The organism is Notoacmeibacter marinus (assembly GCF_002238045.1).
GTDB classification, from domain to species: domain Bacteria; phylum Pseudomonadota; class Alphaproteobacteria; order Rhizobiales; family Rhizobiaceae; genus Notoacmeibacter; species Notoacmeibacter marinus.
Window position 1 is genome coordinate 509,294 of the sequence record NZ_NBYO01000003.1, and the last position, 56,354, is coordinate 565,647.

57 protein-coding genes (2 of these 57 running past the window's edge) are annotated in these 56,354 nt (G+C 62.5%); 15 read left to right on the forward strand and 42 right to left on the reverse strand.

Annotated features, from left to right (window positions below):
* A protein-coding gene (locus B7H23_RS14780) for a porin (protein ID WP_158215848.1) crosses the window boundary here: on the forward strand, positions 1-469 show its 3' end. 659 nt of this gene lie to the left of the window's left edge; the window shows 469 of its 1,128 coding nt (coding positions 660-1,128); its start codon lies beyond the left edge, outside the window; it ends in the stop codon at positions 467-469.
* A gap of 105 nt (positions 470-574) precedes the next feature.
* Entirely contained in the window at positions 575-1,105 is a 531-nt protein-coding gene (locus tag B7H23_RS14785) for an O-acetyl-ADP-ribose deacetylase (protein ID WP_206608911.1), read from the forward strand.
* A 16-nt stretch (positions 1,106-1,121) separates the two neighbouring features.
* Here B7H23_RS14785 and B7H23_RS14790 read toward each other — a convergent pair whose 3' ends face one another.
* A complete protein-coding gene (locus B7H23_RS14790; protein WP_094078196.1) occupies positions 1,122-1,376 on the reverse strand; it encodes a hypothetical protein in 255 nt (84 codons plus the stop codon).
* A gap of 289 nt (positions 1,377-1,665) precedes the next feature.
* On the opposite strand from B7H23_RS14790, the gene B7H23_RS14795 reads away from it, so the two are divergent.
* The 3 genes from B7H23_RS14795 to B7H23_RS14805 all read left to right on the forward strand — a co-directional run bounded on the left by B7H23_RS14795 (position 1,666) and on the right by B7H23_RS14805 (position 3,456).
* Positions 1,666-2,016: a DUF2147 domain-containing protein gene (locus B7H23_RS14795; protein ID WP_094078197.1), complete on the forward strand. Its 351-nt coding sequence runs from the start codon at positions 1,666-1,668 to the stop codon at positions 2,014-2,016.
* A 192-nt stretch (positions 2,017-2,208) separates the two neighbouring features.
* A complete protein-coding gene (locus tag B7H23_RS14800) occupies positions 2,209-3,048 on the forward strand; it encodes a universal stress protein (RefSeq protein ID WP_094078198.1) in 840 nt (279 codons plus the stop codon).
* 33 nt (positions 3,049-3,081) lie between these two features.
* Positions 3,082-3,456, forward strand: a complete 375-nt coding sequence (locus tag B7H23_RS14805) for a VOC family protein (RefSeq protein WP_143534785.1) — start codon at positions 3,082-3,084, stop codon at positions 3,454-3,456.
* A gap of 19 nt (positions 3,457-3,475) precedes the next feature.
* Here the strand turns inward: B7H23_RS14805 and B7H23_RS14810 are convergent, their stop codons facing one another.
* Positions 3,476-4,078 carry a DUF922 domain-containing protein gene (locus B7H23_RS14810; protein WP_094078200.1) on the reverse strand — a complete coding sequence of 201 codons (603 nt, stop codon included), beginning with the start codon at positions 4,076-4,078 and terminating at the stop codon, positions 3,476-3,478.
* Positions 4,079-4,206: 128 nt separating this feature from the next.
* Positions 4,207-5,871 (reverse strand): electron transfer flavoprotein-ubiquinone oxidoreductase, encoded by a 1,665-nt coding sequence (locus tag B7H23_RS14815; RefSeq protein ID WP_094078201.1) that lies wholly within the window; start codon positions 5,869-5,871, stop codon positions 4,207-4,209.
* 321 nt (positions 5,872-6,192) lie between these two features.
* On the opposite strand from B7H23_RS14815, the gene B7H23_RS14820 reads away from it, so the two are divergent.
* A complete protein-coding gene (locus B7H23_RS14820; RefSeq protein WP_158215849.1) occupies positions 6,193-7,026 on the forward strand; it encodes a uracil-DNA glycosylase in 834 nt (277 codons plus the stop codon).
* A 63-nt stretch (positions 7,027-7,089) separates the two neighbouring features.
* Here B7H23_RS14820 and B7H23_RS14825 read toward each other — a convergent pair whose 3' ends face one another.
* Both B7H23_RS14825 and B7H23_RS14830 read right to left on the reverse strand, forming a co-directional pair.
* On the reverse strand, positions 7,090-8,094 hold the full coding sequence (locus B7H23_RS14825) for a DMT family transporter (protein WP_240535131.1): 1,005 nt from the start codon (positions 8,092-8,094) through the stop codon (positions 7,090-7,092).
* Positions 8,091-10,382, reverse strand: coding sequence for a xanthine dehydrogenase family protein molybdopterin-binding subunit (locus B7H23_RS14830; RefSeq protein WP_094078203.1), 2,292 nt, complete (start codon positions 10,380-10,382; stop codon positions 8,091-8,093). The genes B7H23_RS14825 and B7H23_RS14830 overlap by 4 nt, the downstream gene beginning before the upstream one ends.
* A 159-nt stretch (positions 10,383-10,541) precedes the next feature.
* Between B7H23_RS14830 and pepN the strand changes: the two genes are divergently transcribed.
* Positions 10,542-13,175, forward strand: a complete 2,634-nt coding sequence (gene pepN, locus B7H23_RS14835) for an aminopeptidase N (protein ID WP_094078204.1) — start codon at positions 10,542-10,544, stop codon at positions 13,173-13,175.
* 171 nt (positions 13,176-13,346) lie between these two features.
* Positions 13,347-15,677, forward strand: a complete 2,331-nt coding sequence (locus B7H23_RS14840) for a PAS domain-containing sensor histidine kinase (RefSeq protein ID WP_240535132.1) — start codon at positions 13,347-13,349, stop codon at positions 15,675-15,677.
* Positions 15,678-15,685: 8 nt separating this feature from the next.
* Here B7H23_RS14840 and B7H23_RS14845 read toward each other — a convergent pair whose 3' ends face one another.
* A complete protein-coding gene (locus tag B7H23_RS14845; protein WP_206608912.1) occupies positions 15,686-16,756 on the reverse strand; it encodes an alpha/beta hydrolase in 1,071 nt (356 codons plus the stop codon).
* A gap of 49 nt (positions 16,757-16,805) precedes the next feature.
* On the opposite strand from B7H23_RS14845, the gene B7H23_RS14850 reads away from it, so the two are divergent.
* A complete protein-coding gene (locus B7H23_RS14850) occupies positions 16,806-17,420 on the forward strand; it encodes a GNAT family N-acetyltransferase (RefSeq protein WP_094078206.1) in 615 nt (204 codons plus the stop codon).
* 74 nt (positions 17,421-17,494) lie between these two features.
* On the opposite strand, the gene B7H23_RS14855 is transcribed toward B7H23_RS14850, so the two are convergent.
* The 32 genes from B7H23_RS14855 to B7H23_RS15005 all read right to left on the reverse strand — a co-directional run bounded on the left by B7H23_RS14855 (position 17,495) and on the right by B7H23_RS15005 (position 47,201).
* Complete coding sequence (locus B7H23_RS14855; protein WP_094078207.1) at positions 17,495-18,064, reverse strand: EF-hand domain-containing protein; 570 nt, start codon at positions 18,062-18,064, stop codon at positions 17,495-17,497.
* Positions 18,065-18,098: 34 nt separating this feature from the next.
* Entirely contained in the window at positions 18,099-21,113 is a 3,015-nt protein-coding gene (locus B7H23_RS14860) for a bifunctional [glutamine synthetase] adenylyltransferase/[glutamine synthetase]-adenylyl-L-tyrosine phosphorylase (protein WP_094078433.1), read from the reverse strand.
* Between the two features lie 66 nt (positions 21,114-21,179).
* Positions 21,180-22,649, reverse strand: a complete 1,470-nt coding sequence (locus B7H23_RS14865; RefSeq protein ID WP_094078208.1) for a sensor histidine kinase — start codon at positions 22,647-22,649, stop codon at positions 21,180-21,182.
* A gap of 9 nt (positions 22,650-22,658) precedes the next feature.
* The gene (locus B7H23_RS14870; RefSeq protein WP_094078209.1) at positions 22,659-23,330 is read right to left on the reverse strand and encodes a response regulator transcription factor; all 672 of its coding nucleotides are present in this window, start codon (positions 23,328-23,330) and stop codon (positions 22,659-22,661) included.
* A 193-nt stretch (positions 23,331-23,523) separates the two neighbouring features.
* Positions 23,524-25,098 (reverse strand): Do family serine endopeptidase, encoded by a 1,575-nt coding sequence (locus B7H23_RS14875; RefSeq protein ID WP_094078210.1) that lies wholly within the window; start codon positions 25,096-25,098, stop codon positions 23,524-23,526.
* Positions 25,099-25,235: 137 nt separating this feature from the next.
* Complete coding sequence (locus B7H23_RS14880) at positions 25,236-25,727, reverse strand: cytochrome c-type biogenesis protein (protein WP_094078211.1); 492 nt, start codon at positions 25,725-25,727, stop codon at positions 25,236-25,238.
* Positions 25,724-27,718, reverse strand: a complete 1,995-nt coding sequence (locus tag B7H23_RS14885) for a heme lyase CcmF/NrfE family subunit (protein WP_240535133.1) — start codon at positions 27,716-27,718, stop codon at positions 25,724-25,726. The genes B7H23_RS14880 and B7H23_RS14885 overlap by 4 nt, the downstream gene beginning before the upstream one ends.
* Positions 27,719-27,736: 18 nt before the next feature.
* On the reverse strand, positions 27,737-28,252 hold the full coding sequence (ccmE, locus tag B7H23_RS14890; protein WP_094078212.1) for a cytochrome c maturation protein CcmE: 516 nt from the start codon (positions 28,250-28,252) through the stop codon (positions 27,737-27,739).
* Complete coding sequence (ccmI, locus tag B7H23_RS14895; RefSeq protein ID WP_094078213.1) at positions 28,249-29,406, reverse strand: c-type cytochrome biogenesis protein CcmI; 1,158 nt, start codon at positions 29,404-29,406, stop codon at positions 28,249-28,251. Before ccmI ends, ccmE begins: the two co-directional genes overlap by 4 nt.
* Positions 29,407-29,422: 16 nt before the next feature.
* Positions 29,423-29,887, reverse strand: a complete 465-nt coding sequence (locus tag B7H23_RS14900) for an RT0821/Lpp0805 family surface protein (RefSeq protein WP_094078214.1) — start codon at positions 29,885-29,887, stop codon at positions 29,423-29,425.
* Positions 29,888-29,911: 24 nt separating this feature from the next.
* Positions 29,912-31,330 (reverse strand): ATP-binding protein, encoded by a 1,419-nt coding sequence (locus tag B7H23_RS14905; RefSeq protein ID WP_094078215.1) that lies wholly within the window; start codon positions 31,328-31,330, stop codon positions 29,912-29,914.
* 4 nt (positions 31,331-31,334) lie between these two features.
* On the reverse strand, positions 31,335-32,003 hold the full coding sequence (locus tag B7H23_RS14910) for a response regulator transcription factor (RefSeq protein ID WP_094078216.1): 669 nt from the start codon (positions 32,001-32,003) through the stop codon (positions 31,335-31,337).
* Positions 32,004-32,115: 112 nt separating this feature from the next.
* Entirely contained in the window at positions 32,116-32,397 is a 282-nt protein-coding gene (locus B7H23_RS14915; RefSeq protein ID WP_094078217.1) for a hypothetical protein, read from the reverse strand.
* Positions 32,398-32,501: 104 nt separating this feature from the next.
* The gene (locus B7H23_RS14920) at positions 32,502-32,708 is read right to left on the reverse strand and encodes a hypothetical protein (RefSeq protein WP_094078218.1); all 207 of its coding nucleotides are present in this window, start codon (positions 32,706-32,708) and stop codon (positions 32,502-32,504) included.
* Complete coding sequence (locus B7H23_RS14925; RefSeq protein ID WP_094078219.1) at positions 32,705-36,511, reverse strand: baseplate multidomain protein megatron; 3,807 nt, start codon at positions 36,509-36,511, stop codon at positions 32,705-32,707. Before B7H23_RS14925 ends, B7H23_RS14920 begins: the two co-directional genes overlap by 4 nt.
* A 15-nt stretch (positions 36,512-36,526) precedes the next feature.
* Positions 36,527-37,006: an NlpC/P60 family protein gene (locus tag B7H23_RS14930; RefSeq protein ID WP_094078435.1), complete on the reverse strand. Its 480-nt coding sequence runs from the start codon at positions 37,004-37,006 to the stop codon at positions 36,527-36,529.
* The gene (locus B7H23_RS14935) at positions 37,006-37,887 is read right to left on the reverse strand and encodes a DUF2163 domain-containing protein (RefSeq protein ID WP_094078220.1); all 882 of its coding nucleotides are present in this window, start codon (positions 37,885-37,887) and stop codon (positions 37,006-37,008) included. The genes B7H23_RS14930 and B7H23_RS14935 overlap by 1 nt, the downstream gene beginning before the upstream one ends.
* On the reverse strand, positions 37,884-38,537 hold the full coding sequence (locus B7H23_RS14940; protein ID WP_094078221.1) for a DUF2460 domain-containing protein: 654 nt from the start codon (positions 38,535-38,537) through the stop codon (positions 37,884-37,886). Before B7H23_RS14940 ends, B7H23_RS14935 begins: the two co-directional genes overlap by 4 nt.
* Complete coding sequence (locus B7H23_RS14945; RefSeq protein WP_094078222.1) at positions 38,530-39,075, reverse strand: phage tail tape measure protein; 546 nt, start codon at positions 39,073-39,075, stop codon at positions 38,530-38,532. Before B7H23_RS14945 ends, B7H23_RS14940 begins: the two co-directional genes overlap by 8 nt.
* Complete coding sequence (locus B7H23_RS14950; protein ID WP_094078223.1) at positions 39,072-39,248, reverse strand: phage tail assembly chaperone; 177 nt, start codon at positions 39,246-39,248, stop codon at positions 39,072-39,074. Before B7H23_RS14950 ends, B7H23_RS14945 begins: the two co-directional genes overlap by 4 nt.
* Before the next feature lie 38 nt (positions 39,249-39,286).
* A complete protein-coding gene (locus B7H23_RS14955; RefSeq protein WP_094078224.1) occupies positions 39,287-39,703 on the reverse strand; it encodes a gene transfer agent family protein in 417 nt (138 codons plus the stop codon).
* Positions 39,703-40,113, reverse strand: a complete 411-nt coding sequence (locus tag B7H23_RS14960) for a phage major tail protein, TP901-1 family (RefSeq protein WP_094078225.1) — start codon at positions 40,111-40,113, stop codon at positions 39,703-39,705. Before B7H23_RS14960 ends, B7H23_RS14955 begins: the two co-directional genes overlap by 1 nt.
* Before the next feature lie 93 nt (positions 40,114-40,206).
* Positions 40,207-40,623, reverse strand: coding sequence for a DUF3168 domain-containing protein (locus B7H23_RS14965; protein WP_094078226.1), 417 nt, complete (start codon positions 40,621-40,623; stop codon positions 40,207-40,209).
* Positions 40,620-40,796 (reverse strand): hypothetical protein, encoded by a 177-nt coding sequence (locus B7H23_RS16080; protein WP_158215850.1) that lies wholly within the window; start codon positions 40,794-40,796, stop codon positions 40,620-40,622. Before B7H23_RS16080 ends, B7H23_RS14965 begins: the two co-directional genes overlap by 4 nt.
* On the reverse strand, positions 40,793-41,134 hold the full coding sequence (locus tag B7H23_RS14970) for a phage head closure protein (RefSeq protein WP_158215851.1): 342 nt from the start codon (positions 41,132-41,134) through the stop codon (positions 40,793-40,795). The genes B7H23_RS16080 and B7H23_RS14970 overlap by 4 nt, the downstream gene beginning before the upstream one ends.
* A 5-nt stretch (positions 41,135-41,139) precedes the next feature.
* Positions 41,140-41,703 (reverse strand): head-tail connector protein, encoded by a 564-nt coding sequence (locus B7H23_RS14975; RefSeq protein ID WP_094078228.1) that lies wholly within the window; start codon positions 41,701-41,703, stop codon positions 41,140-41,142.
* Positions 41,704-41,816: 113 nt separating this feature from the next.
* Positions 41,817-43,064: a phage major capsid protein gene (locus tag B7H23_RS14980; protein ID WP_094078229.1), complete on the reverse strand. Its 1,248-nt coding sequence runs from the start codon at positions 43,062-43,064 to the stop codon at positions 41,817-41,819.
* 13 nt (positions 43,065-43,077) lie between these two features.
* Complete coding sequence (locus B7H23_RS14985) at positions 43,078-43,743, reverse strand: HK97 family phage prohead protease (RefSeq protein ID WP_094078230.1); 666 nt, start codon at positions 43,741-43,743, stop codon at positions 43,078-43,080.
* Positions 43,740-44,087, reverse strand: coding sequence for a DUF6107 family protein (locus B7H23_RS14990; RefSeq protein WP_094078231.1), 348 nt, complete (start codon positions 44,085-44,087; stop codon positions 43,740-43,742). Before B7H23_RS14990 ends, B7H23_RS14985 begins: the two co-directional genes overlap by 4 nt.
* Entirely contained in the window at positions 44,087-45,316 is a 1,230-nt protein-coding gene (locus B7H23_RS14995) for a phage portal protein (RefSeq protein ID WP_094078232.1), read from the reverse strand. Before B7H23_RS14995 ends, B7H23_RS14990 begins: the two co-directional genes overlap by 1 nt.
* A 164-nt stretch (positions 45,317-45,480) precedes the next feature.
* Entirely contained in the window at positions 45,481-46,722 is a 1,242-nt protein-coding gene (locus B7H23_RS15000) for a DNA-packaging protein (protein ID WP_094078436.1), read from the reverse strand.
* 80 nt (positions 46,723-46,802) lie between these two features.
* Positions 46,803-47,201, reverse strand: coding sequence for a hypothetical protein (locus B7H23_RS15005; protein WP_143534787.1), 399 nt, complete (start codon positions 47,199-47,201; stop codon positions 46,803-46,805).
* A 182-nt stretch (positions 47,202-47,383) separates the two neighbouring features.
* On the opposite strand from B7H23_RS15005, the gene B7H23_RS16270 reads away from it, so the two are divergent.
* The 5 genes from B7H23_RS16270 (at position 47,384) to B7H23_RS15025 (ending at position 52,296) form a co-directional block, all read left to right on the forward strand.
* Positions 47,384-47,512: a hypothetical protein gene (locus B7H23_RS16270; protein ID WP_276295071.1), complete on the forward strand. Its 129-nt coding sequence runs from the start codon at positions 47,384-47,386 to the stop codon at positions 47,510-47,512.
* Entirely contained in the window at positions 47,509-49,653 is a 2,145-nt protein-coding gene (locus B7H23_RS15010; RefSeq protein WP_240535134.1) for a transglycosylase domain-containing protein, read from the forward strand. The genes B7H23_RS16270 and B7H23_RS15010 overlap by 4 nt, the downstream gene beginning before the upstream one ends.
* A gap of 103 nt (positions 49,654-49,756) precedes the next feature.
* Positions 49,757-50,344 carry a DUF1214 domain-containing protein gene (locus B7H23_RS15015; protein WP_094078235.1) on the forward strand — a complete coding sequence of 196 codons (588 nt, stop codon included), beginning with the start codon at positions 49,757-49,759 and terminating at the stop codon, positions 50,342-50,344.
* Positions 50,337-50,867, forward strand: a complete 531-nt coding sequence (locus B7H23_RS15020; RefSeq protein WP_094078236.1) for a DUF1254 domain-containing protein — start codon at positions 50,337-50,339, stop codon at positions 50,865-50,867. The genes B7H23_RS15015 and B7H23_RS15020 overlap by 8 nt, the downstream gene beginning before the upstream one ends.
* A gap of 358 nt (positions 50,868-51,225) precedes the next feature.
* Positions 51,226-52,296: a hypothetical protein gene (locus B7H23_RS15025; protein WP_143534788.1), complete on the forward strand. Its 1,071-nt coding sequence runs from the start codon at positions 51,226-51,228 to the stop codon at positions 52,294-52,296.
* 15 nt (positions 52,297-52,311) lie between these two features.
* On the opposite strand, the gene B7H23_RS15030 is transcribed toward B7H23_RS15025, so the two are convergent.
* Genes B7H23_RS15030 through B7H23_RS15040 form a run of 3 tightly spaced genes read right to left on the reverse strand, consistent with a single transcriptional unit; the run spans position 52,312 to position 55,238 of the window.
* Complete coding sequence (locus B7H23_RS15030) at positions 52,312-52,680, reverse strand: DUF1491 family protein (protein ID WP_240535135.1); 369 nt, start codon at positions 52,678-52,680, stop codon at positions 52,312-52,314.
* Positions 52,681-52,705: 25 nt separating this feature from the next.
* Positions 52,706-53,440, reverse strand: coding sequence for a peptidoglycan-binding domain-containing protein (locus B7H23_RS15035; RefSeq protein ID WP_158215852.1), 735 nt, complete (start codon positions 53,438-53,440; stop codon positions 52,706-52,708).
* Positions 53,441-53,462: 22 nt separating this feature from the next.
* A complete protein-coding gene (locus B7H23_RS15040; RefSeq protein ID WP_143534790.1) occupies positions 53,463-55,238 on the reverse strand; it encodes an MFS domain-containing histidine kinase in 1,776 nt (591 codons plus the stop codon).
* A gap of 410 nt (positions 55,239-55,648) precedes the next feature.
* Here B7H23_RS15040 and B7H23_RS15045 point away from each other — a divergent pair, with 410 nt between their 5' ends.
* A complete protein-coding gene (locus B7H23_RS15045) occupies positions 55,649-56,080 on the forward strand; it encodes a SufE family protein (protein WP_420814493.1) in 432 nt (143 codons plus the stop codon).
* A 33-nt stretch (positions 56,081-56,113) separates the two neighbouring features.
* Here B7H23_RS15045 and B7H23_RS15050 read toward each other — a convergent pair whose 3' ends face one another.
* On the reverse strand, positions 56,114-56,354 hold the 3' portion of the coding sequence (locus B7H23_RS15050) for a helix-turn-helix domain-containing protein (RefSeq protein ID WP_240535136.1). The gene runs 182 nt beyond the window's last position; only the last 241 of its 423 coding nucleotides appear in the window; the start codon falls outside the window, past its right edge — the gene reads right to left on this strand; its stop codon occupies positions 56,114-56,116.

Here is a 56,354-nt window from a genome sequence, read left to right on the forward strand (position 1 = left end):
TGCTGTCGCTTATGACGAAGAAGTCACCGTTACCGATGACGACGGTTGGGCTGCCAAGATCGGCGCGACCTACGCGACCGACCGCTTCGGCTTCAAGCTGATCGGCCTCTATGCCGACAGCGGCAACGCCCATGCACCGGGCACCGGTGACGGCGAGCTCGGCGACCTCGGTGGTACGGCGTTCGGTGGCGGCGCTGAGTGGAGCGTGATCGCTTCCATGGAATACGCAGCAACCGACAACCTGACCCTGGCTCTTTCCGGTCAGTACTTCTGGGACTTCTATGAAGTTGCTGACCCCTTCGACGGCACAGGCGTCGACGGTTACCAGGTCGAAGCTGCCATGATCTGGGAGCCGGTCGAAAACTTCTCGATCCTGACCGGTGTTGCTTACCGCGATCTCGTCGACGAGCCGGATGGTGCGGACGATGGCGAACTCGAAGGCGTCATTCGCTTCACGCGTTCGTTCTAAGTTCACTTAGAACAATCGACATGGGATTGCCGGCGTCCAGATGGGCGCCGGCAATTTCTGTTTATAGCCGGTGTTCGTCTCTCCTTTACTTGTGAAAGTCATCCGATGACCGATCCAGAGATGTTGCGGCGTATCGAAATCGTCACGGACGACATTACGCGACTCGCCGTGGATGCGATCGTCAATGCCGCCAATGAAAGCCTTTTGGGCGGTGGCGGTGTGGATGGCGCCATTCACCGTGCTGCGGGCCCAAAATTGCTGGAAGAATGCAGGGCCCTTGGCGGCTGCCCGACCGGGGAAGCGCGGATCACCAACGGTTACAGGTTGCCCGCTCGCCACGTCATTCATACCGTCGGGCCTGTCTGGCGGGGTGGTACGGCGGGCGAGGAGAGGCTTCTGCGCAGCGCCTACCGACAGAGCCTGATGCTTGCGACATCCCATCGCTGCGAGACCGTCGCGTTTCCCGCGATCTCGACCGGCGTCTATGGGTATCCCAAGCCGCAGGCAGCCCAAGCGGCCGTTTCGGAAATTTTAGCCTATCTGGGTTGTGCGGAGCTGCCGCGAACCGTCCTTCTGTGCGCATTCGATGAGGCAACGACGGTGCTTTATCGCGAGACGTTGAAAAACACAGGCTGAGTGCGTCAGTGACGCGTCATTCGCGTTCGCGCGTCGCGAAGGGCCGTCGCAATTCGGTTTTCGCCAGCATTGCCGCGATTTTAACCCAATGTATCGCAGTCGGACCGAAGCCTTTCGATGCTGCGATATTGAACCATTTATGGGCCGCGACCTTGTCGATCGCTCCATTCTTGCCCGTCGCGCAAGCCAGGCCAAGTTCGAAATACCGCTCCGCCGGCCCCGCAACCGCGATGGAACCGGCGTCATGATAGGTGAGATCCAGACGCGCCATGATCCGCAGCCCTTTCGTCTTCGAGATCTAGACCGAGAGGATGCTGCCAGCATATGAACAGACAAGCTTAACAAATTTCGGTTGAATAAAAATCGTTCCAACGACGCGTCGCCGGTCGAAAGCTCCCAGTTATCCTACTCTTTTATCTACGCTTTTCCAACTTCACTCTAAGGAAAGCATATCCAAATCCGTTTTGCGGGCCATCAAACAGCCACATATTGACCTACGTTTACGTTAGCGTAAGAGTGAGGGACGCGCTTGCGCATCGCAACGCTATGGGAGGAACACTATGAAATTACACACGATCGCCCTGACAGGTCTTACACTCGGTCTTTTCAGCGTCGGGCCGGCTTTTGCGGCCGAGCCGATCGTCGGCACGTGGAAGCGGCCGAACGGTACGGTGATCGCCTATTCCGGCTCCGGCCCCTATTGCGGCACGGTGCGGACCGGCGAGTTCAAGGGCAAGTCGATCGGCTGCATGAACGGATCGGGCGGCAAATATAAAGGCAAGGTCAACAAGCTGGACGAAGGCAAGACCTATAGCGGCAAAGCCAGCGTGTCCGGCAATTCACTGAAGTTGTCCGGCTGCGTCCTGGGCGGCGTGATCTGCAAAAGCGAAACGCTTCAACGGGTGAAATAGGCTCTTCCGGTTTTCGGTAGGAAGTCTTCGCGCCGCTACGGCAAAGGCGAGTGATCGGCACGACCGGGTCAACGATGGCCCGGCCGTATGCGTCGAAAGGATGACACGAAACTTAATCATTGTTGACGCTGATCAAGGTGTTAGTGTGTTCGAACGTCCATCATATCGGACAACCGAAGGAGGACCACACTGATGACAACGATGATGCTCGATCTGACATGCCCAGAGGCTCTCGACCCTCTCATGAAAGTCGCCGCACCTCTCGCCAAACGACTGCCCGGACGCATCGTCGGCGCCCATATCTCACCTGCCTTTGAGGGCGTGGCACCGATCGAACCGTTCGCCCTCAGCGATGCCTATTATGACGAGGTTCGTTCCCGTTACGAGCGCGATATCGGCAAGCGGGCGAAAGAGGTCGACCAAGCCCTGACCAAGGCGTTGTCGGCAGAGGACCTGCAGGGCAACCTTACCCATGCGACCGCCGGCCCCAACGGGATCGGCGCGAAACTGGCGCGCCTGTCGCGCAATTACGATTTCGTCCTCGCCCTGCAGAAAGGCAAGGTGAACGTTGCCATTCCGCCGGAGGTTCTGGCGCTCGATTCCGGTCGTCCGGTTCTGGTCGTGCCGGAAGCGACATCGGCGACCGATGTCGGCTCCCACGTAATGATCGCCTGGAGCGGAACGCGTGAATCGGCACGGGCGGCCTTCGATGTTCTCCCTCTTATCAAGCCGGACGGCCGTATCACCGTGATTGCCATCGATGCCGGACAGGAAGACGCCACGCACGGTTTCGTGCCCGGTGATACGTTGGCCCGGACGCTTGCCCGCGACGGGCTCAATGTGGAGGCGATGTCGCGCAAGCTGACGTCCAAAACCATCGGCAATGAACTGCTCAATGCGGCGGCCGATATTGGCGCCGACATGATCGCCATGGGCGCTTACGGTCATACCAGATGGCGTGAAATGGTGTTCGGCGGCGCGACGCGCTCGATCATCGATCAGATCACCGTTCCGGTTCTGATGTCGCACTGACGTCGTCCAGTTATCCGCAAACTTGAAAGGGCGGTGGCTTTCGGTCACCGCCCTTTTCCATGGGCGATGGGAAGCCGCGCGGTCAGGCATATCTCCCTGCCGCGCCGGACACCTGCTTTTTGGCGTTCAGAGCTCGTCAATGATTTTGAACCTCAGGTGAACGGCGATCTCAGCGTGAGTTCAGTGGTGGCGTGGGATGATCGGGCCATGTTGAACCAGCAGCCGGTGTCCAGTTCCATGATTGTCCGACGCTTCATCGCCATCTGCCTTCTGACCGCCGGCTTCGGCCTTGGCCTTTCCATTCTGGTCGCAGAAGGCGTCCGTCCCGCATATAGCTTCGGCACTGGCGCCTATCTGCCTTGTGTGCAGGAGATCCAGCCGACCATCTGCCTTGGCCCGGAACGATAGGCTAGAGCCCAACTCAGGCTCAGCGGGTCAACGCCTTGACGAGTTTATCCACTTCGCCGCCCCGCCGGTGCTCGACCCTGTCGAAGGCGTTCTGGCGAAGATCGTATTCCTTCCAGATCGCATCCATTCGACGCGCCATTTCGCGCTTGGCCTTTCCGCAATGTCTGTCGTCGGTTCGCATGGCGAAGCGGCTCAGAAGATCGTCGATCTTGTCCGCCATTTGAATGGCCAGCGCGGCATGCTGGGCCTCGTGCTTGCGGACACCTTCGATAAAGGCTTGCCAGCGATGCTGGAGTTGTGGGGCGGCTCTGTCGCTCAGACGTGGATAGGTATATCGAATATGCAACCGAACGCCCGGGTTGCGAACCCGGCAGATCCCGTTCTCCAGAACCAGTTCGCCATCGTTTCTCGGGCTGTACCATGTCTGCGCGATGTCGCGGGCCAGAAACCCGCTGCGGGGCCCGCGCCGCGCCATCTCGCGTACGACCTCCCGACCGGTCTGACCGTTCACGATGTAATATCGCGTGCTTTCCGACAGATGCACCCCAGCCGAAGCGGGCTGTGACACCATCAAACCCATCGCAGCAAGCGCGAAAGCGGCACGTCCAATTTCAAGCGGCATGGTGGACCCCGATCCTCCAAATCACGCGGCTCATTGGATCATGGCATCGTCCGTCCGTCCACCACTAAAGGCCGGGCGCGATCATCGCGGTTACGCGATTCTTAGCCGGTGAGGCCTCGATACAGCGCCTAGGTGCTCTGATAGACCGGTCCTTCGCCGCCCTGCGGCGGCACCCAGTTGATGTTCTGATTGGGGTCCTTGATATCGCAGGTCTTGCAGTGCACGCAGTTCTGCGCGTTGATGACGTAGGTCGCGTCCTCGACCTCCAGCATCTTTTCCGCCGGTATCGCATTGCCTTCGCCGTCGACCCATTCGTAGACTCCCGCCGGGCAGTAACGCGTCGAAGGGCCGGCATATTCATGCAGTTCGCTGCGTTCCTGAAGGCTCATATCCTTCACCTGAAGATGGATCGGCTGATCCTCTTCATGGTTGGTGTTGGACAGAAACACCGATGACAGCCGGTCGAAGGTCAGCGTACCGTCCGGCTTCGGATAATCGATCGGCTTGAAATTCTTGGCCTTCTTCGTCGCGTTGGCGTCGGTCTTGCCATGGCTCATCGTGCCGAAGAGCGAAGCGCCGAAGATCTGGTTCAGCCACATGTCGAAGCCGCCGAGCGCGACACCTAGAACGGTACCGAACCGGCTCCAGAGCGGCTTGACGTTACGTACGCGCTTCAGGTCCTTGCCGATGTGGCCGTCCCGCCAGCTCTCCTCGACGATTTGCAATTCATCGTGCGTGCGGCCTTCGGCTAAAGCGTCCGCCACGGCGTTGGCCGACAGCAGGCCGGAATGCATCGCGTTGTGGATGCCCTTGATGCGCGGCACGTTGACGAAGCCGGCGGAGCAACCGATCAGCGTTCCTCCGGGGAATGTCAGTTTGGGAACCGACTGATAACCGCCCTCGGTGATCGCACGTGCACCATAGGACAGCCGTTTTGCGCCTTCGAAGACGGGGGCGATGGCCGGATGCGTTTTGAAGCGCTGAAACTCCTGAAACGGGGCGATATAGGGGTTTTCGTAGTTCAGGTGAACCACGAAGCCGACAGCCACCTTGTTGTCGTCGAAATGGTAGAGGAACGACCCGCCGCCGGTTTTCATGTCGAGCGGCCAGCCGAAAGAGTGCTGCACAAGGCCGCTTTGGAAGTTTTCCGGTTTCACCTCCCAGACCTCTTTCAGGCCGATACCGAACTTTTGCGGCTCGCGATCCCTGGACAGATCGAACTTGTCGATCAATTGCTTGGCCAGGTTGCCGCGTACGCCCTCTCCGATCAGCGTATACTTCCCGAGCAATTCCATGCCGGGCATGAAGTTGGCGCCTTCTTCGCCTTCGCGCGTCACGCCCATATCGCCGGTGACGACCCCCCTCACCTCGCCATTATCGCCATAAACGAGGTTGGCGGCGGCAAAGCCAGGATAGATCTCCACGCCGAGCGCTTCGGCCCGGGCCCCGAGCCAACGGCAGACATCACCGAGCGAGACGATGTAATTGCCGTGATTGTTCATCAGGGGCGGCATCATGAAGTTCGGCAGGCGAACCGATCCGGAATGGCCAAGGACAAGAAAATGGTCGGCCGTCACCTCCGTCTGGAGCGGGCAGTCGGGATCATCGCGCCAGTCGGGAATAAGCTCGTTCAGTCCGGATGGGTCCATGACAGCGCCCGAAAGGATATGTGCGCCGACTTCCGAGCCCTTTTCCAATACGACGACCGAAAGATCTTCGTTCCGCTGCTTCAGTCGGATGGCCGCCGCCAGCCCCGCCGGACCGGCCCCGACGATGACAACGTCGAATTCCATGCTTTCACGCTCAACTTCGCTCACCGACCTCTCCCCTTGTTGACGCGCCTGCGGCGCGGACCTCTCGCTACCTTCATAAAGGTATGACACCGGACCGGCCAATCCAGTCAACCATAGCGCCTACAATGACGCTTACGTAAAAGTAATTCTAGCGTTCCGTTTCGTTATTCACCAGACCTTCAAAGGCAGTTCCGTCCTCCATTCGTACCACTGTGGATTGCCTGGTGGCCGCCGACCAATTCCATCTTGCCGAAGAGGCTTATTGGCCGTTCCTGCCCTTCAATGGCTTGCATAGACACCGTTCGGCTTTCTAGATGGGTCATGGACGATCTCGCAGGCATTTTGGAATTTTATCGCGATGCGGGGGTCGATACACCGCTCGACGACCAGCCCGCCAATCGGCTGGCTTTGCCTGAGCCCGCCGATACGGGCCCATCGCAATCTCCACAGCGCCAGGCCGGTCCTGCCGGGCGGGAGGCAATGCCGAACGTCGTGGCAACGTCCTCCAACGATACGCCGGCCATGGGGCAGGATCTGCCGGCACGGATTGCAGAAGCCAACGAAATTGCGCGGCAGGCCGATACAATCGACGCCCTGCGAGAGGCGCTCGTCCAATGGGACGGCATCGATCTGGCGCAAACCGTGCCGACCATGGTGTTCGGCTCCGGGCCGGAGACGGCCGCCCTTCTGGTTCTGGCAGACTGCCCCGAACGTCAGGACGTTTCCGGTGAACAGCTCTGGAGCGGAGCGGGCGGGCGAATGGTCGATATGATGCTGGCGGCAATCGGTCAAAGCCGCGCCGATACGCGTTTCGCCGCCGCCTGCCCTTGGCGCGCCCCGGGTGGCATCGCCACCGACGAACAACAGGCGGTGCTTCGCCCCTTCCTGTTGCGGCATATCGCACTCAGCCAGCCGAAAATCGTCCTGACCTTTGGCCAAACTGCGTTGAAGAGCCTGACCGGACAGCAGGGCAATTTTCTCAAAGACCGGGGGCGTTGGCATGAGATCGAACTGGCCGTCACGGACGAGGCGATGGAACCCGTTGCCGTCCGCCCGACCTTCCACCCGCATTACCTGATGAAGAACCCCGCTCAGAAACGGTTGACGTGGGCCGACCTCCTTGCCGTGAAGTCACGGCTGGCGGACGGCGGCTGAGGACAGCCCGTCACGATTGTCCGCACATCGATGCAGGATATGGCGTCCGAACCTCCGTCAGACTCAGTGAGGGGCCGTCAGCTTCTTGGCGCGGCGCCGTTCCAGGCCGAGTTTATGTTCGCGCCAGATGATCAGAAGACCGGCGGCGATGACGACGGCGCTACCGACAATCGTGTAGACGGTCGGCACCTCGCCGAAGATGACGAAACCGACACCGATGGCCAGCAACATCGACGTGTATTCGAACGGCGCGATGGTGGCGAGGCTAGCATAGCGGTAGCTCTGGGTCAGCAGAATCTGGCCGAGACCGCCCAGCGCGCCGCTGGCCAGAAGAAGCGTCCATTCCTGCGGCGTCGGCATCCGCCAGCCGAAAGGCAAAGTGGCGAGCGCGGCAAAGCTTGCAACCATGCTGAACCACAGAACGATCGTGGCGGAGCCTTCCGTCTTCACCAATTGGCGGACCGTCACCATGGCGAGAGCGGCGAAGAAAGCGCCCAGCAGCATGAAAATGACGCCATCTCTCTGCTCGCTGCCAAGCCCTTCGCCCAAAGTCATCTGCGGCCAGGAAATGATGACGACCCCGATCAGCCCGACGATCACTGCTCCCCAGCGGAACAGTCGGACGACCTCGCCCAGAAAGAGCGCCGATATGATCGTGACGAAAAGCGGATTGGCGTAAAACAACGCGGTTGCGTCCGGCAGAGGCAGGAGCGTCAGCGCGTAGAAATTGCAGCCCATCGCCACCACGCCGAACAGGCCACGGATCAAATGGGTGAATGGCCGATCCGTTTTCCATGCGCCGCGCAGATGACCGCGCATGACGAGCCAGCCAAGTATGAAAGGCACGGCGAAGAAGGAGCGGAAAAAGACGAGCTGGCCCGGCGGCAGGTCGCCGGCCGCCTTGATGCAACTCACCATGGCCAGAAGCGTGCTGACCGACAGCAGCTTCAGACCGATCCCCTTCAGCGGTTGCGGCTGGGGAAAGGGCGGGGCGAGCCGCTCTGCCCGGTTCGCTCGCCGACTATCGTTCCCCTCCTCTTCCTCTGCGGTCTGGTCGGCCTGGTTCAATTCCCGCTTGCCTTGATCGTTTCCCAGACCCGCAGCGGCGTTGTCGGCATTTCGATATGGGTAATGCCGTAGGCGCGGTGGAGCGCATCGACAACCGCGTTCAGAACCGCCGGCGTCGCACCGATCGAGCCGGCTTCGCCCGCACCCTTGATGCCGAGCGCGTTGGTTGTGGACGGCACATTGCGCATGGAGAAGTCGATGCCGGGAATATTGTCGGCGCGCGGCATGGCATAGTCCATGAAACTTGCCGAGATAAGCTGGCCGTCCGGCGAATAGACCGCGGCTTCCAGAAGGGCCTGACCGATACCCTGCGCGATGCCACCCATGACCTGGCCCTCAAGCAGAAGCGGGTTCACGGCGACGCCGAAATCGTCGGTTACGACATAGTTCATGATGACCGTCATGCCGGTTTCGGGGTCGATCTCGACCTCGCAGATATGCGTGCCGTTCGGATAGGTCGCTTCGTCCTGTTTGACTTCCTCGACCACCGCAAGCTTCGACTTGTCGCTGGCCTTTGAGGCCAGGTCGGCGAGGCTGAGCGACCGGTCGGTGCCGGCGACACGAATGCCGTCTTCGAAGAATTCCAGATCGGCGGCAGCGGCTTCCAGTTCGTCCGAAGCGATCTGCCGCAGATTCTTTTCCAGCACTTCGCCGGCGCGGCGGACCGAGACGCCGCCGATGGGGATCGAGCGTGAGCCGCCCGTGCCGCCGCCCGATGGCAGGGCATCGCTGTCGCCCTGTTCCACATCGATGGCATCGACCGGCACGCCGAAAAGGTCGGCGATGAACTGCGCATAGGCCGTCTTGTGGCCCTGGCCGTTGCTCTGGGTGCCGATCTTCAGCAGGAGGCGGCCGTCGTCTTTCAGGCGCAGATCGGCCGGTTCCGAGCCGGCAAAAGCGCAGGCCTCGATATAGGTAGCCATGCCGATACCGCGCAGGCGGCTGGCGCGTCTGCTCTCCTCCAAGCGAGCTTCGAATCCTGCCCAGTCGGCTCTTTTCATGGCCGCATCCATATGGGCTTCCGGTTCGCCGACGTCGTAATTGCGACCGGTCAGCGTCTTGTACGGAAATGCCGAGATGAAGTTGCGGCGACGGATTTCGTCCTGAGACAGGCCTATTTCACGCGCGCAGACATCGACCAGCTTTTCGATGAGAAACGCCGCTTCCGGACGCCCCGCCCCGCGATAGGCGTCGACCGGCGCAGTGTTCGTGTAAACGCCGGTGATAGCCATATGGAGCGCACCGATATCGTAGAGACCGGTCGCCATCGACGCGCCGAGATAGGGGATTAGCATCCCGTTGCGCGAGGTATAGGCGCCCATATTGGCGATCAGATCGATCTTCAAAGCAAGGAACCGGCCTTCATCGTTCATCGCCATTGACGCAGTGACAAGATTGTCGCGGCCCTGCGCATCGGTCAGGAAATGATCGGTGCGATCGGCGCTCCATTTGACGGGTGCGTCGAGACGCTTTGCCGCTTCGCAAACCAGAACATCCTCGCGATAAGCCCAGCCTTTCGGGCCGAACCCGCCACCGACATCGTAGGTGAGGACCTGGATCTCGCTGCTGTCGATACCCAGGCTGGCGGCAACCTGGGAGCGGGTATTGTGCACGCCCTGCGTTCCGGCGGTCAGAATATAGCGGCCGTCGCGATATTCGCCGAGCGCACTGCGCACCTCCATATAATTGGGGACCAGACGATTGTTCCAGAAATTCACCGTGGTGACATGCTGGGCGATGTTAAAGGCCTTTTCGGTGTTCTCCTCGTCTCCGATTTCCTGACGGTAGGCAACGTTGCTGGAGAGGTCGGAACCGGCCAACGGACTGGCTTTCTCTGCCGCTGCCTCGATGTCCAGTACCGTCTCACCGCCTTCGAAGCTGAGCGGAATCATCTCCAGCGCATCGGCGGCCTGATCGCGCGTTTCGGCGACGATAAAGGCAAGCGCGTCACCCATGTAACCGATCTCGTCCCTGGCAAGAATCGGAATGGCGCGGCCATCCGGTTTGCTGCCGTCGGGCTGCCGGGGTCGAAACCCGGTCTCCAGCGGTTTCAAATGGTCGATATCGTCGGCCGTCAGGATGAGCTTTACGCCGGGCGCGGCGCGGGCATCGGTCAGATCACCCAGAGAAAAGGATCCTGACGCCACAGGCGCGCGCAACATGACAGCATGAAGGAGACCGGGTCGCTTCTCATCGTCGGTATAGCGGCCATGGCCCGTCAGCAGTAGATTATCCTCGACGCGTCTCACCGACTGACCGAGACCGAATTTCGGAGGCGCTACACTCATCTGACACCCTTTTGACTTGCCTATGCCGCCGGCGGCCGAACATAGCCGTTTGGACCGGTCGGCCTATTGCGCTAGACGATGCGGTCGGCAATCTGCAACACATCCCACGCATTATCGATAGACGAAAACCGCCACCGGCATGACAGATAGGGGACGAAAATGAGAAGCGAAGTCGGCACAACGATCAACCTATCGGACTATGCGCCGCCATCCTATCTTGTCCCCAGTGTTGCACTGACATTCCGGCTTCACCCCAACCGTACGATCGTGAAGGCGGTTCTGGACGTCCGCCGCCATCCCGATACTGCACCTGGCGACGAACTCGTCTTCGATGGCGATGGAATCGAACTCGTCTCGTTGAGGCTCAACGGCGCGCCGGTGGATGATGTCGAAATCACGCCGGATCAGTTGCGGATTGCCGGTGTCCCGCATGAACCGTTCACGCTCGAGATCGAAACCGCCATCGATCCGGAGGCCAATCTGGCGCTGTCCGGCCTCTACCGATCCAATGGCGTATACTGCACCCAATGCGAGGCCGAAGGTTTTCGCCGGATCACGTACTTCCCCGACCGGCCCGATGTGCTGAGCGTCTATACCGTGCGGATCGAAGCGCCGAAGGCCGACGCGCCCGTGCTGCTGTCGAACGGCAATCCCGGCGCTGCGGGCGACCTTCCCGATGGCTGGCACTTCGCCGAGTGGCACGATCCCTGGCCGAAGCCGTCCTATCTGTTCGCACTGGTCGGCGGCGATATTGTCGGCGCATTCGACCGCTTCACCACCATGGGCGGCCGGGACGTCAAACTCGGTGTCTATGTCGAGCGCGGAAAGGAGAGCCGAACCGGTTGGGCCATCGACAGTCTCAAACGTTCGATGAAGTGGGACGAAGACGTATTCGGACGGGAATATGATCTCGACGTCTTCAACATCGTCGCCGTGTCCGATTTCAATATGGGCGCGATGGAGAACAAGGGCCTCAACGTCTTCAACGACAAGTACGTCCTGGCCGATCCGACAACCGCGACCGACACGGATTACGCCAATATCGAGACGATCATCGCCCATGAATATTTCCACAACTGGACCGGCAACAGGATCACCTGCCGCGACTGGTTTCAGCTTTGTCTGAAGGAAGGGCTGACGGTTTATCGCGACCACGAATTTTCCGCCGATATGCGCAGCCGGCCCGTCCGCCGGATCGCTGAAGTCCGCCTGCTGAAATCCGCCCAGTTTCCGGAGGATGGCGGACCGCTGGCCCATCCGGTCCGCCCGACGGCCTACCGCGAGATCAACAATTTCTACACGGCGACGGTTTACGAAAAAGGCTCCGAGGTGGTCCGCATGTTGCGGATCGTAGTCGGCGACGATGCGTTTCGTGCCGGCATGGACCTCTATTTCGACCGGCACGATGGCGATGCTGCGACCATCGAGGATTTTCTCGCCTGCTTCGAAGAGGCATCGAACCGCCCACTCACGCAGTTTGCGCTCTGGTATCATCAGGCCGGCACGCCCCAAGTCACCGTCGAGACGGATTACGACACGGCGAAAGGCCGGCTTACCCTGACGATGCACCAGTCCGTGCCGGCCACGCCCGACCAGACCGACAAAGAGCCGATGCATATTCCGATCGCGTTCGCACTGTTTCGGCCGGACGGATCGCATTTTCCCATCGCCGATCAATCCGACCTTGTGAAGAACGGTGTCATTCACCTGACAAAACGGCGCGATACGATCATTTTCGATGGCATTGAAGAACAGCCGGTCGTCTCGCTACTGCGCGGCTTCTCCGCGCCTGTGACCCTCGATATCGACCAACCGGAAACCGATCGCATTTTTCTGGCGCGCCATGAGGATGACCTCTACACACGCTGGCAAGCGCTGGACCGGCTGGCGACCGACACCATTCTGGCCTCCTACCGCCAGTCGAACGGCGAAACGCTTCCGGCCTCCGCCACCTCCCTAATTGGCCTCTACGGTGAAATCGCAGGCGATGAGACGCTTGATGCGGCATGGCGCGCGCTGGCCTTGACCTTGCCCGGCGAAACGACGCTCGGTCGAGAGGCGGGTCTGAACGTCGACCCCGACGCCATTCATGTCGCACGCGAAACGTTCCTGGCGGCCATTGCCGAGCGCCATGCGACGGCATTCGCCGATCTCTACGATTCGCTCCTGTCCGACGAGTCGTATCGTCCCGACGCCCCATCGGCGGGCCGGCGCGCTCTCGAACTGGTTCTGCTGGACTATCTGACCGTCTCCGAAGCGGATGGCGGGCGCGCCCGAGCGCTCTTCGACCGGGCCGATAATATGACCGAAGAGGCCGGCGCGCTCGAAGTGCTCATGCTGCGTCAGCCGGAGAGCGGCGAGACCGCCACGGCGCGGGCTGCATTCGAAAACCGGCATGGCGACAACCCGCTTGTCATGGACAAGTTACTTGGCATGATCGCTCGCATTCCCGGCCCGGATGCACCTGGCCGGGTGCTTCAGGCGATGACACATCCGAACTATATCGAAACGAACCCCAACCGTGTTCGCGCGCTGGTCGCCAGCTTTGCCGGCGCCAATCCGTCCGGTTTTCATCGGCCCGACGGTTCGGGCTATCGGCTCCTCGCAGATGTCATCGGCCGAGTTGCATCGCAAAACCCGCAACTGGGCGCTCGCCTGGCCACGCATTTTCGTTCATGGAAAGGTTTGGACGCTGCACGACGTGATGCAGCGCACAAAACTCTTTCGGACTTACGCAATATGCGCGATCTTCCTCTTGACGTTCGAGACATTATTGATCGAACACTTTCCTGAAGTCTGCATTCATCTCTCACACTCCTTGCCAGACGTTGCGAGAACATCAACAGAACAAGCGAATCCGAAATTTTACACTGGACAGACCGAGTCTCCAATGATTCTAATGGGGTGATTCGGCACTGGGGCAGAGCCGGGTCGACGAGGGACTGAACGGCAAGGCGGAGCCGTATGATGGCGATGGCGGACGCGCTGCGCGCGACTGGCTTGTGGGGACTCGCGCCCCGAAGCACCAGGAAGACGAATGAACCGCGGAGCGCGAGCGATACGCGGCTCTTCGCAACCCCACCCGATTACGATCGGCTGCTGAGGCTGGAAACATTTTTCCGCCGCGTCATTCCGATCCTATGCATAGTCTTTCTGGGCATCGTTGCCAGCATTCGCGGCTACAATCTCTACGATCAATACCAGAATCTGGAGGATAGCGCCGGCACCACGTTACGGCTCTCGGCCGACCTCACGGCACTGGATCTGCGCCGCGATCCAAAGCCGGCCGATTCAGGTCTCAGGCGCGACGCCGACGCGGTCTCCGCTATTGACAGCATCCTATCGACCCGTGGCGGTCGTCTCATTCATCTCGATGGCGACGCAAGGATCATTGCCGGTCAGCCCGCCGTGGCGGCATCGTTCCATGGCCGTCCGCTCGAGGATCTGGTCAGGGGCGCTCAGCCGCTTCGCCTGTTCGGCCAGAGCGCCGGGGTCCAGCCAGTGGTCTATCGTGGCAAGGAGGCGCTTGCCGCCCTCAGCTTCATTAGCGACACGGCATCTGACGGCTCGGTTCTGGCGCTTATCGAGCGCGACGTTCTTATGGCCAATTTCAAGAGGACGGTGTCGACGAATGCGACATTGTTCGTCTGCACCGCCGGGCTTCTGCTGTTCATTCTCTATGCCTATTTCGGCCAGGCGACTCGCGCCAAAGAGGCCGATCGCCTCTATGTCGAAACGCACCAGCGCGTCGATCTGGCCCTGAAACGTGGGCGTTGCGGCCTTTGGGACTGGGACGTGGCGCGCGGCCTGATGTACTGGTCACGCTCCATGTTCGAACTGCTCGGCTATGAAAGCGCCGACCGGATGCTCTCCTTCGGAGACGTGCAGTCGATCATTCATCCGGCCGATATCGACCTGTTTGCCCTCGCCCAGCGCATTGTCTCCGGCGAAACCCGCCAGATCGATGAAATCTTCCGCATGCGTCATGCCAAGGGCTACTGGATCCGCATGCGTGCCCGCGCCCAGGCGCTGCCAGGCTGCGATGATGGGGGCGTCCATCTGATCGGCATTGCCGTCGATAGCACCGAGCAGCACGAGCTGGAGGAGTTACACGCGGAAACCGACCGTTACCTGCGTACCGCCATCGAAACCATCACCGAGAGCTTCGTGCTCTGGGACGGCTCCGACCGTCTGGTCCTGAACAATACCCGCTATCGCGACCATACCGGCCTGCCGTCGGACCTTCTGAAAGAAGGCACGCCACGCGCGGAGATCGAAGCCGCCATGACGTCGGTCACCTCGCAGACCCGGAAGGCCGGCACCGGCGGCGCCATCAATTATGAGCGGGAACTTGCCGATGGGCGCTGGGTGCAGGTCAACGAAATGCGCACCGCCGACGGCGGAACGGTCTCGGTCGGCACGGACATCACCCAGCTCAAGACGCAGCAGGAGCGGCTAGTGCGGTCCGAGCACCGGCTGATGGCGACGATTGCCGAACTGTCGCAGGCGCGCCGGGCCGAAGAAGAACGCTCTCGCGAACTGACGGAACTGAACAAGCGGTATGGCGCGGAAAAGGAGCGCGCCGAACAGGCCAACCAGGCGAAAAGCGAATTTCTTGCCAATATGAGCCACGAACTGCGAACGCCCCTCAATGCCATTATCGGTTTCTCGGAAATCATGACAACGCGCATGTTCGGCCCGCTCGGTTCCGACCGCTATGTCGAATATGCGGACGATATTCACCGCTCCGGTACGCATCTGCTCAACGTGATCAACGACATTCTGGATATGAGCAAGATCGAGGCCGGCCGCTTCGAACTGGAGAAGGAGTGCGTCGATCTTAGCCCCGTGATCGACGAGACGTTCCAGATGATCGCCGTCCAGGCGGAAGGCAAGTCCATCAATATCGACCTGCGCATCACCGAGGGCATCACGGTCGAAGTCGACCGCCGGGCGGTCAAGCAGATCGTTCTCAACCTGCTCAGCAATGCCGTCAAATTCACCGATGAAGGCGGACGCATCGTTCTGAACGCCAGGCAGGTCGGCGACGAGGTGCTGCTGACGATCATCGACAATGGCTGCGGGATCGAGCGCGAGGCAATGCGCCGGCTGGGCCGGCCCTTCGAGCAGGTGCAGAACCAGTTCAGCAAGAGCCATATCGGCTCCGGCCTCGGCCTGGCCATTTCACGCTCGCTTGCCGAGATGCATGGCGGTTCGCTGCGGATGCTGTCGCGTCCCGGCGTTGGCACCGCCGTCAGCGTGCGGCTGCCGGGACAGGCGAAAACGGTTCACTAGGCGCTTTGTTATTCGGCCTCGATGGAACGGCCCGGCAAGGCCGAATCGTTCGGTGAAACAGGTTCGTCCGACCCCTGTTTCAATATCCACTCGCCGATCCGGTCGAGCGCACCGGATGCGAAGGCATATCGTCCTTCCACGAGAAACCGTAGCTTTGCATGCCATGGCCACTGTTCGACCAATTGCCAGTTGTAAGGCTCCGCCTTCAACAAACCGTGCGTGGCGTTTGCAACAAGAACAATCCGGGTTCCCGGAGGTCCGCTTCCAACAACTTCCCGGTAGATAGCGGCGTCACCGCTTGCATCGACATTCAAATCTTCCGCACCCCAGATTGCCAGCAACGGCATGTCCAGACGACCGAGATCCTCGCGAGCATCCTGGTCGCGGTTGCGGCGGATAAAGGACCATCGGTCCTCTCCAAGACCTGTGACGTCCTTGTTCGGTTCGAACCGAGACTTCGAACCGAAAAACCGTTCATTCGCGATAGCCTCTCGCGCAAGCGCCTGCTCGATCTCCGCATTGTCGGCCCCCTGCCGTAACAGCCGCATGCGGTTATAATAGCGGCCCTGCATCCGCCACGAAACGGCAGGGCCGACCAGAACGAGAAAATCCACATCGCTGCGGTTCAGCTTCGGCAGAACCCACCCAGCCTGCGAGAAGCCCAGCGCCCCGATGGAAATACCGTCGAGCTTTCGATCGAGCAAAGCGAGCGCCGCACGAGCCTCTGCGGCGCGATCAGCCATGGACTGATCCAGCCAATGCCCGGTCGATCCGCCGATGCCCGGCTTGTCCCAGGAGGCCACTGCGATACCCGCATCGAGAAGGTTGTTGACCAGCGGCGCGTACCCGCCCGCCGAACTTCGGTCCTGAGGGCCATCTCCATGAACCAGTACAACTCCGGCCTGCACCGTACCGTCGGGCAACCATAGCGTTCCGGTCAGTTCCACGCGCCCGACGCTGAAGCCGAACGGCTCGCTCGCCCTTCGATCCAGATCATGGTCCAGCACCCGCCAGAAGGCGAGCGAAGCAACGGCGACGAGGCAGATACCGACCAACACCGCCCATCTCGTCCGGCTCAATTGCTTCTCCTCATACGAGCGCCTATCTCCGGAACATAGGAGACAGCCTGTGCAGGTTTCAAAGGCTTCGCAGCCGGATTTTCATATCGAAGACGGGATCCGTCCCGAACATCTGGAACTAGCCGTCGAAGGGTACTGGCAAGCGTTCTCATCGAAGCTTCGGTTCCCGCTCGGTCCCGAGCGAAGAGCGCTGGCCTTCCTTCGCGAAGTTGTGGACCCGAACCATGCCATATGCGCCGTTTCATCCCATGGTCGATTTCTCGGCGTCGCCGGTTATAAGACACAAGATGGCGCCTTCATCGGCGGCACGTTTAGCGATATGGCGGCCATATACGGTATCGTCGGCGCCACCTTCCGCGGATTGCTGATCGGTGCGCTGGAACGCCCAATTGAGGATGGAACCCTTCTCATGGACGGCATATTCGTATCGCACGAAGCACGCGGGCTCGGTGTCGGGTCCGCCTTGCTTGACGCCGTCGAACGCAAGGCCGTCTCTTGTGGCCTGACGCAGGTTCGCCTTGACGTGATCGACACGAACCTGCGGGCTCAGCACCTGTACCAGCGGCGCGGTTTTCAGGAGATATCGGTGCAATCGACAGGCATGCTGCGGCATCTGTTCGGCTTTCGCAGCGCCACCACAATGATCAAGGCCGTGGGCGACTGATCCGCCATTGGAAAGAAGGCCCGCGCTCATGCGCAGGCCCCTTGCGGTTATTGCAGATCGAGGCGATCCCGATTTCACTCGGCAGAATCGTTCGATGGGCCGTTATCGTCCATCATCGGCATCCGCTTCATGTGCTCGCCGCCGCGCTTGCCGTGCTCGCCGCGCGGTTCGCTGCGCTCATGACCCCGTCGCGGCATCTCCTTCATTTCGAGCCTGCCGTCATTGTCGCGGTCGAGACGGGCAAAGAGCCGCTCGCGGCTGGCTTCCCACTCCTCAACGGTCAGCTTGCCATCATTATCGGTGTCGAAACGGTTGATGATGCGCTCGGCGCGACGCGTCATCCGCTCTTCCTGCCGCTGCTGGATCGCAGCGACCGCTTCTTCGACAGTGATCGTGCCATTCCCATCGCCATCTGCATTGGCAAGCGGGCCTTCCATGGCCGCGGAAAATTCCGCGAACGTCACGCCGCCGTCATCATCGGTGTCCGCGGCCTTGAACCGCTCCTCGACCTTGGCGCGGGGACCGCCCTCGCCCATGCCGTGGCGTTTTCCCTGATAGCCGGATTCGGCCAGAGCGGGGGTCAGAGTGGATGCAATCGTTGCGAGGCCGATAAAACCGGCGGCAAGTTTCAGTTTCTTGGACATATCGTTTCTCCAGTCATTTCGTCCCCTTTTCTCGTTACGGGGGCGATGCGGAGCTTTCCGTTTCGTCCTCGCGGTGAATGCCAGTCAGGCGATCGAAAATCGTTCGCACCGCCGTCCGGGCGTCCTGCAATTGCGAACCGAGGACCCCAAGGTCCGGAGCATTCGTCCGCTTGCAGAGCAGTTCGACGAAGCCCTGCGGCGCCGTCTGCGGATCGAAGTCCCGATCGAGACAAATCCGTAGGATCTGAAGGAGCATTGTCATCAGATCATAGGCACCTAGAAGCGCTTCGCGTTCTGCATGGGACACATAAGCAGAGGAAAGGGAGGTAAGAATAGGGCGCGTGCCCACTATGGAGAAACTATAAGAATCCAACGATTTAGTAAGTTTGGCAATCTGCGCGATAAACTCCAGATCGATCAGGCCGCCGGACGCCAGCTTCACATCGAACGACCCTTCGGGCGGTTTGGCGTCAGCGATGCGAAGGCGCATCTTTCCAGCCTCATCGCGGACGCTTGACGGTTCGCCGACCTTGTCGAGGCTGCTTTCGATGATCGCCTCGATTTCCTCGGCGATCCCCTCATCGCCGCAGACGACACGACCGCGCGACAGGGCCATCTTCTCCCAGATCGCAGCGCCATTCTGCTGATAGGACTGGAACGCCCTCAGCGATGTCGCCAGCGGTCCCTGATTGCCCGAGGGTCGCAAACGCAGATCCATCTCATAGAGCACACCTTCCGCCGTCGGTGCGGAGACCGCCGCGACCAGACGCTGCGATAGCCGCGTAAACCACGTCGGTGCATCGAGAGGCCGCGGACCGTCGGACTGCGAAGCGCCTTCGGCATGGTCGTAGAGAAAGATGATGTCGAGATCGGAGCCGGCGGTCATCTCGCGGCTGCCGAGCCGGCCCATGCCGAGAATCGCCACACGCCCGCCAGGCACCTCGCCATGCTTCTCGGCAAAGAGCGCCCGAACAGGTTCGAGGGTGCGAATAAGAAGCAGGTCGGCAAGGGTGGTGAAGCACTCGCCCGCTTCAGCCGCGTCGATCGCTCCGGTCAGAAGGCGCGCGGACACCATGAAACGCTGCTCGACGGCGAAGATCCGAAGCCGGTCGAGGCGGTCTTCATGATCGCGCGACTGTGCCAGGAACGGATCGAGGCGAGCCGCCAGGCTTTCGCGGTCCGGCACCAGCGACAGGCGGTCGCGGTCGACGAGTGCATCGAAGACATGAGGCCGTTTCGAAATCGTCATCGCCATGCGCGGTGCGGTGGCCAGAATAGTCGTCAGCAGCGACAGGATCTGCGGATTGCCCGACAAAACGGAGAAGAGCGGCAAGCCTGCCGGCAAACCCGCCAGCATCTCGTCAAGATACATCAGGGTCTCATCAGGACGCCCGGTCGCCGCAAGCGCCCGGAACAGGTTTGGCTGCATCGTCGTCAGCATCTGGCGGGCGGACGTCGCTCTGAGAGCCCGGTAGCGGCCGGTGTGCCAGGCACGGACGATGCGTGAAATATCGGTCGGTCGGGTAAAGCCAAGCTGCATCAGGCGGTCCAGCGTATCGGGGTCGTCCTGATCGCCGGTGAAGACCAGATGGTCGGCCAGATCGCCCTGGCCATCGTCATCCTCGGCAAAGAGCGCGGCAAAATGCGTGTCGACGCGCTCCAGGGTTCTCAGAAATCGCTCCGAGAAATCTTCCAGCGTCCGGAAGCCCATAAGGTGAAGAACGCGCGCCAGGCCTTCCTCCTCGCGCGGCAGGCTATGGGTCTGCTCGTCCGCGACCATCTGGATGGCGTGTTCGACGTCGCGCAGGAACCAGTAGTCGGCGATCAGCTCATCGCGGGTCTGCTCGGCGATCCACTGGTGGCCGGCAAGTTCGGCCAGCATCCTGGTCGTGGAACGGCCGCGCAGATCGTCCACCCGCCCCCCGGCGATCAGTTGCTGGGTCTGGACGAAGAACTCGATCTCGCGAATGCCGCCGCGCCCGAGCTTTACATTATGGCCGGCGACGACGATCGCCGTGCCGCCCTTGTGCGAAGCGATCTGCCGCTTGATGGCCCGAATGTCGGCAATGGCCGCGAAATCCAGATAGCGCCGCCAGACGAAGGGGCGCAGTTCGGCGAGGAAGGCCTCTCCCGCCTCGATATCGCCGGCCACGGCCCGCGCCTTGATCATGGCGGCGCGCTCCCAGTTCTGGCCGCGCGATTCGTAATATTGCAGCCCCGCCCCCACAGCGATTGCCAGCGGCGTGGCGCCCGGATCGGGCCGCAGCCGCAAATCGGTACGAAAGACGTAACCCTCGGCCGTCCGGTCGGAAAGAAGGCGCACCAGGCGCCGAACCTGCTTGACCACTGCTTCGGCGAGGCCCTCGCGGCGCGCCACGCCTGCCGCATCCGGATCGTAGAAGACGATCAGATCGATGTCGGACGAGAAGTTCAGCTCCCGCCCGCCGAGCTTGCCCATGCCAAGAATGATGAGCCCGCTATCGGCTTCCGGCCTCTCAGCGTCGCCCGGAGCCAGAAAGCCCTGCCGGTGCAGATCGCGGCAGAGGTAGCGCGCCGTCGTCTGCAACACGCTCTCGGCAAGGCGTGTCAGATGTTCGACCGAGACCGCAGCTGCGCCACCGGCGGCTATATCGGCGATCGCAATCGCGACATGGGCGTTCAGCTTGTGGCGGCGAAGCGCGGCGCCCAAATCTTTTTCGGACAGATCGTCGCTGCCACCGAGCGCTTCGATCGCCGCGATTTCCTTGTCGACCAGTGCGTCCAGACCGTCGTCGAAAAGGCGCGCCGCGATGTTCGGTCGACGCAAAAGGGCAGAGCGCAGGAACGGCGACAGATCCAGTACCCCGCCGATGAACGCGCGAGCCATATCGTCTTCGTCCAGCCGGGTGAAAAGGGCTTGGGTGTCTTCCCCATTGGCGGCCTTCGACAAATCCTTCAGCCATTCCGCCGCGCGCATATCGTCGAGCGCTGGCGGAATGGAGGAAACCGGCAGCGATCCTATCGCTCGGGCGGCTGTTCCCTCCGGCCGATCCTTGCTCCCGTCGATCATGCTGTCCTCCCGCGAATGGCGTATCATTCGGCGATAGAGACCTTCAGCGGTTCGGTCCAGAGCGCTCTAGGCGGATTTGCCGGCCGACTTCTTTCCCTCCGGCTGGAGCGGCAGACAAAGGCGAGCGGCAAGGCCCGGCGCGTTGTCGTCCAGAACCAGTCGTCCCTGGTGAAACTGTGCAACGGCTTTAACCAGCGACAGACCCAGTCCCGAACCCGGGCGGCTGCGGCTTTCTTCCAGCCGCACGAAGCGTTCGGTGACACGGCCTCGCTCGGCGGGAGGAATACCGGGACCGTTGTCGGCGACGGTCAGAACGGCCTGGCCATCGTTCTTGCGCAGGGTGATCCCTATGGCAATCGGCTCTCTTTCCGGCGTACCATGGCGCAGGGCATTTTCTACCAGATTGGCGAGGGCCTGACCGACCAGTTCGCGATTGGCGCACACCATGACCGGCTCGGCCCCGACCTCGCAGGTGAGCGTTCCGCCGGCTTCTTCCGCCGCTGGCTCGTAAAGTTCGCATACATCGGCCGCGATCTCCGTCAGATTGACGGTGGTACGATCATCGATCGCATTGCCCGCCTCCAAGCGGCTGATCCGCAGGATGGCCGCAAAGGTCCGGATCAGTTGGTCCGACTCCGCGATGGTCTGCTCCAATGCGATGCGCGTCGCCTCCGGGTCGTCATGGTTGGCGAGCGCCGCTTCGGCGCGGTTGCGAATGCGGGTCAGCGGCGTCTTCAGATCGTGCGCGATATTGTCGGCAACGTTCTTCAAACCCTCGTTCAGCTCGCCGATCCTGCCCAGCATGATATTGATGCCGTTGGAAAGCTGATCGAATTCGTCACCGGCGGAGGTTACCGGCAGGCGCTGGGACAAATCGCCCGCCATGATCCTGTCGGTCGCCACGGAGACCTTTTCGACGCGCATGAGGCCCCGACGACCAACCAGATACCAGATCAGCAAGGAACCCAGGCCCATAATGCCGAGCGCCATGACGATCGCCTGGCGGGTGATATCGCGCAGCCGCTCAGGTTCGCCGAGATCGCGGCCGACCAGCATGGCCATGCCGTTCGGCAGCATAAAGACCTGTGCCATTGCGTGGTGGGCATCGTCGCCTTCCAGAAGCGCGCGAAGATTGAGTTCGCCCGAACGGATGGCCTGGCTATCACCGTGGCGCAGATAGGCGAATGGCTTTTCCGTCCAGCCCTCCCGGTCCAGAAGGTCGGGATCGAGCGCTTCCACATTGCCGGTCAGGATGCGGCCATCCCGGGCCGCCACGAGATAGAGATATGCGCCCGGCTGACGCGAGCGGCGATCGAGCGTTCGAATGAGCCGGGGCAGACCGCCGTGCCGATAGACCGCGGCCAGTTCGGCCACCTCCTCATCGATAGTCGCGCGGGTCTGGCTGGCCATCATCCGTGCCGACAACGCCGTCATGTAGAACACGAGCACCAGGGCGCAGGCCATGAAAAGCAGGACGAACAGGGCCGAAAGCCGGGTTGCCGTCGATCGCATCATGGCCGGTAGCTGGACCGCCATAACTGGTTCCTAGCCTTTCAGCATGTAGCCAACGCCCCGCACGGTATGCAGGATGGGTGTGTCGAAATCGCGCTCGATCTTGCTGCGCAGGCGGGAGATATGCACATCGATCACATTGGTCTGGGGATCGAAATGATACTCCCAGACATTTTCCAGCAGCATGGTTCGTGTGACCACCTGGCCCGCATGGCGGACGAGATAATCCAGCAACTTGTACTCGCGTGGCTGCAACAGAATGGTCTGGCCAGCGCGTTTGACCGTGTGTGACAGCCGGTCCAGCTCCAGATCGCCGACGCGCAGCATGGTCTCGACCTCCGGACCGCCCTTGCGGCGCGAGAGGACCTCGACGCGGGCAAGGAGTTCCGAGAACGCGTAGGGCTTGGTGAGATAATCGTCACCGCCGGCGCGCAGGCCCGTTACCCGGTCATCGACCTCGCCCAGCGCCGAGAGGATCAGAACCGGCGTGTGTATTCCCTTGGCCCGCAAGCCGGATACCACCGACAACCCATCGCGGCGCGGCAACATCCGGTCAACGACCAACACGTCGTAATCGCCGGTCTCGGCCAGGGCGAATCCGCTCTCGCCGTCGCGGGCGACATGAGCGGTGTGGCCGGCCTCGGAGAACGCCTTTTCCAGATAGTCGGCCGATTCGCGATCGTCTTCAATGATCAGCAGCTTCATTCGCTTCACCCATCGATTCGCAGGTCTGAAGATAGGACAGATGACGCAACGGCGGCAGGTCTTTCAACCCACCGCCGCCGGAAGTGCGCTCTTCCGCAAGAGGAAAACTGGAAAGCGCCTTCGGCCCTTTCGCACGCCCGATCCCGCTCAGGGGACTGGAAACGGTTTGGACGGCGATCGGGAGAGGTCTGAGTCAGCCTTGCGACACCGGCAGCGCGACGAAGCGTTGGGCGTCATTCGTTCTGACCTGCATCAGCACAGCCTTACGGCCATCCTTGGTGGCCTTGTCGGTCGCCGCGACCACATCCTTCGCGGTGCTGACAGTCTGGCCATTGACCTTCAGAATGATGTCGCCAGCCGACAAGCCCTTTTCCTCAGCATCCGATCCCGGTTCGACATCGGTAATCACGACGCCCTTACCGTCCTCGACCGGCGTGACGGTCAGCCCGAGGTCATCGAGAAAGGACGATTCCAGCACAGGCTCGTCGCCGCCATCGCGGTCATCTCCGAGCCCCATGGCCATGCGATCGGGCTTTGGCATGAGGCCGAGCTTGACCTTCACATCCTTGGTGTCGCCATTGCGGAAGACCGACACGTTGATTTCGCTGTCCGGATCGAATCCGGCGATAGTGCGCGACAATTCGCGTGGGCCTTCGACCTTCTCACCATTGATCGCGACGATAATGTCGCCCGCTTCAATGCCGGCCTTCGCCCCGGGACTGTCATCCGTCGGCTGCTGCACGAGCGCGCCTTCGGCAACATCGAGACCGACCGCCTCGGCAATGTCATCGGAGACCGGAGCGATCTGCACTCCCAGCCAACCGCGTTCGATGGAACCGTCATCGATCAGATCGCTGATGATCCGCTCGGCAGCCGTGGCAGGAATCGCGAAGGCGATGCCGACATTGCCGCCGGACGGCGAGAAGATGGCGGTGTTGATGCCAATCACCTGACCGGCCGTATTGAAGGCCGGACCGCCTGAATTGCCCCGATTGACCGGCGCATCGATCTGGATGAAATCGTCATAGGGTCCAGCGCCGATGTCGCGCCCGCGCGCCGAAACGATACCGGCCGTGACCGAACCGCCGAGACCGAAGGGGTTGCCGATCGCCAGCACCCAGTCGCCGACACGCACCGCCGAATCGTCGGCGAAGGTCGCGTAGGCCACTTTCCGGCCCTCGGTATCGACCTTCAGAACCGCCAGGTCGGTGCGTGGGTCCGTGCCAACCAGCGTGCCGTCCATTTCGGTGCCGTCATTCAGCACCACCGTATAGGACGAGCCGTTTTCGACGACGTGGTTGTTCGTCACAACATAGCCGTCCTCGGAGATGAAGAAGCCCGATCCCTGACCGCTCGGCCGTTCGCGGCGCGGCCGGTCACGCTCAGCGCGACGGTTGCGGTTCGGACGTGCATCATCGCCCTCGCCTCCGAACTCGCGGAAGAAACGGCGGAAGGGGTGATCTTCGGGCAATTGCTCGAAACCGGGCATGCCGCGGAACTGGAAGTTGAAGCCGTTGCGGCTGTCGGAGGTCAACTGGCGGTTGGATTTCACCCGCACGGAGACAACGGCGGGCGATACACGCTCGACCACATCGGCGAACCCGTTGATCGCCGTGGACTGCTCCGTTCTTGGAACGGTGACCTGTTCGGCGAGGGCAGGCGCGGTTTGGTAGGCTGACAGGCCGGCGGCGCCGCCGCCGAGAATAGCGACCGCACCGGCGGCAGCCAGAAGCCGGCGGCGGATGGAATTGGAAGGCTGATGCGCCATGAATCGTTTCCTCTTCACTGTAGCGAGGGAGCTCGCCTCTTTGATAGGAAACGATCTAGAGCGCTTCGCCTTACAAGGCACTTTCCGGCAGGTGAAAACTTGGTAAGGCGAAGTCGGCCGGACAGGACAGACGCCTGCTATTTGTCGGAAGGGTCGTTTGCCAGGGCCTTGCGCAGACGGGCCTCTTCCTCAGCCGTCAGCGAAGCCGCACCGTCCGTTTCCACTGCCGAATTACCATGCGCCTGCCGGCGGGAGAAGAGATAGAGGCCGCCGCCCAACAACACCAGAAGCGGCGTCGACCAAAGCAGGATCGTGGTGGGCGAAAAGACCGGCTTCAGCAGAACGAACTGCCCGTAGCGGGAAACGATGTAGTCGACGACCTCCTCATCGGTCTCACCCGATTCGATCCGCTCGCGGACGAGAATGCGCAGATCGCGGGCAATGGACGCATCGGAATCGTCGATCGATTGGTTCTGGCAGACCAGACAGCGCAGACCCGCCGAAATATCCCGTGCGCGTTCTTCCAACACCGGATCGTCGAGCACTTCGTCCGGCTGCACTGCAAAGGCCGATGGCGGGCCAAAAAACAGCCCGCCGATCAGAACGAAAAGAGCGAATGGGCGTCTCAACCGGTCGCCTCCGCCTGGGGCTGGCGAAGCCGTGATTTCGGTGCGCGTGGAGCGCCGACCCGCAAACGGCGGTCCGATAGAGAAACGAACCCGCCAATCATCATCAGCACCGTGCCGAGCCATATGAGTGTGATCAGCGGTTTGTGCCAGATACGCACGACGGCACCGCCGCCCTCCGACAGATCGCCCAGCGATACGTAAAGCTGCGAAAACGCGAAGGTACGAATGCCCGCCTCGGTGGTCGGCATCTGGCGCGCTGTATATATCCGCTTGGACGAAGAGACGGTACCGAGCGCCCTGCCTTCAGCGGTAGCGATCAGGAACTGAGCGCGGTCGGCGACGAAATTCGGCCCGCGTACGGGAACAATGGCGTCGAAAGTGATGCTGTAGCCGGCGATATCGACGCTGTCGCCCGGCTTCATCGCCACGATCCGTTCCTGCTCGAATGCGCTGACGGCTACAATTCCAAGCACCGTCAGACCGAGGCCGGCATGGCCGAGCGCGGTGCCGAACATGCTGCGCGGTAGCCCGACGAAGCGGCGCATCGCGACCGGCAGGGGCGTACGACCGACACCCGCCTTTACGGCCAAGTCTGTCACGGCACCCCCAAAGAGCCACACGGCCAGCCCGATACCGAGCGCGGCGAATACGGCGGTCGGATCGACGAAGAGGAGGCTGACCGCGACAGCGAGCAGCGAAAAGCCGAACGCCCAGACGAGTCGCATTGCCACGGCAGGCAGATCACCCCGCTTCCAGGACAGGAGCGGCCCGAACGGCACGGCGACCAGAAGCGGCACCATGAGCGGCCCGAACGTCAGGTTGAAGAAGGGTTCGCCTACCGAAATCTTCTCGCCGCTGAAAGCTTCGACCATGAGCGGATAGAGGGTGCCGACCAGAACCGTTGCCGTGGCGGATGCCAAAAAAAGATTATTGAGCACGAGCGCGCCCTCGCGGCTGATCGGCGCAAACAGACCGCCGGTCTTCAGGCTGGATGCGCGCAACGCGAACAGCAGCAGCGCCCCGCCGATGAAGAAGACCAGAATGGCCAGGATAACGAGACCGCGCGTCGGGTCCGATGCAAAGGAATGCACCGACGTCAGAATGCCAGAGCGTACGAGGAACGTGCCGAGGAGAGACAGCGAGAAGGTGATGATCGCCAGCAGCAGCGTCCAGATTTTAAGGGCGTCGCGCTTTTCCATGACGATGGCCGAATGCAGCAGCGCCGTTCCCGACAGCCAGGGCATGAAGGATGCGTTCTCGACCGGGTCCCAGAACCACCAGCCACCCCAGCCGAGTTCGTAATAAGCCCAATAAGAGCCCATCGCGATACCGGCCGTCAGAAACGTCCAGGCCAGCAATGTCCAAGGCCGCACCCAGCGCGCCCACGCCGCTTCCATGCGCCCGTCGATGAGTGCGGCGATGGCAAATGAGAAGGCAACCGAGAAGCCCACATAGCCGAGATAGAGAAGCGGCGGATGGATAGCGAGGCCGACATCCTGCAGGATCGGGTTGAGATCGCGGCCTTCCATGGGCGCGGGCGACAGTCGCGCGAACGGGTTCGAGGTCAGCAGAATGAACAGCAGAAACGCGCTGCCGACCCAGCCCTGAACAGCCAGGACCAGCGTTTTCAGGCGCAGCGGCAGGCTCCGCCCGAATGCCGCGACGAGGGCTGTGAAAAGCGCCAGGATGAAGACCCACAGCAACATGGAGCCCTCATGATTGCCCCAGGTTCCAGTGATGCGATAGAGCGCGGGCTGCTGCGAATGGGAGTTCTCGAACACGTTCACGACCGAAAAGTCGGACCGGTAATACGCCGCCAAAAGGACGCCGAAGGACAGGGTTATCAGAGCGAAAACCGAAAGCGCCGTCGGAGCTGCGGTCGCCATGACGCGCTCATCGTTGCGAAGGGCACCGGCAAGCGGGACCATCGCCTGGAACAACGACAGCGCCAATGCGAGAACAAGAGCAAAATGGCCGGTCTCGATCAGCATGTCATGCGGCTCCTGGACCTATTGGGTGAGTGGAATGGATGCGGTGGGCTCTGCCGAAACGGTATCCCCGGCGGGTTTGCCATAAGAGCCGCCGCCCTCGCCGCCCTCCTTCCACATGCCCTTTTCCTTCAGGCTGTCGGCGACCTCTCGCGGCATATATTGTTCGTCATGCTTTGCCAGAACCGTACTGGCGACGAAAACGCCGTCCAGCGTCATTTCACCCTCGGCAACGACGCCCTGCCCTTCCCGGAAAAGGTCGGGCAGAATGCCCTGATAGCGGACGGGAACGGATGCCGCGCCATCGGTAACGGCGAAGCGGACTGTTTCGCTCTGTCCCCGTTCGACCGAACCATCGACAACGAGGCCACCGAGGCGGACCTTTTCGCCCGGCTTCAGCGGCCCGGCGGCGATGGCGGATGGGTCGACGAAAAAGACGATCTGCTGATTGAGCGCGGTGAGGACAAGGGCCAGCGCGAGGCCCAGAAAGGCCGCTGCTCCGCCGATCAGTCCCAGACGCTTCTGTTTACGAGTCACGAGCGAGTCTCCGAATTGACTTCGGGGCTGGGAGCATTGCCGGATCGCGACAATGCGTCCGCCGCCGAACGGATTCTGGTTTGCGCGGGTTCGTCCTCCGGAAACGCTTCAAGAGCACGACGCACCGCATCCTGACCCTTATCCATATCGCCCAGAACACGGTACGCATTGATCAAGCGCAACCATTCGTCGATCGAACCGCCATTATCTTCAAGTCGCTTGTCGAGCCCGGCGACCATCTGTCCGATCATCGCCTGCCTGTCGTCTGCCGACATATCGGCGGCGGCGGCTACGGCTTCGCGGTCCGGGCCACGCGGCGCATCCCCGGCGGGCTCGGCGGCAGCAAGCTGCGCCGCCTGGCGCGCGGCTTCAAACCAGGGCGAGCCTGCATCCTGGCTTTCGGCCAGTTCGTTCCATAGCTGAACGGCGCCGGCATTGTCGCCCTCCTGACGTTTCGCCAGAGCAAGGAAATAGCGCGCCCGGGGTTCGGAGGGCTCAAGCTCCACGGCCCGCTCGAGCCGCTGCTTCACATCGGCGGTGACAATGCCGCCGCCGGCGGCGATCTCCGCTTCGCCAAGAGCAGCCAGCAAGGACCCGCTCTCGCCGTTCAACCGAACCAGCGCGCGGAAAGCACTCGCGGCATCATCGTAACGGCCGACGCGCATATAGATGGGCGCCAGAGCAGACCAGCCACGCGCATCCGACGGATCGGCCGCAAGCGCCCGTTCCGCGCGAGCAATCAGATTGCCAATGCTATCGTTTCGTGGATCGGCCTGAAGCCGCGCCTGCAGCGGTTGCGCCGGCATGTCGGGTTCGCCCAGAAAGCCGTAGAGCCCCCATGCGACGAGAGGCACTGCCAGAACCGAAACGATCAGGAAAGCGCTGGGCAGGCGTCCGCGATCGTCCCCCTTCTGCCGGTCGCGCGCATGCAGCAGCCGACGGCCGATTTCAGCGCGCGCCTCCGAAGCGGTCGGCGCATCCAACGATCCGCGCTCGATCTCGCGTTCAAGCGATGTCAGCTGATCGCGATAGACCGCTTCATCCGCCGCGTGCTCGGCGACTGCGTCAGCAGTTTCGGCCTTCGGCAAAAACAAAACGATAGCGCCGATGGACGCAAGGGTCAGAACAGCCGCGATAATCCAGAACAGCGTCATGATCGGCACCTGTGGTTCAAATCACCGTCCAACTTCCATCCTTGGTACGGCAAGCAGCCCCCTTCAGCGCTCGGACACTGCCTTCGACGGTCAGGGTGTGGGTGAACTGGCGACAATCCTGTCGGCCGACACGATAGGGCTGGTAAGCGACGACCCGCCCGCTCTCGCCGCTGTCGGACTGCCAGGTGACGGTCTCGCCCTTCCCTTTGTATTCCAGCGCGCGATACTCAGCAGCCAGGGCCAGCGCTTTCGACGCGCCATCCGCCAGACCGGCATCCGGTGCTGCCGCCAATCCCTTGACCATTCCGACAGTGTTTCCCGATGCGGCCGAAGGCGCGAACGCCGATGAGGGCGTACCGCCCGTCAACGTCGTGCAACCCGCCAGTGCGGTGGCCGCAAGCAAAAGGACCACGCCCTTCGCGGCATGAAAGCGACGGCACGTCAGTAACGATTGAAGTGGCAGCGATTGGGTCAACGCCATGGTCCCTTGTTCAAAGCCTTCCTATCACTTTTGCTGCGGCGCGGAAAAGGGTGCCGCCGGCAAAATCAACCGAGCCCTCAACCCTCCCATATCGGCGCGCTCCAACTGCAACTGCCCGCCATATTCGGCAGCCGTATCGGACACGATGGAAAGACCCAGCCCGGTTCCGGGCACGGTTTCGTCGAGCCGCTGCCCGCGCTTCATCGCCCGTTCGGCCTGGTCCTGAGGAATCCCCGGACCGTCATCATCCACCGTCAATATGACCACAGCACGGCCATTGCGCTCGGCCATCTGACCGGAAAGGCTGAATTTCGAGCGCGACCATTTTGCCGCGTTTTCCAAGAGATTGCCGAGCATCTCTTCCACATCGTGCTTGTCGCCGGCGAAAACCAGATCTTCATCGACATCGGACCGGACGATTTTGTCGGGTGCGATCTTGCGCATCACCCGAACGAGACGGTCGGTCACGGGCTTCAATTCGGTGCGCTGGCCGAGTGCCGCGCGCTGCGCGGCGATCCGCGCACGCTGAAGGTAATGGTCGATCTGAAGACGCATCGCGGCAGCCTGTTCGGCGACCAGCCGGCCATGCGGCTCGTCGATCGCATCGGCTTCATTGGTGAGCACCGACAGCGGCGTCTTGAGCGAATGCGCCAGATTGCCGACCTGGGTGCGCGCACGCTCCACAATGTCGTGATTGGCGTCGATCAACGCGTTCACCTCGGTTGTCAGAGGGCCGATCTCGGGCGGAAAATCGCCGACAAGACGGCGTGTCTGCCCGGACCGGACCGATTGAAGAGCCAGCCGCACCCGGTTGAGGGGACGCAAACCGAAGCGGATGGCGGCAGCGTTGATCGTCACGAGCACGATGCCCAGAAGGGCAAGCCAGCCGAAGAGCTGGCGGCGAAAGCTGGCGACGCCGGCCCGGAAAGCCGTTTCATTGCCCATGATCCGAAACCGATAGGGCGTTCCCTGTTCGCCGAGTTGCAGTTCCGCTTCGGCGATACGAACCAGCCGACCGTCCGGACCGGCTCCGGTATAGATGCGTTCGAAGAAATCATTGAACGGCGCCGATTGCGCGCTCGGAACGGGCACATCCGCGTCCAGCTGCACCGACCGAAGTTGCGCGTCGTCCGACGAGGGTGCGGTGTCGACCGGGCTGACCTCCCAGTACCAGCCAGAACCGGTGTCCTCGTAACGCAAATCGCCAAATTGCGGCTCGCCGGTCAGCGATCCGTCCGGGTCCAGACCGACGGCAGCTATGAGGTTGTAGCGATGGGCGACGAGAAGCCGGTCGAAGCTGGCACGCGATTCGCCCTGATAGATCGTCGTCACCAACGAGCCGATGGCCAGAAGGGCCAGAACGGCCAGAAGAGAGGAAAGGATCACCACCCGCGCCGCCATGGACCGCGGCAACAGACGGCGATCTGCCTTCGACTCGGTCATCGCCTTAGGTTTCGCGCGGCGCGCGAATGCGGTAGCCCATGCCACGGACCGTCTCGATCAGATCGGCCGAAATCTTCTTGCGCAGACGCCCGACGAACACTTCGATCGTATTGGAATCGCGGTCGAAATCCTGATCGTAGAGATGCTCGACGAGTTCGGTTCGCGACACGACCTCATCCTGATGATGCATCAGATAGGCCAACAGCCGAAATTCCAGAGATGTCAGCTTGAGCGATACACCGTCGATATCGGCGCGCGAAGCCCGCATATCGAGCCGGAGCGGGCCGCAGACCAGTTCCGAACTGGCGTGGCCCGCGGCGCGCCGGATCAGCGCCCTTAATCGCGCAAGAACCTCTTCGACATGAAAGGGTTTGGCGACGTAGTCATCGGCGCCGGCATCGATGCCAGCCACCTTGTCGCTCCACCGGTCCCGCGCAGTCAAAATGAGAACCGGCATGGTGCGGCCCTCGCGCCGCCAGCGCTCCAGAACGGACAGACCATCGATCTGCGGCAAACCGAGGTCGAGAACGACGGCGTCATACGGCTCGGTATCGCCTAGAAAATGGCCTTCCTCACCATCCGTCGCGCTGTCCACCGCGTAGCCAGCATCCTTCAGCGCCTCGCAGAGCTGACGGTTCAGATCGGCATCGTCTTCGACAACGAGAACACGCATTGGCTGATTCACTCCCGACAATCGCTTCGCCAACTGTTTGCCTGCAGTTGCGGTCGGCAATCAAGTCCAGGAAGCGCTTACGGACTGTCCGAACATTGCGCGAGGCAATGTTTCAGCGCATCGGCACCACAATCTCCTCGCGCCTCGGGCGGCCGCCCTCTCCGTCCGGAACGAGCATGACAACCCGGCATTCGCCGCTGCCGACCGCGTCGGCCCGTAGCAGCTTCGCGCCGCGCTCCTGCGCCAATCGCTGGCCGACAGCATAGCAATTGTCAGCCACGAGATGGATGGACCGTTCGACCGGTCGTTCAAGGCTCGGCATGGACAAGGCCTGCGCCGCACCGGGAACGCCAACCATCAACAGAACCGAAAGAAGGGCGGAGAGCTTTTTCATGAGACCATTGATACGACATTCTCGCTGAATGCCACATGAACAAATCGGCGCCGGCGCATCAAGCGCCAACGCCGGCTTTGCAAGAAGTATTCGAGCGTGGCTGTTCAGGCAATGGCCCGGCGCGCCGTCACCCGCCCCCAAAGGGCGACAAGGCCGGTTGTCGCCGTCAATATTTGCAAAATGCCGTCGGCAACGGCCCCGCCTTCCAATCCGCCGGTCGGCACACCGGCAAACGAGGCGGCGGCCAGCACAACCGTGCAGAGCGACGCCCATATCGTCTTGGACAGATACCATGGTTTTAGATCGGTCATTGCAGAAGTCTCCTTTCGTAGCTTGGTGAAATGGCGTCGGGAACGAAGCGGCGGGTCATGGCGATTCCGGCTCCGACGGTGAGGCTGAGCTGGCGCACCTCCAGCGAATGCGTCGCATCGGGCACGGCGAAGGTGCTTTGCGGAACCGTCCAGTTGGCGGTTTGAACGATCGCCGTCGTCAATGTCTCGCCGGTCGGCCCCCGGATCGCCGCTTCGTAGTTTTCGCTCTCTTCGCCGAGGGGAATGTCCAGCCCCTCCCAACGATCCGCGTCCTGACGCCCTCGGCGAATCCATCGAAAGTCGATTGCGCCCTCCACGATCCGGGCTGTCGGATGCACCGGCGCCAGCGGCATGAGCGAACGAAGGCCGCCCGTTCGGGTGACGTCCACACGCTCCGCTTCGCTCGATTCGCGGCCCGCCGGCTCGATACGCCACGCCATTTCGGTCCCGATCTCCGCATAGTGAAGACCTGCGGCCTCGACTGCATCGTCCAGTAGGACGAAAGTCGAGCCCGTGGGCAGGCCGTTGACGGCGATGTCTTCGGTGCCAAGCTGGCCGCGTAGCAAACCGCCGAGCCGCCAGAGATCCGCTGCGATTTCTTCAGCCCGTTCGAATTGCAGCACTTCCCATCCGGACGGCCCCTTTATGGCCGCCGCATTCGCGCCGGCCAGAAGGGCAATCCGCTCAACCGAAGAGAGACTGCCGCTGTAAAGCTGTACCCGCAGCGTAAGCGGGCACACGCGGCCGGGTCTGGCCGGTGGCAGGGCGTCCACCGTCTCGCCCATCGTGGCCGCCTCCTCCACCACGGTACGCTGGACAAAGACTCCACCCGGCGCCGCCATGGCAGCGACCGGTTTCCAGAAGCGCGACCAGGCAGCCACCTGAAAACGGTTGGCGGGCTCAGCGCCATCGACAAGCGGCAGATCGAGGAAGGCCACCGCCGGCGCGCCGCCCTGCTCGGCGACGGACTGCGCCGTCAGGCCGGAAGGGAAGAGCGACCGGTCGGGATGCGGCGCAAAGGCCTCGTCGCGGCGTGCGCGAATACGGACGTCCAGGCCGGTCTCCACCTCCTCGACCTTCCAGACGACATCCGGCCGGTCCTTCAGCCGAAAGCGCGAAGCGGGCTGCGGTACGGCAAGTGATGGCGGAAGCGACAGCGTCAGCGAAACCCGCTCCTCCTGCGCGCGACGCAACCGGTCGGCAACGCGTGCTTCCAACGCGCCCCGATGCATCGCGCCCGGGAAAGCGATCTGCCGCGACCGTTTCTGGTCTGCGCCATCCTCGAACTGGCGGGCGACCGCCGACTGGTATTCCATAAAGGGGTCTCGCGCGGCGGCGAGCAGTTCGCCGAACGTTTCCATGGGCGATGCATAGGTTTCGATGGCCGGACCGTGGTCCGGCTGCTCAACCGCATCGGCAACTGTCGGCACCGCGCTCTGTCTGATACGCGAGCGGAATGTCAGACGACCGTCGATTTCGAACGTCTCGATTTCGTGCAAATCGAGCAGCGGCTTGAGAAATTGCCGCGTTGACGCGCCCGCATCGACGATGACGCCCTCGACCATGGCGTCGACGCTGGACGTGTCGAATTCGGTGATACCGGCCCGCCGAAGAAGCTCCGCCAGACAATCGCCGAGCTCGACCTGATCGAGCCGGCCGTTCAGCCAGTGGCCGCGCGACCATGCCTCGCCATCGGACCAGATCGCGTCGAGCAAAGGAAAGGCCGGAAAGGGCCGCGTGTCCCATGCCCAGAGGTAAAGGCGTTCCCAGTCGACCGGCGAGCCGGCAAGGCCTTTCCAGTGCGCCAGATGCGCCTGCAGGAAGCGGCGTTGGATGAGATCGTCACGCCCGCCGTTCGAATCGCGCGGCGCGGCGCTTTCCGAAGATTTACCGTCGATAAAGAGGTTCGGCTGGTTCGCGCCGCCGTCGATCGCCGGTGCGCCAAGCTCGGTAAACCAGATCGGCTTGGCCATGGGCGTCCAGTCTGTGGGCTCGGCAAGCTCGACGCCGTTGCGACGTTCGAAATGCTGATTGGCCCACCAATCCTGGATGGCCTTGGGCCGGAAGACCCAATCCTTGCCGTAAGCGCCGTCGCTAATCGATGTACGTATCCGGTTCGAACGGTTCTCATCGCTGGCATAGAAACAGTCGCCATATTCGCCGCCATCGATCGCGCGTTGGAGCGCCCTGCCATCGTGGGCACTCGCGGCGCCGTCCGGATTGTCGCCATAAACATCGTTCTGCCGCCAGTCCGAAAGCGGCAGGTAATTGTCGATACCGATTGCGTCGATGTTGGGATCGGCCCAGAGCGGGTCGAGGTGAAAAAAGACATCGCCCGACCCATCGGCCGGCTGGAAACCAAACCATTCGCTCCAGTCGGCGCCGTAGGTGATCTTGGCATCGACACCGAGAATCGATCGCACCTCTGCCGCCAATTGGCGCAGGCCAGCGACGAAGGGAAACTCGTTATTGGCGTTGCGCGCCGTTGTCAGACCCCGCAGTTCGGACCCGATTAGAAAGGCATCGACGCCGCCGGCGATCCTGGCAATGTCGGCGTAGTGCCGGATGAAACGGCCATAGCCGAACGATGTGCTCGAGCCGAGAAAAACGGCGATCTGCGCATCAATGTTCGAGGACGAACCGGTCGGTGCTATGCGGCCGCGCCAGGGATAGGCCGGCTGGCCCTCCGCGCCATTGAGGTCGGGCAAAGCGTTATCCGGCGGAATATCCATCATCACGAATGGATAGAGCGTCACGGAAAGGCCCCGCGCTTTTAGATTCCGGATGGCTTGAATTACCGAGGCGTCCGCCGGCGTCGAGCCGTAGGCCAGGCCGCCATCCACCGTCGAAATCCGATGCGCGGTTGCCGGAGCAAGGCCATCGACCGACCAGACGAGATGTTTTGCGCCCTCCGACGGGCCGGTCACGCCCGGCCGGATCGTGCAGACGTCGGCGCGCAAATCATCGCCAAACCAGCTGACCACCAGGGCGACGTGGCGAAGATTCGGGCAGAGCGCCATCAATTCGTCAACCGATGCGGCGAAATCGCTCTCCGAAAAGAGGTTGTGCCGGTTGACCCATTGTTCACGTCCCGGCCCGCCATTGGAAACCAGCCTGGTCGGAAAAAGGCCGAACCCCGTCGAGCCGGGAATGAGGCAGATTGCACGAACATCTTCGGCGATACCGCCAACCGGGCGTATCACCTCGAAATGGACCTGTGGCAGGCGGTTGCCGTAGTCTTTCAGCGGCATCCGTTCAAAAACCGCGTAGGCCGTGCCGCGATAGGCGGGCGTCTGGCCCAGGCCCTGCTTAGCTTCGATCAGCGGGTCGGGCGCCTGATCGTCGGTGCCCGTGTAAACCCGCATCTCCATCCCTGTCAGATCGATCTCGCGACCGTCCATCCAGACCCGGCGAATACCGGCAATCTCACCTTCGCAGATGGCCAGAGCGAAATTGGCGTAATAGCTGTATGTCGTTGTCTTCGTCTTTCTGGAGCGGCGGCTCCCCTTCCCTCCGCTTCGCTCTTCGGTATGGCGCGCCTCTTCATGCCGCGTCATCCAGATCAGCGTTCCGCCTATGCGCGCCGTGCCGAAAATCTGCGGCAGGGAGACGCCCTCCTCGGCAGTCTGGGGTTGAAAGCCGGCGAGTCGCGGGCCTTCCCGCTCGCCATCCGGCTGCCCGAAGATCTGCTGGTCGAGCGCATAGCCCGCCATCGCACCGAGCGCCCCGCCAATGGCAGTGCCGACCGGGCCGAAAACGCTGCCGATCGCCGCACCGGCCGTGCGCAGAATCATGGTCGCCATCGAAACCCTCTCGCGTCAGTTCGCAGGGCCGGGCTGAGATCCGGCTGCCGGTTGCGGAAACAGGAAGCGCCCGGCGATCCGCCGTCGCCAGGATGGCACCAGCGCGCTTTCCACCACACCGATGCCGCTATAGGCATGGATAAAGCGATGCGGCTCGATCGCGATACCGAGATGGCGCGCCGACAGAGTGGGACGCCAGCGGAAAACGAGCATCTGACCGGCTTCAATGGGGCTATCCGGTTCCACCGGTTCCATATGGCGCGCGGCAGCGTCCAGCAGGCGCTCAGCCGAGCCGCCACCATCCGCCAGCGAATCCTCGAACGGTGCATAGGGCCCCGCGTCTTCCGGCTCGCGATCGTAGAGGGCGCGCCAGATGCCGCGCACCAGCCCGAGGCAATCGCAGCCGACGCCGATGCGCGACTGTTGATGGCGATAGGGCGTACCGAGCCAGCGGCGCGCCTCCTCGACGACGGCCTGTTCGAACGACCCGGCCATCATTTCACCACCGGCTGGCCGTCGAGCGGCATGGCGCCGCGCACGACGTAGCTATACGCGACATCATTGCCGGGCAGATGGGGGAAGCCGCGGTAGTTCAGTTGATTGACGAACTTCTCCCGACAGGTGTGAAATGCCTTGTCGCAGCCGGCAATAAGGGTACATGACGCGCCCTGCCCCGGTCCCGAACCATTGCCGTCCAATTCGAGAACACGACAGTCCGCATTCGCCATTTCCCGCCGGATGCGCGCTGACCGTCGCCGGCCGACAGTATCCGTCCAGAGCAGCACGCCGCCTTCGAACCAGCCGGCAAGGAAATCGCCACCGCCATCGACGCGGACGCAGCGTCCCGGTCCGGTGCCGATAGTGGTCACGTGCTCATGCCAGCGGGGATCGTTCAGATCGACCTTGCAGGCCTCATCACCCAGTTCAGCGTCGCAACTTCGCCGCACGAAACGGCCCTGTGGCCTGTCGAGCGGCGCGGCGGCGCTTTCCAGACTGGCGACGAACCGACCGCTCTGAACGGAAATCTCGCCGATTGTGGCACGGCGCAGAAGACGTCGCTCGGTGACATCCGACCAGTTCACCAGCCAGGTTTCGACGACGGCGCCGTCAAAGCGGCCGGCGCGGACATCCTCTTCGGTGATCGAGGCGGCGTTCAGCGCGCCTTCCACGTCGGAGCTGTCGACCGCAAGACCGGCGCTCTCCCGCACCTCGCTGGCGTTCAACCCGCTATTGGGCGTGAATGTCGCGCCGTCGAAGGCGAGCGTCTGATCGGTGTCGGTGAAGCCGAGCACCAAGCCATCCGCGCAGGTCAGCCGCCAGCAGTGGCAAAGCGTCGTCGCCTGGGCATTTCCAAGCTCCATTGGCTCTGCGCTCATATCATCACCTCCACCAATGGCACGCTCGGCACCTCGCCGGCGCGAAATCCAGAAAGGCTTGTCGCCAGATGTTCGATGTCGAAACGCACGGCGATGTCGAAGATGAAGCCAGCACTCACCGGTGCGCCATCTGCAGGCGGGACGTTGAAGACCACGTCACCCGTCTCGTAATCGAAACCGAAAGCCGTATCCGCGACGGATTGTGCATTGACTGCAACCACCACCGTGTCGTTGCGCGGCAACCGGATCGGTCGTGCATAACCACCGTCCCCGCCATAGGTCTTCACGAGCGGAAATCGCGTTGCCGATCCGTCTCCCATGCCAAGCGGCTGGTCGGCCGCGCCGATGGCTTGGCTGCGAGGGCTGCTTCGATGATCCAGGGGATCGCGAAAGCGGAACGGATGCATCGCGCCGCCGCGCGCTTCGAAGAATGCGATCAGCGTTTCCAGATCGGCCAGATCGCGCAGGCCGGTTCCGACATCGAAACGGCGAAGGCTGTGGCGACGACGCTGGTTGCGCGCTTCGCGCCCGCTGCGTAGCGGAAGAATCTCCACCTGCCGCTCGGGCCCGCCGGTCGCACCAAGGCCGATCGCGATGGGAAACAGCGCGTCATGGAAGCCGGGTAGCGGAAAGGCATCGCGATCAGACATGGCGCGTGCCCTTTCGGACCGCTCGCGACAGCATGGCCGTCATCTGCGCTTCCGACTTGCGGAACGAGGCGGCGTCGCTGGCCTGGACGTTGAAAGTGACGTTGATAGCGCCGCCGCCCTGACCGCCCGCCACGCCGAGCTTGCCATCGCTGCCTCTGCGGAGCGGCATGATCGCTTCCGGTCCGGCTTCGCCCATCAGACCGAGCCCACCGGCGAGCGGAAACATCGTCGCGCCATTGACGATACCGCCATTGGCGTTTGGCGTAACCGGCACGCCGCCTCCACCGAAAAAGCGGCTGAAGAGCCCTCCGACCAGCCCCTGAAGCGGTTGCAGCCCTTTCTGCAAGGACGATCTGGCCAGATCCATCGCCAGGCTTCGAAGCACATCCTCGAAAGACTTGCCTTCGACGATCGCGCCGGCGAAGGCGGATGTCATTCGCTGACCGAACTGATCGGCCAGCCCCTGAAGCTCCTTAAGGGCCGTTGCCACCCCGGTGGTGTCGGCGTCGATGCTGACTTCAACCCGCTTTTCCATCATCGTTTCTCCGTTTCGTCGCCCTTGCGGAAGGTCTGTTCCAGCGCGGCCAACCATTGCCGCGTCGGACCTGCATCGTCCGCCCCTGTCCGTCCCATCGCTGCCGCCAGTTCGCGCGGCGTCATCGCCCAGAACTCACGCGGCGGCAGATGAAGGACACCCAGTCCGATCCGCATGGCGTGCGCCCAGGGAAAGCCCTTCGGTCGCGAGCCCTTTACGGTTTCCCCGGTATCGTGATCGTCGGGTGCGGCGCGCTGGCTTCGCCGAAAGGGCCGGTTTCGTCGTGGCCCTCCGCTCGGCTCTGCGTTTGCGTCTCGTGGCCGAAGGTCGCCATCAACAATCGGACAACGATCCTGGCAAAGCCGGCGATGCCGTTCTCGCAACGCATGGCCGCCACCGCCTCTTCATCCGCATCCGAATCGCCGCCGCCCCGCAGCCCTGCCGCGATGATCGTCATGAAGTCCGAGGCCGAGAGACGGCCTTCCGACAAGCGTGCCGCCAGTTCGGAAAGGCCATCGACACCGAAGGCCGTTTCCAGTTCGGCGAGCGAGCCGAGCGTGAGGCAGAGCCGGCGCGACTCGCCGTCGAGAATGGCGACGATCTCGCCACGCTGTTCGTTGGCCGCCACCATCAGGTGGCCTCGAATGTCAGTGCGGCCGCGCTTTCGAACGCGATCTCGAACGTGACTTCGCCATCATGATTGCCGGAATATTCCAGAGATGTGATCTGAAAAGCGCCTTCGAGCGCGCCGAAATCCGGCATGGCGAATTGCAGTTCCATCGCGGCGCCATTGAAAAAGGCTTCGCGGACCAGCGCGTCGGACTGCGCGTCGCGAAAGATGCCCTGACCGGAAATAGAGGCCTGGCGCACACCCGCATCGGACAACAGGTGCCGCCAGCGACCCGCGCTATCGCTATCGGTGATATCCACTGTCCCGTTGCCCAGTGCGAGGCGCCGGGTCTTCAGACCCGCCAATGTCGACCATCCGCCGACCCCATCCGCGACGCGGATGAGCATATCCCGTCCTCTTTGCGCGCTCATGATCGTCTCCTGTCTATCGTGCCGGTTCGCGGCACAGCTTCGCCGGTGGCATGCCTTCGGCGCGCCATTTCATTGCATCACTCATTCGCCCGTTCAGGCCGTTTCGACCTCTTCCACCAAAGCGCGGTAGCGCGCCGTGCCGCGATAGAGCGCGGCCTCGCTATCGTGCTTGATCTCTTGCATTTCACAGTCCAGCAGGATCAGCCGAAGCCCATCCCTCTGCGGCGTGAAGTCCCGCAATCTCGTTTCGATGGTCTTCATGACGGTCGCTGCCTCGCGACGCCCCCGCCTGTTGGACCAGACCTGCAAGGTCAGGAATATTTCCTGACCGCGTTCCATGCCGCTCGACCAGTCGAACCCGCTCGCCCGGCCAAAAGTAACATAGGGAAAGCGTGCGCCCGGCGACGGCGCATCGTAGAAGCCGGGGCCGGACAGCATCGCCATGAGCGAAGCGTCGCTGCTTAGCCATTGATAGATCGCCTTTTGCAGCGTGAAGGCCGGCGTCATCATCTGCCCGCTCCCATCTCCGGTTCCGGTTTCAGGTGATCGGCCGGGCGAACGTCCCGCTCTCCTGCACCCGGCGCTTTCAGGTCGGCGAGGGTCAACGCCTGCCGTCCGTCATGCTCGACAGCGCGCAGGCCGGAAAACAATCCGTCGAAGCGCAACCCCACATTGATCTTCATATCCAGCCCTCCATTTCCTTGCATCCGCAGACGAGGTAGCGACCCGAACCGTCCAGATCGCGAACGGTCTCGACGCGCATGGCGTGGCCATTGCGCAGAAGCCGCATGGCTGGCGACACATCATTCCTGTGGCGCAACGTGACGCGGTGCGTGATCTCCTGCCGTTCGGCCTCACCCTCCGTGGTTTGCCTCGCGCCGACCGGCTCGACATGAGCGAAGAACTCCCCCACCGCATGCCACTGCACGTCTTGGCCACCCGCCTCGTCCGGCGTCCGCACCGGCGCTTCGAGCACGAGGCGCGTCCGAAGCTTGCCGGCATCCATGAATTCTACCGCCATGAGGCTCATATCCTCACCAGCCGGAAGGGCTGGACCAGAACCTCGTAGCCCTGCGGTACGGCGACCGGTTGTTCGCTGGCGGAAAAGCCGCCACGCGTCTCATAGCCCTGCCCGATCAGCAGCATCATCGCCTGGCGCAGCGGCGCGGGAATATCGTCTGCGTCGAAGCCGGCGGCGATGTCGATCTCGACGCCGTTTTCCATGTCGACGGCTGTCGGAAGCGTCCTGAACGCGACCGAAGCCGGGCGGCGGTTGCCGCAAAGGCGATAGCTCTCGACATCGAGGGCGCGTGCAACACCAAACTCGTCGTAAACGGTCACCGCATCGATGGCGCGAACCGGGTGGAGGGGCAGCAGCGTCGGCTCGGCAGTGCAGACGGCATCGCATGTCAGCCGCCAGTTCTGACGACCCAAAACAAGGCTGCAGCGCCTTTCCGTTACCTCGCGCGCCATGACGATCAGTGCGGCGATCAGTTCGTCCTCGGTGTCGTGATCGACCCGCAGATGCGCCTTGGCGTCGGCCAGCGAAATGGGCTCCGGCTCGGGGCCGGCGGTGCGGAACAGCGCCATGACGCACTCCTCGTTCGCAGTGTTGGTTTATCGCCGGATCGGTCCGGTCAGGCATGGATGGAGTGGGAAGGCGCGGCGGCAGGGAGGAGACCGCCGCGCCCCTGTCCGATGCGTCAGGCGGCGTATTTTACCAGCTTGATCGCATCGAAATCCTGCACGCCGCCGCCGACACGCTTGGTCGTGTAGAACAACACGTAAGGCTTGGCCGAATAGGGATCGCGAAGAACACGTACACCCACCCGGTCGACGATCAGGTAGCCGCGCTGGAAATCGCCGAACGCAATCGGCGTCGCCGCGCTCGCCGCGTCGGGCATGTCTTCGGCCTCAACCACCGGAAAGCCCATCAGCATGGCCTTGGCGCCCGCGGTCGCCGGTGGCGTCCACAGATAGTTGCCGTCGGCGTCCTTCAGCTTGCGGATCGCGGCCTGCGTGCGCCGGTTCATCACCCAGTGAGCGTTCTGGCGGTAGCCCGCTTTCAGCGCATAGACCGTATCGATCAGGACGTCAGAGGCATCGGAGGCGGGCAGGTCGCCATCGACGCCCGTGGCGATATGGCCCAGCGCACCCCAGCTCCAGCTATCCTCGGCAACCGAGCCATAAGAAAGGAACCCGCGCGGCTTGTTGACGCCGTCGCCCTTGACGAAGGCTTCGCCTTCCTGCTCGGCGAAGGCCGCTTCGACCTCGGCGGCGATCCAGGCATCGAGATCGACCGCCGCATCGTCCAGCAGCGCGGTCGTCGCCGCAGGCATGGCATAGAGTTCCATCGTCGGGAAGTTCAGTTCGGCCAGCGTACCCGACGCGGTTTCCGGCCGTACATCGGTTTCGGCGACCCAGCCGGTCGCCGGACCGGAAATGCTGAACGGTTTCTTCAGTACGGCGGAGGAGACCTGCCGCACAGAGGCGATGGAGCGGATCGGCGACAGTTCGGCGAGCCGCTTGCCGATCTCCGTTTCGGTTTCCGGCGGCACCAGATAACCGCCCTCGGCGCCGGTCCCGATATTCATCGCCTTGGTTTCCATGGCCCGGATGGCGCTTTCATCGCCGCTCCGCATCCAGGCGTGAAAAGCGCCCTTGGTTTCGTCGAGGCGGATCGCGCCGCCGAGCGCCGGACGTCCGCCCTTGACGATCAGACGGTCGAGCGCCTGTTTCTGCTCGGTGAGCGCATTGTTGATGCGGTCTACCTTGTCGTTTGTCACGACATCGGCCGTCACGCGGCGTTCGATCTCGTTCAGCCGCTCATCATTGGCCGATTTGAAGGCCTCGAACGCGCCCATGAATTCATCGAACGCCTCCGCCACCTCGATGGCGCTGCCGCTTGCCGCCTTGATTTCCGGCGCGGTCTTCCTCGTCTGCATCTGCATTCCGCTGTTCCTTTCAGAAAAAGATTGTCGTTGCCCGGCGGATCGCGCCGGCCAGTCCATCGCCCTGCGGATGCGCGTCCCGCCCGTCCGTCAGGCTTGCAAACCCTTTGGCGATCACCTGCCGGGCCTGCTTTCGCGTCAGCTGCGCATCCCGCGTCAGCCAGCGCTCGAATTGTCGCTTGGTGGGCAACACGCCCTTCACCTCGGCGATGCGCGCCGTCGGCAGCATGGGAAAGGTGACGACCGAAATCTCCCAGAGATCGGCCTCCATGATGCGTCGTAACCCAGCCTGCTTTTCCGCTCGCGCCCGCACGGTGCGAAAGCCGATCGAAAGACCGTCCAGCGCGCCGTCACGCATCAGGGCGTGAACCTCCCGGCCCCTTGCGGTGGTCAGGCTGAGCCGCCCGCGTACATAAAGCCCGCGATGATCTTCAGCGATCGCATCCCATCGCCCGATGGGCTGGGCCGGATCGTGCTGGAACAGCATGCGCACGCCTCGCGCCCCACGCTGGCGAAGGCTGCGCGCGAAAGCGCCGGCCATCACGACGTCGCCGGACAGGTCGGCCTGACCGAAAACGCTGGCATAGCCTTCGAAGCGGCCATCATGGTCGACATCGGCGATTTCCACCGCTGCCTCCTTGCGTTCCGGCGCACCGCGCAGATCGATATGCCTTGTCATCGGCGCTCCCCTCGATCCGGGCGGGGGCCGTTGGCGCGATCCATCTGGTCCTGTGCCGCGCCGAAGGTCCGCATCAGAATGCCGATCGCCCACCAGGCGCAGAGTGACGCAAGGGCCGCCCCCGAAAGCGCGACTTCAAGACCGTTCGCCACGGTGTCGATACCGAGTTCATGGGCCAATCGCAGACCAGCCACGCCGCCAAAGGCGATGCCGCTCGTCACGCCGACCGCAAACCGCAGAGCGGCTTCCCGACGGCCGCGCGGCAGCACATAGGCCAAAGAAATCGCCGAGCCGATGATCGCGCCGGCACCCTTTGCCATCCACATGGATTCACTCTCCCCCATCAGCGTTGCTCCATCGCCGGCAGCGGCTGGTAGCCCACCGCCTCGCGCTTCTCGTCGTCGGTCAGAAAGTCCGCCTGACCGATGCGCTGCCACAGCGCGTCGCGCTCGCCGGACAGTCCTTCGACCGCATCGGCGTCGAACCACAGGCGCAGATCCGGCCCGAAGGCCGGCGTCAGCCAAGCGGAAAGCTCGGTCGCGATCCGTGTCACCAGCGGCAGGATCGTCAGCCGATAGAAGGCGCGGTTCGCTTCCTTGTAATTGGCGTAGGTGTTGTCGCCCGGAATGCCGAGCAGCATGGGCGGCACACCGAAGGCGAGCGCGATGTCGCGTGCCGCTCCATTGCGCGCCTCCACGAAATCCATCTCCTGCGGCGTCAGTCCCATCGCTTTCCAATCGAGGCCGCCTTCGAGGAGAAGCGGCCGCCCGGCCCGGCTGGGACCGGAATAGCCGTCCTCCAGTTCCGTCTTCAGCCGCTCGAACTGCTCATCGGAAAGATTGCCGCCCTCCTTCGGCGCATAGACCAGCGCGCCGGACGGCCGCGCTGCATTGTCGAGCAGCGCCTTGTTCCAGCGGCTCGCGGCATTGTGAATGTCGAGCGCGCTGAGCGCTGCCTGCAGCGGGGCCAGGCCGTAGTGATCGTCGAGCGGGTGGAACAGCGCGAGGTGCAGTGCCGCCGCACCGCCTTCCGGACCGGCATCTTCAGCCAGTGCGATACGCCGTGCGGCACCCTTCGCGCCACGATGCTCCAGCGCCACGGGCCAGCCATCCTCATCGGCGACCACCGCCACCCGATCAGGCCGCAGAAGGTGAAGTTCGGCAACCGCGCTCGCACCGCTCAACCGCTCGACATATGCATTGCCGGACAGAAGAAGCTGACCGTAGAGCGCTTCCAGAAAGGTGACGCCGGCCTGTTTGGCGTTCGGACGGTCGAGCAGCGACAGCAGCGGATGCTCACCATGCTCCGTCGCGCCCTCATAGAGAAGCCACGGCACGGCGGCGGCAGTCTGGGCGATCAGCCGCACGGCAGCATGCACGATGGCATTGCCGAGATAGCCGTGGCGGGCGAGCGAAGCATAGTCGCGCGGTGTCCAGCTGGCCTGTCCGGCAAGCTGCAGTGCGACGAACCCTTCGCCGATAAAGCCAGCCTTGCTTTCCAGCCTTTTCGCCGGGCTCTTCGAAAGCTCCGCCGGCCCGGCCGTGGGCGCGCCTCGTAGCCAGTTCCATGCCATGAACCATTTCCTCTTGCTTCCGATGCCCGCAGATGGGGCGCCGGTTCGCTGGGCGCCCGGTGCGAGCCGTTCGCCGCTCAGCTCATTTCGTTGAAGTCATCATGCCATCGACCGCGGGAGCGTGAAGAAGATCTGCGCAAAAATGTTTCTGATATGTTCCCATTTCATACGCCCCTCACCCTTGGCGCGCGTCCAAGGCCATTCATCAGTTCGGCAATAGCCCAGACCAGTGCATCGACACGGTCGGGAGATCTGTTGCCGGTCAGGCCGGACGGGCCGAAATCGCACATCTCGTCGACCAGTTCAGGAAAATGCGCTGCGTGACCGACACGGCCCTGCGCGTAAAGCGCCGCGACCGGTTCGGCGCGCAGCCATTTGCCCCGGCTGGCGCGCACGGCTTTCACGGGCACGGCGGGGTCGACGGTGCGGATGACGCTTTCCACCATGGCCCCGCCCTGATTGACTTCGGCGACGATCAGGTCCGCCTCCAGTGAATGATAGAGGGCTACCGCGCGCGCCGCCCAACCGTCCGGCTGAAGGCCCTGCACGCTGGCGTCGGCCAGCACGACGATGCCTCCACGGAGATCCGTTCCCGCTGCGATGAGTCCGCAGGCATCAGAGCGTGCATTCGCGCTGGCCGGCGGATCGACGGCAACGACGATGCGCGACAGAGCTTCAGCGGAAACCGGCTCGACGATCGCTTCCAGCCGATTCCGGCTCCAGAGCGCGTCGGAGCGATCCTCGATCAGTTCGCCGTCCAGCTCCTGGCGACCGAGACGGGTGCCGGCATAACGGTCCGTCACGGCTTGGAGAAAGCCCGGCGCGAGATTGCCGGCATTGTCACTGGTCCGCATTCGCGTCACGGTGAAACCGTCCTCGCGCATCAGGCGCTTGACCAGGGCTGTCGCACGAGGCGTGGTGGTGACAAGCTGGCGCGGCTCTTCACCGAGGCGCAGACCGAATTGCAGCATGTCCCAGACGTGTTCGGCATTGTTCCATTTGGCCAGTTCGTCGCACCAGGCGGCATCGAATTGCGGGCCACGCAACGCATCGGGGTCTTCGGATGAGAAGATCTGCGCCGTCGCCCCATTGTCGAACAGGACACGCCGCCGGCTGGTTTCGAAGCGGGGTCTCTCACTTCCCCTCGCTATGCCCAGAATGCCGCTGGCGCCAGCGACCATCACTTCGCGCGCATCGCCAAGCGTCTCCGCAACCAAGGCAATCCGCCCGTAGCGCAGCCCGTTCGTCGTGAAGGGTGGCAGGCCGAGCACGAGCGCGCGGACCCATTCGGCCCCGAGGCGCGTCTTGCCGCTGCCGCGCCCGCCGACAACCAGCCAACGTTTTGGCGCATCGGGTAGCGGGTACTGCTTGGCACGGGCGGTCATGAACCATTCACGGCCAGCCATCCGCACATCTTCCGCGTTCAATGCATCCTTCGACCAAGCCTCCTGCTCCGCCAGGCGATCCGGATCGGGTTTGCCGCCGTTCATGCAGCGGAATCCGGTCCGGATACGCTCTTCGCATCCGCGGCTTCGGCCACCTCGCCATTTTTGGCCATTTCACCGGCCAGTTGTAGAATGCGGCTATTGATGCGCTCCAACACGGGGCCAAGTTGCTCCGTCTCGTCATGGCTGGTTTCGCCAAGGCGTTCGCAGGCGGCTTCCAGCTTGTCCACGGCCCGCAGAAGAACATGAATCGCGTCGATATCGGCTTTTGGCAAAGGCGTCCCGACGGGCCGATCCGTTGCCGCGTCCAGCCGCGCCCACAGCCTGTCGCGCAGTCGCGCCAACTCCGCCTCTCCGGCTCTGCCGCGATGGCCGCGCCGAATGATCCAGCCCTGCTTTGCGGCCTTCTGCCGGATCGTCATTTCTTCAAGCTCGCTCATCCGAGCGGCCGCTTCAAAATCGAAGGGCAGATGCTCCGCCCATGCCCGCAGGATGGACCAATGCGCGCTTGCCAACATAAGGCTGCTCCAATGACCATTTGAAAGATGCCGCGCGCCTCCTCGCGCCGCCAACGAAGCATAATGCCAGCTTGCCGACCGTGAAGAAGCGGCCCAAATCCCCGATGGGACGGACAGAGGGTTTCGAACGCGCCGGGATCGGCTATCATGCCCGGATCGCGAAGGCGCCGCATTTGCGGACCATAGGCCGGGCTTTGGTCCGGCAGGACATCACGGACTGGAAACGCTGGTGAACGATAAAAGGCCAACGGGAACACGGCCTCGATTCAAGGTCTCGCGGCTGATCGGCCTCGATGCCTGGCTGGATTCCAGCCTTTACAATCTGCGCTCCACCCTTGGCGAAGCGTGGGAGCGCATCACGATTTTCTCGCGCAAGTTCCGGGTCTATGGCTGGAAACGCGGGGCGATCGAAGTGCTTTCGGAAGCCGGAACGCTCGGCACGGTGGGCATCGTTCTGTTTTACGTTCTTGCCATTCCGGCATTCGAGAAGACAGAAGGCGACTGGCGCCAGCAGGACGGCATGGCCGTCACCTTTCTGGACCGTTACGGCCGAAATATCGGCCAGCGTGGCGATTATCAGCGTGATTCCGTGCCGGTCGACCAACTGCCGGATCACCTCATCAAAGCCATCATGGCGACCGAAGATCGCCGCTTCTTCGAGCATTTTGGCATCGACGTTCTGGGCCTGACGCGCGCCATGATGGAGAATGCCCGTTCCGGCGGCGTCGTCCAGGGCGGATCGACGCTGACCCAGCAACTCGCCAAGAACCTCTTTCTTAGCAACGAACGCACGTTGCAGCGTAAGATCAAGGAGGCCTATCTTTCGCTATGGCTGGAGCAGAACCTGACGAAGAAGGAGATCCTGCAGCTCTATATCGACCGCGCCTATATGGGAGGCGGCGTGCACGGCGTCGCGGCGGCGGCCGAGTTCTACTTCGGCAAGGATGTGCGCGAGGTCAATCTTGCGGAATCGGCCATGCTGGCGGGCCTGTTCAAAGCGCCCTCCGGCTACGCGCCCCATGTCAACCTGCCGGCCGCCCGCGCTCGTGCGAACGAGGTGCTGACCAATCTGGTACAGGCCGGTTTCATGACCGAGGGACAGGTTAGCTCGGCCCGCCTTCAGCCGGCTTCCGCCATCGAACGGGACGTCACGGATTCGCCGGACTACTATCTGGACTGGGCGTTCGAGGAGGTGAAGACGATTGCCGGCGACCTTCCCTCGCGCAGTCTCATCGTTCGAACCGCCTTCGACCCAACCCTGCAACAAGCGTCCGAAGAAAGCTGCGAATTCCATCTGCGGCAATTCGGCAAATCCTACAACGTCCAGGAATGCGCGCTCGTCATGATGGAACCGGACGGTCTGGTCCGGGCCATGGTGGGCGGACGGGACTACGGCAAGAGCCAGTTCAACCGTGCCGTCAATGCCGAGCGTCAGCCCGGCTCGTCGTTCAAGCCCTACGTCTACGCGGCGGCGATCGAAGGAGGGATGAAGGCGAGTACGCGGGTCGTCGACGGGCCGGTGAACTGGAACGGCTGGAGCCCGCAGAATTACAATCTGGATTATCGTGGCCGGACCGACCTTCAGACCGCCCTCATCAAATCGATCAACACCATCCCGGCCCATCTGGTCCGCCGCTACATCAAGGGCGGCGTCGATACGGTTGCCGATCTGGCCGAGAAGATGGGCGTCGAAACGCCGGTGCTACGTCATAAAACTATGGTGCTCGGCGCCGGCAGCATCACCGTACTGGATCAGGCAACGGGCTACGCCGTCTTCGCGGCGGGCGGCATCCGCCACGGGCACCACGCCTTTACGCAGATTCTCGACCAGGACGGCGATGTCATCTGGCGGCTGAACGAGCGGACCGACCAACCGGAGCGCGTCCTCTCCGAAAACGCTGCGGCGGAGATGAACAAGATCCTCGTCCAGATCCCCGAATGGGGCACGGCGCGCCGTGCGGCGCTCGAAGGCATTCCCTCCGCGGGCAAGACCGGCACCACACAATCCTACCGCGACGGCTGGTATGTCGGCTTCACCGGCAATTACGTGGCAGCCGTGTGGCTCGGCAATGACGATTACCGGCCCACCAACCGCATGACAGGCGGCTCACTGCCAGCGCTGGTCTGGAACCGTCTGATGCGGGTCGCCCACCAGGGTGCGCGATTGAAACCGATACCGGGCGCCGAGCGGCCCGTTCCCGAAACGGTGGACATCGCCGCGGCAGAAGGCGAAGAGGTCTCGCCTGTATCCAACACGCCGCGGGGTCTACTTCCGGAACTGCAGGACGCCGTAACCGCGCTCGGCGTCCTGTTCGAAAGTGCCCGCCCGCTCGATCCGCCCCTGTCCGATAGCCAGCTGCGTGCCTCACGATAAGGGTCGCCGCACAAATTCGAAACGTTCGGTGCGTCTGCCATCCGGCTTGCGGCTTGCCCACACTCTTCGCTAAACCGGCTGTCTCAAAGCGCCAGTGGAACCCATGCTTCGCACGATCCTGCTCACAGCCCTCTCCTGCACGATCGCTCTTGCGCTGGGCGGCGGCAGCGCATGGTTCGCCCTGGAGCGTGCCGATGCGCTCGGCGCGCTGAATGTCGGCAAATGGGTCGCCTATCCCGAAGCCGGGACCGACCGCGCCGATCCCTACACACGAGCGCGCATCGCCCGAAACGCCGACCTGCCGCTTGCGCCGGCCGAGGGGCTGGTCTTTTCGCGCCGTCTGGATGAGGCCGATCGGCCGCTGCGGGCCGGATGCCAATATCTTCTGGCGGGACGCCTGCCCTCCGCGCGATTCTGGACTCTGCATGCAGCGTCGCTTTCCGCCAATGGCACCGTTGCCGATGATAACCGGCGAACCGCGCTTCATTCGCGCGCGCTGCTGCGCGAGCCGGATGGTTCGATCCGCATTGCCGTTGGGCCGCGCATCCGTGCCGGCAATTGGCTTCCCGTCACTGGTAACGGGCCATTCCGCCTCGTTCTGTCGCTCTACGACACGCCGCTTGGCAGCGGCACGTCGATTACGCCGCTCGGCATGCCGACCATGACGCTGGAAGAGGCTTGCGATGCGTAGACTGCTTCTTTCCCTGGCTGTCGGCCTTGCAGGCGCCGGCCTCGTTCACATCGCCGTCGTGTTTCTCATTCCGTCTGCCGCACCTGCCAGTGCTTGGAGTCGAATTCGCGAGGTCTCCGAACCGTTCCAACTCCGACGGCTCGATAATAGCGGGATCGTCTACGATGCCGATCCCCTCTTCAAGGTCGCTGCATGCCGCTTCGATCTGCGGCGCGGCCCGCTTCGTATCAGGGCCACCGGAAATGTGCCGTTCTGGTCGGTCGCCATCATGGATGCGCAGGGGCGGACCTCATGGTCGATCAACGACCGCAACGGCACCGATGACGATCTGGATTTGATGGTGGTCAACCGGCTGCAGGAAATCGAGATCAAGCGGGAGACGCCACCCGGCCTCGCCAGCACGGTGTTCGCGCTTTTCAACGACGATGAAGGCATAGCGGTCCTCAGGATCTTCCATCCTGATGACAGCTATGCGCCTGTGAGCGACAGCTTCCTGAAATCGGTCAGCTGCGAGCCATTCTGACGCTTATTGTGCCCCCCGAAACCAGGCATCATGCCCGGACGCGGTTGCGCTTGCCTTTGCCAACGCTCCGGCTAGCGGCGCTCCTGGCGTGTTCGGGAATCGATTCATAGCGAACGCCGTCAAACAGCAAAATCGTGCACTGTTCGCCTGGCATTCGTCGGGACGGCCGCCGGCCCCTTTTTTCATTGAATGCAGCCATCGGAATTATCGTCGCCATTCGGCTTCTCCGCGGTCATGACATCCTCGCACCCAAGGGTAGAATGATCACGGCTCGGTTAACGAGGCGCTAACGGATTACCAACGATTTACCAATAGGGTGATCAGCAACGTCGAATTCGATCTCTATCAAAGGTGCGCCGTGCCACATTCCGCTCTTCGCAAGCGACTAGTTTCGGACCGCAACAGCGAAGCGCGAAACGACGAGCTGTTCCGCCAGGCCGTCGGCACGTTCGCAGCATTGTCCCGGCCCTCCCATCATGAGATCCGGCAGCTCGAAACGCTGACCCTCGCGCTTTACGAGAAAACCGGACCGGACGCGCGCCGTTACGCCGCCGCCGTTCTTTCCGAGCGCTCCCGGGTGCCGCGCGGTCTTCTGATGAAGCTGGCGCTGGAGCCTGTGCCCACCGCCGCACCGCTTCTGTCCCGGACGCAGGCGCTGTCCACCCGCGACTGGCTGAGCATCATCAAGCAGACCGATATCGACCATGCGCGAGTGATTGCACGACGAACGGACCTGCCTACAGCCGTCCGGGCGATCCTTGCCCATCTGGAGCGCAAACAGGGCGCAGCGAGTGGCGTCGTCGTGCCATCCATGCCGGATGCAACCACTGCCGAATCAGTTATCGCTCCCGCGAAATCACCCAAGTCGCTCAAGGACGTGCAGTTGCAGTTGCGCGCCGCCATGGCCGGAAACAGTGCCGGTATCTCTGACAGGGCAGAAACGGCGCCGCTCAAGCCGATCTCCGAGAAGCGCTCCACGCTTCTTTCACGCTTGCGGGAGACGGCCCTGACCGGCGATATCGAACTGTTCGGCACGGCCCTCGCCGATGCACTCGCCATTGAATACGCTGTTGCCCACGACATCGTCTACGCCAAGGGTACGCACGATCTCGTCATGGCGCTTCGCGCCCTCAGCCTGCCGGTCGCCGAGGCTCATCTGATTGTCCGGGCTGCGCGCCCCGATACCTTGACCACGACCGCGAGCACCCGCCTCTTTATCGAACGGTTCAGCGGCCTTTCCGCAACGCAGGCCGACGACCGCCTACAGGATTGGCGGCAGCAGTCCGCCTGGATCCAAGCCGCCGCTCCAATGCCGCCCGCCGAGCCAGAGCCGGCCCAGGACGATGATTGGGACCAGCGGAACGAGGTGGATTTCGACACGTTGGAAGGTGGTAACGACGTCTATCCCGCGCTCCGCGCGGTCGGCTGAGTCCGTCGGTCCCTATCAGTTTTCCAGTGAATCGTCCCGGTCGATAGCGACGAGGTCATCGATCGACGGGCCGCCGTCCAGTTCGACCAACCACAGATCGGGGTCAAACCGGCGTTCCTTCTCCATCCGCTGCTCAATCGTTTCGTCAAAGGGATCGTCGATCTCGGCAAGTTGGCGGAACCGGCGTTCGACGGGCCGGCCCTCTTCATAGGATGTCTGTGCCGCCGGGCCGTAGAGCACCTGGCTCCCCGTCCCTATCCGCACCAGAATAAAGATTGCCCCGGCCTCTTCGGCTCCCTTACGCAGGATGGCGGCAAAACCACCTTCGGCAAAGACGCGGCGCGTCATCGCTGCAACCACCAAAGCGCTGGTCAAACGGCTCAAAACCGGTACGTCCCGGTTCGAACGCTCAGCGGAGGAAGCCGCGTTGCCGCAAGCGTGTGCGGGTGGCTTCATCCGGCTCGCCTGTCTCGGCAAGACCCTCGATCTTCTGAAACGTCTCTAGAGCGTCGGCGGTCTGGGCACCCATCATGCCATCGACCGTCAATTCATGAAAACCGAAATTTACGAGCGCCTGCTGGACCGTCAGCACGGTCTCGTCGCCGATACTGCCAGTCGCCAGGGCGTCGTCGGCCCTCTCACCGCCGTAAAATCCCGGCGCCGGCTTGGGCAGGGGCGGCGCCGAGGCCACGACATCTTTCGACGCGGGATCGATAAGGCTGCGACGCATGGTCGCATCGATCCGACCGGTCTGCGGCAGACCCAGAATTTCCTGATAGCGGCTTATCGCCGTGCTGGTGCGCGGCCCTTTCAGCCCATCAATCTCGCCATCATAGAGGTTGAGATCGGTGAGAACCGACTGGATGCGCGCCAGTTCGGGGTCGCCCATGAGGCGATCACCGGTTGCGGCGTGCTGCCCGCCTGTCTTACGGGCTTTGGACACGACCGCACTGTCACGCGATAGCACAGCCGAAGGGCGATCGAGCGTCTGAAAGAATGGCGAGGGGTGACGGACCGGCTGTTCCAGGCTGTTGCCCGTCACCACGACGCCGAGCGCCACAACGGCAAGGCCCGCCGTCATCAGAATCGGATTGGCCATGAAGAACGCAAGGCCATAGCGTCCTGCCCGTTTCACGACGCGCATCGGCCGTCTCGATCTGCGATTGTCATGCTGTTCGGCGCTGTGGAATATCATGGCTTGCATCAATTGGACTCTGAGTTGCTCCAGATCGGTTCGGCAGAGGAACGGCTTCATCGGCACCGAGGTTCGGGATCGTCACCGTAACTTCCGTGCCCTCGCCGAGCCGGCTTTCAATCCGCATATTGCCGCCCTGCAATTCGGCAAGTCCCTTGACCAGAGACAGGCCGAGACCGGCTCCCTCGTGCTGGCGCGCCAGACCGTTGGCGTCCAACTGCATGAAGGGTTTGCCAAGGCGCGCGAGATCTTCTTCGGCGATGCCGATGCCGGTATCGCGTACGGCAATGATGAAGTTCTTACCCTCGTCGCGCAGGGCCACTTCGACCTTGCCGCCAGCCGGCGTGAACTTGACCGCATTGGACAACAGATTGATCAGGATCTGCTGAACCGAGCGGCGATCGGCATTGAGCGGTCGCAGCGCTTCGCATCCGGCGCGACTGACCGTGACGTTTTCGATTCCGGCCTGCTGCATGGCGATGGAAAGAGGCAGATCAAGCGCCTCCGCCGGGTCGAACTGTTCCCGTTGAATGGCGTAGGCGCCGGCCTCCATCTTGGACAGATCGAGAATGGCGTTGACGACTTTGAGCAGATGGCCGCCCGACGCCGAAATCAGTTCGGCATATTCGCGGTGCCGCTCCAGGCTCTGCGCAGGCATGTCGTCGCTGCTTATCATATCGGCAAAGCCGATAATGGCGTTCAGCGGCGTGCGCAGTTCATGGCTGACGCTGGCCAGAAAGCGGTTGCGCGCACTGGCGAGCGCATCCGCTTCGCCGCGCAGGCTTTCCAGCTCGTTCTGACGTTGCGCCGTTTCGGGGTCGAGCATAAGAAAGCCCACCAGCCGGCCCTCGCGTTCCGGCGACAGCCGAACGGAAATGTCGACGAATGTCGGCTCTCCGGAAATGGCAGGCCTTATACGCATAACGGCGCGCGCATCCTTGCCTTCGCGGGCATCGGCAATGGCGTTCAGCCAGACCACCCGGTCGCCGACATGGATCCGTTCGAAAAAGGACGAGCCGACAAGATGCGCCACATCGACACCCAGCAAAGTCTCCAGCTTATCGCTGGCTGCGAGCAATTCACCGTCCGGCGCGAAGATCACCATTGCACCAGGCAGGTCGTTCGCAAGGTCATGGCGCAGCAGAACATCGTCGTTCAGTGCATCGTCATGGCCGGTCCGAATCGGTTGCTTCATGCGAACCAAAAGACTGCCGATCCAGAGCACCAGACCAACGGACGCCGTGAGGTTCCACAAGGTGCCGCTCGAAGCGGTCCATCCGGTCAGCAGCACGCCGATCGCCGTGCCGGCGGCAAGAGTGGTGGCGAACCCAGTCAATAATGGCCGGCGCAGCGCCCACCAGCCTTCCACTACCGGAACGGCCATGATGAGAAAGGCGATCCCCGTGGCGTTGCCATCCTTGATGAGGATCAGGGCGGCAAAGCCGAGCGCGAAGATGCCTGTCAGCACGGCACAGAGAGTTTCGCGTCCGCTTGCCGACAGCATCGCCGACAGCAGACAGCCTGCCGCGCCGGCAAGAAATGGGAAAGCGAGATGGGCCGGGTCCGTTGCTGAGAGGGGAACGGACAGGATGATCAGAAGAATGGTGATCGACAGGATCGCACCGAACAGCCGCGCCTGCCGCTGGCGTCTTGCCGGGTCCGTCACGTCACGCGCGACGAAGCGATCAAACGCTGCGGCGACGCGATCGCGCCAATCGTCATTTGCGTTTTCAACAGACAGAACCAAGACGCAACCCAATCACTGAGATCAGCAGGGCCGACTTCGAAGCGGTCGACGCAAGCCAACTGGAGACTGACACCACAATGGCCTCGGCAATTTAAAGAAAGGTTCGTTCGCGAACCATGATATCGGGTCCCACCAACCATAGAGTGGGGATCGCGCCAAACTTTTGCCGGCGCAACCCGTCGATCCGAATGGAAGTCGAGCAATTTCAGTATGTTAATATTATATTTCTGCCGTTAACCCTTCGCTCACCACGATCGACAAGATCGCGCGGACGCCGATTAACACCGAGACGCGGACCACGCCTCCGCTTCTTCCCAAACCGGGCCAAGACTGTTCGAAAGACCGTGTTACACGCCGTTTCCTCCAACGCGGACGATGACGCCGGCATCTCAATCGCTTATATGGACGGTATGGACACCGCACCCGATTTCGCCTCCATCCGCGACGATTTCGCATTTCTCGACGACTGGGAAGACCGGTACCGTTACGTTATCGATCTTGGCCGCGATCTGCCCGATTTTCCGGATGAATGGCGAACGGACGCCTATCGGGTGAAAGGTTGTGTCTCTAAAGTCTGGCTGCACACTGCCGAGGTGGCGACGCCACAGGGACGCGTCCTGCATTTTCGTGGCGATTCCGATGCGCATATCGTTCGTGGACTTGTCGCCATCATCCTTGCCATCTTCTCCGGCAAAACGCCCGATGCGATCCTGAAGACCGATGCCGTTTCAATGCTCGACAAGCTTGGTCTCGCTGAGAACATTTCGCCGCAGCGGGCCAATGGCATTCGTGCGATGATCGAACGAATCAGGATGGAAGCATCAGCCATTCAGGACGCCTGACACGCTACGATCGCTTCGGGAACGGTCGAGAGATCAAGCGAAGTTTTCACCCCGATCGCGACGCAGCGTGTAGGCGACAGTGCGTTCCACCGCATCCATCAACGCATCGAAATGCGGATCGTCGCGCAGATCCTCGATACGGTGGCATGCGTGGGTCGCAGTGGTCCGGTCACGGCCAAAAACCATGCCGACTTCCGTCAACGTCAATTGCAGCGTGACGTGGCAAACATACATGGCAACGTGGCGAACGCGCCCGACAGTTAGTCCGCAGCGC

What these genes read in the sequence shown, in the direction of transcription:
- B7H23_RS14785 (WP_206608911.1), top strand. Translation starts at nt 575, where the DNA reads ATGACCGATCCAGAGATGTTGCGGCGTATCGAAATCGTCACGGACGAC.
- B7H23_RS14790 (WP_094078196.1), bottom strand. Translation starts at nt 1,376, where the DNA reads ATGGCGCGTCTGGATCTCACCTATCATGACGCCGGTTCCATCGCGGTT.
- B7H23_RS14795 (WP_094078197.1), top strand. Translation starts at nt 1,666, where the DNA reads ATGAAATTACACACGATCGCCCTGACAGGTCTTACACTCGGTCTTTTC.
- B7H23_RS14800 (WP_094078198.1), top strand. Translation starts at nt 2,209, where the DNA reads ATGACAACGATGATGCTCGATCTGACATGCCCAGAGGCTCTCGACCCT.
- B7H23_RS14810 (WP_094078200.1), bottom strand. Translation starts at nt 4,078, where the DNA reads ATGCCGCTTGAAATTGGACGTGCCGCTTTCGCGCTTGCTGCGATGGGT.
- B7H23_RS14815 (WP_094078201.1), bottom strand. Translation starts at nt 5,871, where the DNA reads ATGGAATTCGACGTTGTCATCGTCGGGGCCGGTCCGGCGGGGCTGGCG.
- B7H23_RS14820 (WP_158215849.1), top strand. Translation starts at nt 6,193, where the DNA reads ATGGACGATCTCGCAGGCATTTTGGAATTTTATCGCGATGCGGGGGTC.
- B7H23_RS14830 (WP_094078203.1), bottom strand. Translation starts at nt 10,382, where the DNA reads ATGAGTGTAGCGCCTCCGAAATTCGGTCTCGGTCAGTCGGTGAGACGC.
- pepN (WP_094078204.1), top strand. Translation starts at nt 10,542, where the DNA reads ATGAGAAGCGAAGTCGGCACAACGATCAACCTATCGGACTATGCGCCG.
- B7H23_RS14840 (WP_240535132.1), top strand. Translation starts at nt 13,347, where the DNA reads ATGATGGCGATGGCGGACGCGCTGCGCGCGACTGGCTTGTGGGGACTC.
- B7H23_RS14855 (WP_094078207.1), bottom strand. Translation starts at nt 18,064, where the DNA reads ATGTCCAAGAAACTGAAACTTGCCGCCGGTTTTATCGGCCTCGCAACG.
- B7H23_RS14860 (WP_094078433.1), bottom strand. Translation starts at nt 21,113, where the DNA reads ATGATCGACGGGAGCAAGGATCGGCCGGAGGGAACAGCCGCCCGAGCG.
- B7H23_RS14865 (WP_094078208.1), bottom strand. Translation starts at nt 22,649, where the DNA reads ATGGCGGTCCAGCTACCGGCCATGATGCGATCGACGGCAACCCGGCTT.
- B7H23_RS14870 (WP_094078209.1), bottom strand. Translation starts at nt 23,330, where the DNA reads ATGAAGCTGCTGATCATTGAAGACGATCGCGAATCGGCCGACTATCTG.
- B7H23_RS14875 (WP_094078210.1), bottom strand. Translation starts at nt 25,098, where the DNA reads ATGGCGCATCAGCCTTCCAATTCCATCCGCCGCCGGCTTCTGGCTGCC.
- B7H23_RS14885 (WP_240535133.1), bottom strand. Translation starts at nt 27,718, where the DNA reads ATGCTGATCGAGACCGGCCATTTTGCTCTTGTTCTCGCATTGGCGCTG.
- ccmI (WP_094078213.1), bottom strand. Translation starts at nt 29,406, where the DNA reads ATGACGCTGTTCTGGATTATCGCGGCTGTTCTGACCCTTGCGTCCATC.
- B7H23_RS14900 (WP_094078214.1), bottom strand. Translation starts at nt 29,887, where the DNA reads ATGGCGTTGACCCAATCGCTGCCACTTCAATCGTTACTGACGTGCCGT.
- B7H23_RS14905 (WP_094078215.1), bottom strand. Translation starts at nt 31,330, where the DNA reads ATGACCGAGTCGAAGGCAGATCGCCGTCTGTTGCCGCGGTCCATGGCG.
- B7H23_RS14910 (WP_094078216.1), bottom strand. Translation starts at nt 32,003, where the DNA reads ATGCGTGTTCTCGTTGTCGAAGACGATGCCGATCTGAACCGTCAGCTC.
- B7H23_RS14915 (WP_094078217.1), bottom strand. Translation starts at nt 32,397, where the DNA reads ATGAAAAAGCTCTCCGCCCTTCTTTCGGTTCTGTTGATGGTTGGCGTT.
- B7H23_RS14920 (WP_094078218.1), bottom strand. Translation starts at nt 32,708, where the DNA reads ATGACCGATCTAAAACCATGGTATCTGTCCAAGACGATATGGGCGTCG.
- B7H23_RS14925 (WP_094078219.1), bottom strand. Translation starts at nt 36,511, where the DNA reads ATGGCGACCATGATTCTGCGCACGGCCGGTGCGGCGATCGGCAGCGTT.
- B7H23_RS14930 (WP_094078435.1), bottom strand. Translation starts at nt 37,006, where the DNA reads ATGGCCGGGTCGTTCGAACAGGCCGTCGTCGAGGAGGCGCGCCGCTGG.
- B7H23_RS14935 (WP_094078220.1), bottom strand. Translation starts at nt 37,887, where the DNA reads ATGAGCGCAGAGCCAATGGAGCTTGGAAATGCCCAGGCGACGACGCTT.
- B7H23_RS14940 (WP_094078221.1), bottom strand. Translation starts at nt 38,537, where the DNA reads ATGTCTGATCGCGATGCCTTTCCGCTACCCGGCTTCCATGACGCGCTG.
- B7H23_RS14945 (WP_094078222.1), bottom strand. Translation starts at nt 39,075, where the DNA reads ATGATGGAAAAGCGGGTTGAAGTCAGCATCGACGCCGACACCACCGGG.
- B7H23_RS14950 (WP_094078223.1), bottom strand. Translation starts at nt 39,248, where the DNA reads ATGCGGATCGGACTGGGTGTCCTTCATCTGCCGCCGCGTGAGTTCTGG.
- B7H23_RS14955 (WP_094078224.1), bottom strand. Translation starts at nt 39,703, where the DNA reads ATGGTGGCGGCCAACGAACAGCGTGGCGAGATCGTCGCCATTCTCGAC.
- B7H23_RS14960 (WP_094078225.1), bottom strand. Translation starts at nt 40,113, where the DNA reads ATGAGCGCGCAAAGAGGACGGGATATGCTCATCCGCGTCGCGGATGGG.
- B7H23_RS14965 (WP_094078226.1), bottom strand. Translation starts at nt 40,623, where the DNA reads ATGATGACGCCGGCCTTCACGCTGCAAAAGGCGATCTATCAATGGCTA.
- B7H23_RS16080 (WP_158215850.1), bottom strand. Translation starts at nt 40,796, where the DNA reads ATGAAGATCAATGTGGGGTTGCGCTTCGACGGATTGTTTTCCGGCCTG.
- B7H23_RS14970 (WP_158215851.1), bottom strand. Translation starts at nt 41,134, where the DNA reads ATGGCGGTAGAATTCATGGATGCCGGCAAGCTTCGGACGCGCCTCGTG.
- B7H23_RS14975 (WP_094078228.1), bottom strand. Translation starts at nt 41,703, where the DNA reads ATGGCGCTGTTCCGCACCGCCGGCCCCGAGCCGGAGCCCATTTCGCTG.
- B7H23_RS14980 (WP_094078229.1), bottom strand. Translation starts at nt 43,064, where the DNA reads ATGCAGATGCAGACGAGGAAGACCGCGCCGGAAATCAAGGCGGCAAGC.
- B7H23_RS14985 (WP_094078230.1), bottom strand. Translation starts at nt 43,743, where the DNA reads ATGACAAGGCATATCGATCTGCGCGGTGCGCCGGAACGCAAGGAGGCA.
- B7H23_RS14990 (WP_094078231.1), bottom strand. Translation starts at nt 44,087, where the DNA reads ATGGGGGAGAGTGAATCCATGTGGATGGCAAAGGGTGCCGGCGCGATC.
- B7H23_RS14995 (WP_094078232.1), bottom strand. Translation starts at nt 45,316, where the DNA reads ATGGCATGGAACTGGCTACGAGGCGCGCCCACGGCCGGGCCGGCGGAG.
- B7H23_RS15000 (WP_094078436.1), bottom strand. Translation starts at nt 46,722, where the DNA reads ATGGCTGGCCGTGAATGGTTCATGACCGCCCGTGCCAAGCAGTACCCG.
- B7H23_RS15005 (WP_143534787.1), bottom strand. Translation starts at nt 47,201, where the DNA reads ATGAGCGAGCTTGAAGAAATGACGATCCGGCAGAAGGCCGCAAAGCAG.
- B7H23_RS16270 (WP_276295071.1), top strand. Translation starts at nt 47,384, where the DNA reads ATGGGACGGACAGAGGGTTTCGAACGCGCCGGGATCGGCTATCATGCC.
- B7H23_RS15015 (WP_094078235.1), top strand. Translation starts at nt 49,757, where the DNA reads ATGCTTCGCACGATCCTGCTCACAGCCCTCTCCTGCACGATCGCTCTT.
- B7H23_RS15020 (WP_094078236.1), top strand. Translation starts at nt 50,337, where the DNA reads ATGCGTAGACTGCTTCTTTCCCTGGCTGTCGGCCTTGCAGGCGCCGGC.
- B7H23_RS15035 (WP_158215852.1), bottom strand. Translation starts at nt 53,440, where the DNA reads ATGCGCGTCGTGAAACGGGCAGGACGCTATGGCCTTGCGTTCTTCATG.
- B7H23_RS15045 (WP_420814493.1), top strand. Translation starts at nt 55,649, where the DNA reads ATGGACACCGCACCCGATTTCGCCTCCATCCGCGACGATTTCGCATTT.